General features: G+C 36.6%; 48 protein-coding genes (2 of these 48 cut by a window edge). 7 read left to right on the forward strand and 41 right to left on the reverse strand.

All coding sequences use genetic code 11. The annotated features are described in order from the left end of the window. On the forward strand, positions 1-665 hold the end of the coding sequence (gene rlmD, locus ACFSR0_RS02640) for a 23S rRNA (uracil(1939)-C(5))-methyltransferase RlmD (RefSeq protein WP_379979634.1). Its footprint begins 712 nt before the window's first position; only the last 665 of its 1,377 coding nucleotides appear in the window; its start codon lies beyond the left edge, outside the window; its stop codon occupies positions 663-665. A 59-nt stretch (positions 666-724) separates the two neighbouring features. On the opposite strand, the gene ACFSR0_RS02645 is transcribed toward rlmD, so the two are convergent. The 10 genes from ACFSR0_RS02645 to rpsB all read right to left on the reverse strand — a co-directional run bounded on the left by ACFSR0_RS02645 (position 725) and on the right by rpsB (position 14,724). Then, positions 725-5,020, reverse strand: a complete 4,296-nt coding sequence (locus ACFSR0_RS02645; protein WP_379979734.1) for a PolC-type DNA polymerase III — start codon at positions 5,018-5,020, stop codon at positions 725-727. A gap of 163 nt (positions 5,021-5,183) precedes the next feature. Beyond that, positions 5,184-6,893, reverse strand: a complete 1,710-nt coding sequence (locus ACFSR0_RS02650; protein WP_379979636.1) for a proline--tRNA ligase — start codon at positions 6,891-6,893, stop codon at positions 5,184-5,186. Positions 6,894-6,917: 24 nt separating this feature from the next. Beyond that, complete coding sequence (gene rseP, locus ACFSR0_RS02655; protein ID WP_379979638.1) at positions 6,918-8,183, reverse strand: RIP metalloprotease RseP; 1,266 nt, start codon at positions 8,181-8,183, stop codon at positions 6,918-6,920. A gap of 172 nt (positions 8,184-8,355) precedes the next feature. Next, entirely contained in the window at positions 8,356-9,162 is an 807-nt protein-coding gene (locus tag ACFSR0_RS02660; RefSeq protein ID WP_379979640.1) for a phosphatidate cytidylyltransferase, read from the reverse strand. Further along, positions 9,162-9,959 (reverse strand): isoprenyl transferase, encoded by a 798-nt coding sequence (locus ACFSR0_RS02665; protein WP_379979642.1) that lies wholly within the window; start codon positions 9,957-9,959, stop codon positions 9,162-9,164. Before ACFSR0_RS02665 ends, ACFSR0_RS02660 begins: the two co-directional genes overlap by 1 nt. Before the next feature lie 25 nt (positions 9,960-9,984). Then, entirely contained in the window at positions 9,985-11,211 is a 1,227-nt protein-coding gene (locus ACFSR0_RS02670; protein ID WP_379979644.1) for a peptidoglycan bridge formation glycyltransferase FemA/FemB family protein, read from the reverse strand. Positions 11,212-11,524: 313 nt separating this feature from the next. Next, positions 11,525-12,082: a ribosome recycling factor gene (gene frr / locus ACFSR0_RS02675; RefSeq protein WP_379979646.1), complete on the reverse strand. Its 558-nt coding sequence runs from the start codon at positions 12,080-12,082 to the stop codon at positions 11,525-11,527. Then, on the reverse strand, positions 12,064-12,807 hold the full coding sequence (gene pyrH, locus ACFSR0_RS02680; RefSeq protein WP_379979648.1) for a UMP kinase: 744 nt from the start codon (positions 12,805-12,807) through the stop codon (positions 12,064-12,066). The genes frr and pyrH overlap by 19 nt, the downstream gene beginning before the upstream one ends. Before the next feature lie 147 nt (positions 12,808-12,954). Continuing rightward, complete coding sequence (tsf, locus tag ACFSR0_RS02685; protein WP_379979650.1) at positions 12,955-13,836, reverse strand: translation elongation factor Ts; 882 nt, start codon at positions 13,834-13,836, stop codon at positions 12,955-12,957. Positions 13,837-13,935: 99 nt separating this feature from the next. Beyond that, positions 13,936-14,724, reverse strand: coding sequence for a 30S ribosomal protein S2 (rpsB, locus tag ACFSR0_RS02690; RefSeq protein ID WP_379979652.1), 789 nt, complete (start codon positions 14,722-14,724; stop codon positions 13,936-13,938). A 397-nt stretch (positions 14,725-15,121) separates the two neighbouring features. Between rpsB and ACFSR0_RS02695 the strand changes: the two genes are divergently transcribed. Then, the gene (locus ACFSR0_RS02695; protein ID WP_379979654.1) at positions 15,122-15,589 is read left to right on the forward strand and encodes an arginine repressor; all 468 of its coding nucleotides are present in this window, start codon (positions 15,122-15,124) and stop codon (positions 15,587-15,589) included. A gap of 174 nt (positions 15,590-15,763) precedes the next feature. Here the strand turns inward: ACFSR0_RS02695 and tnpA are convergent, their stop codons facing one another. From tnpA to ACFSR0_RS02750, 11 genes are all read right to left on the reverse strand, one after another. Continuing rightward, positions 15,764-16,219 (reverse strand): IS200/IS605 family transposase, encoded by a 456-nt coding sequence (tnpA, locus tag ACFSR0_RS02700; protein ID WP_379979656.1) that lies wholly within the window; start codon positions 16,217-16,219, stop codon positions 15,764-15,766. 226 nt (positions 16,220-16,445) lie between these two features. Next, complete coding sequence (locus ACFSR0_RS02705; RefSeq protein ID WP_379979658.1) at positions 16,446-17,840, reverse strand: oxaloacetate decarboxylase subunit alpha; 1,395 nt, start codon at positions 17,838-17,840, stop codon at positions 16,446-16,448. Further along, positions 17,800-18,384, reverse strand: coding sequence for a citrate lyase holo-[acyl-carrier protein] synthase (gene citX / locus ACFSR0_RS02710; protein WP_379979660.1), 585 nt, complete (start codon positions 18,382-18,384; stop codon positions 17,800-17,802). Before citX ends, ACFSR0_RS02705 begins: the two co-directional genes overlap by 41 nt. After that, positions 18,377-19,909: a citrate lyase subunit alpha gene (citF, locus tag ACFSR0_RS02715; RefSeq protein WP_379979662.1), complete on the reverse strand. Its 1,533-nt coding sequence runs from the start codon at positions 19,907-19,909 to the stop codon at positions 18,377-18,379. Before citF ends, citX begins: the two co-directional genes overlap by 8 nt. Positions 19,910-19,911: 2 nt before the next feature. Beyond that, complete coding sequence (gene citE / locus ACFSR0_RS02720) at positions 19,912-20,799, reverse strand: citrate (pro-3S)-lyase subunit beta (RefSeq protein ID WP_379979664.1); 888 nt, start codon at positions 20,797-20,799, stop codon at positions 19,912-19,914. Continuing rightward, entirely contained in the window at positions 20,787-21,095 is a 309-nt protein-coding gene (gene citD / locus ACFSR0_RS02725) for a citrate lyase acyl carrier protein (protein ID WP_379979666.1), read from the reverse strand. Before citD ends, citE begins: the two co-directional genes overlap by 13 nt. Next, positions 21,086-22,102 (reverse strand): [citrate (pro-3S)-lyase] ligase, encoded by a 1,017-nt coding sequence (gene citC / locus ACFSR0_RS02730; RefSeq protein ID WP_379979668.1) that lies wholly within the window; start codon positions 22,100-22,102, stop codon positions 21,086-21,088. The genes citD and citC overlap by 10 nt, the downstream gene beginning before the upstream one ends. A 12-nt stretch (positions 22,103-22,114) precedes the next feature. Then, entirely contained in the window at positions 22,115-22,249 is a 135-nt protein-coding gene (locus tag ACFSR0_RS02735) for an OadG-related small transporter subunit (RefSeq protein ID WP_379979670.1), read from the reverse strand. Positions 22,250-22,268: 19 nt separating this feature from the next. Continuing rightward, positions 22,269-23,384: a sodium ion-translocating decarboxylase subunit beta gene (locus tag ACFSR0_RS02740; protein ID WP_379979672.1), complete on the reverse strand. Its 1,116-nt coding sequence runs from the start codon at positions 23,382-23,384 to the stop codon at positions 22,269-22,271. A 22-nt stretch (positions 23,385-23,406) separates the two neighbouring features. Next, positions 23,407-23,802: an acetyl-CoA carboxylase biotin carboxyl carrier protein subunit gene (locus tag ACFSR0_RS02745; RefSeq protein ID WP_379979674.1), complete on the reverse strand. Its 396-nt coding sequence runs from the start codon at positions 23,800-23,802 to the stop codon at positions 23,407-23,409. A gap of 2 nt (positions 23,803-23,804) precedes the next feature. After that, positions 23,805-24,164, reverse strand: coding sequence for a hypothetical protein (locus tag ACFSR0_RS02750; RefSeq protein ID WP_379979676.1), 360 nt, complete (start codon positions 24,162-24,164; stop codon positions 23,805-23,807). A gap of 397 nt (positions 24,165-24,561) precedes the next feature. Between ACFSR0_RS02750 and ACFSR0_RS02755 the strand changes: the two genes are divergently transcribed. The 3 genes from ACFSR0_RS02755 (at position 24,562) to citG (ending at position 27,588) form a co-directional block, all read left to right on the forward strand. Next, entirely contained in the window at positions 24,562-25,956 is a 1,395-nt protein-coding gene (locus ACFSR0_RS02755; RefSeq protein ID WP_379979678.1) for a CitMHS family transporter, read from the forward strand. An 80-nt stretch (positions 25,957-26,036) separates the two neighbouring features. Then, positions 26,037-26,732 carry a GntR family transcriptional regulator gene (locus ACFSR0_RS02760; RefSeq protein ID WP_379979680.1) on the forward strand — a complete coding sequence of 232 codons (696 nt, stop codon included), beginning with the start codon at positions 26,037-26,039 and terminating at the stop codon, positions 26,730-26,732. Further along, positions 26,725-27,588 (forward strand): triphosphoribosyl-dephospho-CoA synthase CitG, encoded by an 864-nt coding sequence (citG, locus tag ACFSR0_RS02765; RefSeq protein ID WP_379979682.1) that lies wholly within the window; start codon positions 26,725-26,727, stop codon positions 27,586-27,588. Before ACFSR0_RS02760 ends, citG begins: the two co-directional genes overlap by 8 nt. On the opposite strand, the gene ACFSR0_RS02770 is transcribed toward citG, so the two are convergent. Continuing rightward, entirely contained in the window at positions 27,585-28,295 is a 711-nt protein-coding gene (locus ACFSR0_RS02770; protein WP_379979684.1) for a response regulator transcription factor, read from the reverse strand. The genes citG and ACFSR0_RS02770 overlap by 4 nt on opposite strands. Before the next feature lie 55 nt (positions 28,296-28,350). Here ACFSR0_RS02770 and ACFSR0_RS02775 point away from each other — a divergent pair, with 55 nt between their 5' ends. Next, positions 28,351-30,141, forward strand: a complete 1,791-nt coding sequence (locus ACFSR0_RS02775; protein ID WP_379979686.1) for a sensor histidine kinase — start codon at positions 28,351-28,353, stop codon at positions 30,139-30,141. A 317-nt stretch (positions 30,142-30,458) separates the two neighbouring features. Here the strand turns inward: ACFSR0_RS02775 and ACFSR0_RS02780 are convergent, their stop codons facing one another. From ACFSR0_RS02780 to ACFSR0_RS02835, 12 genes are all read right to left on the reverse strand, one after another. Next, the gene (locus ACFSR0_RS02780; protein WP_379979688.1) at positions 30,459-30,713 is read right to left on the reverse strand and encodes a hypothetical protein; all 255 of its coding nucleotides are present in this window, start codon (positions 30,711-30,713) and stop codon (positions 30,459-30,461) included. 56 nt (positions 30,714-30,769) lie between these two features. Beyond that, positions 30,770-31,615, reverse strand: coding sequence for a PRD domain-containing protein (locus ACFSR0_RS02785; RefSeq protein ID WP_379979690.1), 846 nt, complete (start codon positions 31,613-31,615; stop codon positions 30,770-30,772). 18 nt (positions 31,616-31,633) lie between these two features. After that, complete coding sequence (locus tag ACFSR0_RS02790; RefSeq protein ID WP_379979692.1) at positions 31,634-33,100, reverse strand: glycoside hydrolase family 1 protein; 1,467 nt, start codon at positions 33,098-33,100, stop codon at positions 31,634-31,636. 29 nt (positions 33,101-33,129) lie between these two features. Further along, positions 33,130-34,959, reverse strand: coding sequence for a beta-glucoside-specific PTS transporter subunit IIABC (locus tag ACFSR0_RS02795; RefSeq protein WP_379979694.1), 1,830 nt, complete (start codon positions 34,957-34,959; stop codon positions 33,130-33,132). Between the two features lie 286 nt (positions 34,960-35,245). Beyond that, positions 35,246-37,849, reverse strand: coding sequence for a calcium-translocating P-type ATPase, PMCA-type (locus tag ACFSR0_RS02800; RefSeq protein ID WP_379979696.1), 2,604 nt, complete (start codon positions 37,847-37,849; stop codon positions 35,246-35,248). A gap of 95 nt (positions 37,850-37,944) precedes the next feature. Continuing rightward, positions 37,945-38,292: a 2-dehydro-3-deoxyphosphogluconate aldolase gene (locus tag ACFSR0_RS02805; RefSeq protein WP_379979698.1), complete on the reverse strand. Its 348-nt coding sequence runs from the start codon at positions 38,290-38,292 to the stop codon at positions 37,945-37,947. Positions 38,293-38,317: 25 nt separating this feature from the next. Further along, positions 38,318-39,601, reverse strand: a complete 1,284-nt coding sequence (locus ACFSR0_RS02810) for an SLC13 family permease (RefSeq protein WP_379979700.1) — start codon at positions 39,599-39,601, stop codon at positions 38,318-38,320. Positions 39,602-39,715: 114 nt separating this feature from the next. Next, positions 39,716-40,624, reverse strand: a complete 909-nt coding sequence (gene dapA, locus ACFSR0_RS02815) for a 4-hydroxy-tetrahydrodipicolinate synthase (RefSeq protein WP_379979702.1) — start codon at positions 40,622-40,624, stop codon at positions 39,716-39,718. 138 nt (positions 40,625-40,762) lie between these two features. Then, on the reverse strand, positions 40,763-41,926 hold the full coding sequence (locus ACFSR0_RS02820; protein WP_379979704.1) for a sialidase family protein: 1,164 nt from the start codon (positions 41,924-41,926) through the stop codon (positions 40,763-40,765). Positions 41,927-41,954: 28 nt separating this feature from the next. Beyond that, positions 41,955-42,962, reverse strand: a complete 1,008-nt coding sequence (gene pdxA / locus ACFSR0_RS02825) for a 4-hydroxythreonine-4-phosphate dehydrogenase PdxA (RefSeq protein WP_379979736.1) — start codon at positions 42,960-42,962, stop codon at positions 41,955-41,957. 48 nt (positions 42,963-43,010) lie between these two features. Next, positions 43,011-44,168 carry an iron-containing alcohol dehydrogenase gene (locus ACFSR0_RS02830; protein ID WP_379979706.1) on the reverse strand — a complete coding sequence of 386 codons (1,158 nt, stop codon included), beginning with the start codon at positions 44,166-44,168 and terminating at the stop codon, positions 43,011-43,013. Between the two features lies 1 nt (position 44,169). Beyond that, positions 44,170-45,426 (reverse strand): four-carbon acid sugar kinase family protein, encoded by a 1,257-nt coding sequence (locus tag ACFSR0_RS02835; RefSeq protein WP_379979708.1) that lies wholly within the window; start codon positions 45,424-45,426, stop codon positions 44,170-44,172. Positions 45,427-45,601: 175 nt separating this feature from the next. Between ACFSR0_RS02835 and ACFSR0_RS02840 the strand changes: the two genes are divergently transcribed. Beyond that, positions 45,602-47,389 carry a sigma-54-dependent Fis family transcriptional regulator gene (locus ACFSR0_RS02840; RefSeq protein WP_379979712.1) on the forward strand — a complete coding sequence of 596 codons (1,788 nt, stop codon included), beginning with the start codon at positions 45,602-45,604 and terminating at the stop codon, positions 47,387-47,389. Between the two features lie 476 nt (positions 47,390-47,865). Here ACFSR0_RS02840 and ACFSR0_RS02845 read toward each other — a convergent pair whose 3' ends face one another. The 7 genes from ACFSR0_RS02845 to ACFSR0_RS02875 all read right to left on the reverse strand — a co-directional run. Then, the gene (locus tag ACFSR0_RS02845; RefSeq protein ID WP_105195106.1) at positions 47,866-48,534 is read right to left on the reverse strand and encodes a hypothetical protein; all 669 of its coding nucleotides are present in this window, start codon (positions 48,532-48,534) and stop codon (positions 47,866-47,868) included. Positions 48,535-48,559: 25 nt separating this feature from the next. Further along, positions 48,560-48,871 (reverse strand): PTS fructose transporter subunit IIB, encoded by a 312-nt coding sequence (locus ACFSR0_RS02850; protein WP_105195105.1) that lies wholly within the window; start codon positions 48,869-48,871, stop codon positions 48,560-48,562. 21 nt (positions 48,872-48,892) lie between these two features. Continuing rightward, complete coding sequence (locus ACFSR0_RS02855) at positions 48,893-49,339, reverse strand: PTS sugar transporter subunit IIA (protein WP_379979716.1); 447 nt, start codon at positions 49,337-49,339, stop codon at positions 48,893-48,895. Further along, on the reverse strand, positions 49,340-51,379 hold the full coding sequence (locus ACFSR0_RS02860) for a BglG family transcription antiterminator (protein WP_379979718.1): 2,040 nt from the start codon (positions 51,377-51,379) through the stop codon (positions 49,340-49,342). A gap of 126 nt (positions 51,380-51,505) precedes the next feature. Beyond that, positions 51,506-56,461 carry a GH92 family glycosyl hydrolase gene (locus ACFSR0_RS02865; RefSeq protein WP_379979720.1) on the reverse strand — a complete coding sequence of 1,652 codons (4,956 nt, stop codon included), beginning with the start codon at positions 56,459-56,461 and terminating at the stop codon, positions 51,506-51,508. Positions 56,462-56,488: 27 nt separating this feature from the next. Continuing rightward, complete coding sequence (locus ACFSR0_RS02870; RefSeq protein ID WP_379979722.1) at positions 56,489-57,211, reverse strand: hypothetical protein; 723 nt, start codon at positions 57,209-57,211, stop codon at positions 56,489-56,491. 10 nt (positions 57,212-57,221) lie between these two features. Continuing rightward, positions 57,222-57,671: the 3' portion of a signal peptidase I gene (locus tag ACFSR0_RS02875; RefSeq protein WP_379979724.1), read on the reverse strand. Its footprint extends 75 nt past the window's final position; the window shows 450 of its 525 coding nt (coding positions 76-525); its start codon lies off the right edge, out of view; it ends in the stop codon at positions 57,222-57,224.

Genomic DNA, 57,671 nt, shown 5'->3' on the forward strand with positions numbered 1-57,671 from the left:
CCACTCGTCTTCCAAATGTTGTATCGATTATGCAAAATATCCAGAACAAAAAAACATCGCTCGTTATGGGTGATACAACCGTCAACCTATGGGGAAAAGATGCCATTGAGGAACAAATAAATGAAGTCCACTTTGATTTATCCGCTCGTGCTTTTTTTCAATTAAATCCTATTCAGACAAGTATCCTCTATCAAGAAACCATTCGTGCAATGGATTATGATTCCTCTCATAAAATCATTGATGCGTATTGTGGCGTAGGAACAATCGGCTTAAGTGTAGCTTCCCATGTTCAAAGTGTGCGTGGAATGGATACCATTCCCCAAGCAATTGAAGATGCACATAAAAATGCTCAGCGCAAAGGCCTAAGCAATACCTATTATGAGGCTGGCACCGCTGAGTCCCTCATTCCTAAATGGATTAATGAAGGGTATCAAGCTGATTGCATCGTTGTCGATCCACCACGAACAGGACTAGACACCAAGTTGTTGCAGACCTTGTTGAAACATCCAAGCAAACGGTTAGTCTATGTTTCATGCAATGTCTCAACTTTGGCTCGTGACCTAGTTCAACTCTCAAAAGCATATCATATTGACTATTTGCAATCTGTTGATATGTTTCCTCAAACAGCACGCTGCGAAGTTGTCACAAAACTATCAAAAAAATAATTGGAAAAACGATTCGCTCTCCTTCGACTAAACGTCGAAAGTAAGGGAATCGTTTCTTTTTACAGCATATCAAAAAGACTCAATTGATTTTCATCAGGTAAATCCTTTAAGACACCATTATCTGTCATATATTCAATCAAAGTTTTTGAAACTTTTCCTCGATTCGCCAAATCTTCTTTTGACAAGAATGGTCCATCTTTCCGTGCCTCAACGATTTGCTTGGCCACACTTAACCCCAAACTAGGAACGGCTCGAAACGGAGCAATCAAGGTATCTCCATCAATGACAAAGTTTTCAGCATCTGATTTGTATAAATCAATCATCCCAAACTTATACCCTCGTTCTAACATTTCGTTACAAAGCTCTAGAACAGTTAACAGATTCTTTTCTTTAGTTGATGCATCCATCCCCTTATCGTTGATTTCTTTCATCAAGTTTTTAACAGCTTCTTTTCCTTTGCTCATGGCAACCAAGTCAAAGTCGGCTGCTCGAACTGAAAAATAGGCACAATAATACAAAATTGGAAAATAGACTTTGAAGTATGCAACGCGTAAAGCCATTAGGACATATGCTGCAGCATGCGCTTTTGGAAACATATATTTAATTTTTAAACAGGAATCTATATACCACTCGGGAACATTTTGATTACGCATTTCCTCTTGCCAATCATCAGGTATTCCTTTTCCTTTGCGGACACTTTCCATGATTTTAAACGCTAAGCCATCATCTAGCCCAGCATGAATCAGGTAAACCATGATATCATCCCGACAACCAATTACGTTTGCTAAATTCGCTTCTCCCCGCCGAATGAGTTCTTCTGCATTGCCAAGCCAGACATCGGTTCCATGCGATAACCCAGAAATTTGCAGCAATTCCGCAAATGTTGACGGATGCGTCTGTTCCAACATTCCGCGTACAAAACGTGTACCAAACTCAGGAATCCCCAACGTCCCCGTCTTTGAATAAATTGCTTCTTCTGTGACACCCAATACGTCGGTTCCTTCAAAAATTTTCATCACTTCGGGATCATCTGTCGGAATTGTTTTTGGATCAATTCCAGATAAATCCTGTAACATACGAATCACTGTTGGATCATCATGACCTAGAATATCAAGTTTCAAGATATTGTCATGAATCGAGTGAAAGTCAAAATGTGTCGTCTTCCATTCAGAGAGTACATCATCTGCCGGATACTGAATTGGTGTAAAATCATAGACGTCCATATAATCAGGAATAACAATAATTCCGCCTGGGTGCTGACCAGTTGTACGTTTCACTCCAGTTGCTCCCTTGGCCAAACGATCAATTTCCGCTCCACGAAAATGAAGATTATGATCGCGTTCATACCCTTTAACAAAACCATATGCCGTTTTATCTGCAACAGTACCAATTGTTCCCGCCCGATAGACGTATTCTTCTCCAAATAGGACTTTTGTATAATTATGTGCTTCAGGTTGGTATTCCCCTGAAAAGTTCAAATCAATATCAGGAACTTTATCCCCATGGAAACCAAGGAATGTTTCAAACGGGATATCATGGCCGTCTTTCTTTAATCTGGTGCCACATTTAGGACAGTTTTTTTCGGGCATATCAAATCCTGAACCAAATGAGCCATCCTCATAAAATTCAGAATACTGACAATTTGGACAATAATAATGAGGCGCTAGCGGGTTAACCTCCGTGATTCCTGTCATTGTTGCAACAAAACTTGAACCAACAGACCCCCTAGAACCAACTAAATAGCCATCCGCATTACTTTTATGAACGAGTTTTTGAGCAATTAGGTAAATAACTGAAAACCCATTGCCAATGATTGAGTGCAATTCTTTTTCAAGACGTTTTTGGACAATATCTGGCAAAGGGTCTCCATATAATTCTTTTGCACGTTGATAACTTAATTGGGTAATTTCTTCTTCAGAACCAGGAATTTTTGGTGTATATAACTTATCTTTGACCGGCACAACCGTTTCACACGTTTCAACTAATGCATTGGGGTTGATGACTACTACCTCTTTAGCTTTTTGCTCTCCCAAAAAAGCAAACTCGCTTATCATCTCATCAGTCGTTCGAAAATGAACTTTAGGTAAACTATGTCGATTCAAAGGATTCGCCCCACCCATTGAATTGATTAGTATTTTGCGGTAAATACTATCCTCTTCATTTAAATAATGAACGTTTCCCGTTGCGATGACTGGTTTATTCAATTCATCGCCTATTTTAATTAAATTAGCGATGATTTCTTCTAAGTCTGCTTCATTTTTAATGAGTTCTTGCTCAATTAAAGGAGCATAGACTGGTTTAGGCATAATTTCAATATAATCATAAAAACCAGCAAGTTTTTTGGCTGCTTCTACCCCTTTTTGCATCATTGCAACAAAAACTTCTCCCTTATCACAGCCAGAACCAACAATTAGTCCTTCTCGAAGTTTGACTAGCTCTGAACGAGGAATTCTGGGAACTTTATCATGAAAATAAGTTACATTGGACATAGAAATTAGTTTAAATAAATTTTTTAATCCTTTTTGTGTTTGCACTAAAATCGTTGCATGAAAGGGTCTGGCGGCTTTATAGCTGTTTTCCCCGCCAACGTGGCGATTCAGATCTTCGTGAAGAAACATCTCATGGTGTTCCATAGCTTCTTTCACAAAAATCCACGCTAAGTGGCCCGTAGCTTCAGCATCATAGATGGCACGATGGTGTTGTTCCAAATTCACACCAAATTTTTTCGATAGTACTCCCAAACCAAATCGTTTGAATTCTGGATATAGGTATCTGGCCAACTCCAGTGTATCAATAACTGGATTTGTTGCCTCTGGAATACCATATTTACGATAGCTAGTATTTAAAAATCCCATATCAAAAGAAGCATTATGTGCAACCAGAATAGCCCCTTCGGAAAATGCTCGAAATAAACGCAAGACCTCTTCTTCAGATTTTGATCCTCGGACCATTTCATCAGTAATCCCTGTCAAATTAATGGTCGTATTGGATAGCGGATGTCCTGGATCAATAAATTCATCGAATGAAGCTTCAACGTTTCCCTTGTGCATTTTGACAGCTGCTAATTCAATAATAGTGTTGTAAACAGCGGACAAGCCTGTTGTTTCCACATCAAAAACAACATACGTGGCATCAGCTAAGGAGGTGGCCTGCGGATTATAAGCCACTTGTACACCGTCATCAACAATGTTGGCCTCAACGCCGTAAATCATTTTGATACCCGCCTTTTTCGCTGACTGATAGGCATCTGGAAATGATTGAGCCCCTCCATGATCGGTAACTGCAATCGCCTTATGTCCCCACTTCGCTGCTTGAGAAACAAAATCACCAATCTTATTTGTGGCATCCATTTGACTCATATTCGTATGCAAATGCAATTCAACCCGTTTTTCGCCCTCAGGTGCTCGATCGATTCGTTCTTGATGAGTAACCTCTGCTATGTCTTGTGCATTCATCACTAAATCACGCATAAACGTGTCTTCTTGGATACTTCCTCGGACTTTTAACCATTTACCCGTTTGAATTGCATCGAAAATTTGTTCATCTTTTTCCCCACTAGAGAATTTTTTTACGATAAATGACGATGTGTAGTCAGTAATTTTTAAAATTAAAATTTTTCGTTTTGAGCGAAGTTCCCGCACTTCGGTGTCAAAAACGTACCCTTCAATCGTAATTCTACGTTCCTCTTCAAGGATGTTGCCCATCGGCGTAATTGGCTCATCTTTTGGAATATTTCTCCCCATCGCAATTGGTCCACTAAAAGCAGCCGCACCATTGTCTACTGACTTTGCTTTTTGTTCATGCAGTGCAACTGCCTCAGCTGCTTGCTTCATGAATAACTCTTGTTGATTTTTCTTTCTTTCTTCGTGTTCTTCCAAATTTTGCAAGGCTTGCGTTTGATCAAATTCAGCGGAAAAACGTAATTTTGGAAAACCAACGTCATGAAGTAACGTGCTGAGTTCTGGAAAATAGTGTTGTGTTAACATCGATATCGCAGATTGATTCGCTATTTTCACAATTACCTTACCATTGACAATTGTGGGGATACAATCCTTCACAAGTTGCTGAATAAATGGCGTTGCAAATGGTTGTGACTCATTAAAAAATTCCCAATAATCCATTAGGAAAGCTTGCGTGTAGTCTTGATTCAAAGTTTCAATATGTACTTCAATCGATGCAATCTGTTTAAAAGACAATTCAAGATGTTGAAGAAATACTTGATAGAGATCAATCGGTAAAATTTCCTCGAATAATAGATGAAATGTCCATTTTCTTGACTCCGTATGTACGAAAACTTGTTTTAACTGTCCATTTTGAATTAATGGATGTTGTTTGATCATTTCTGGTAACTTCATTTGTTCCAGAAGAATCTCGTATTTTTCTTTTTGATCCTTCAAAAAGTATTCCTCCTTGCTTTTCCAATCAAAAACTCTTTCTAAACTATACCATTTTTTGGGCTGGATGGTTCATTTGACGAAAAAAAGTTACCGAATATGTTTGACATATTCGACAACTCTTTTATTCATTCGTTTGATTTAAAATAGCCAATGTAGCGACTAGTTCTGCTTTTCTGACCTCTATTGAATCACCAGATTGATGCAATTTCATTTCAACAATTCCTTCTGAGGCTTTTTTCCCTATTGTAATTCGAATGGGACATCCGATTAAATCCGCATCAGCAAATTTTACACCCACTCGTTCCTTACGATCATCCAAAAGTACCTCATATCCAGCTTCTTCCATTGCTATCATCATTTCATCTGCCAATTGTTGCTGATTGTTTTCCTGATAATCAACTGGGATGATATGGGCATCAAAAGGTGCGATTCTATTTGGCCATTGAATTTTTTTATCGTCACAATGCTGTTCAACAATTAGCGAAAGTAAGCGACTTACACCTAATCCACAATACCCAATACGTAAAGGTGTTTCCTTGCCATTTTCATTTACGAAATAGGCAGATAAGGATTGGCTATACTTTTCTGACATTGTCATAAAATGGCCAATTTTTATTCCTTGCTCAATATGAAGGACCCCTTCTCCATCGGGTGCTTCCTCACCGTCTTGTACCAGATGGAAGTCATCAAAATATGCAACTGTAAAATCTCGATTGAGGTTCGCATTTTTATAATGGAACCCTTCTTCATTGCCACCACACAACATATTTACGAGGTCTTTCACATAGTAATCGGCAATCACTCGAACACCTTCTGGTAAGTGGATGGGCCCAATTGACTCAAAGCCGGTAGCAAAATATGCACGGCACTCCTCTTCGGTTGCAGGGGAAACCACTTTATCTTGGAAATGTTTTTTTACTTTTTCACCATTCAATTCATGATCGCCACGAATCAGTATTAGTGTAGGCTGGTGATCAATAAAGAAAAAGTAAGATTTAACTATTTGCGAAGAAGGTACCTCACCAAAGGCTGCAAGTGATTCCATTGATTTTATTTCTTTGGTTGCAATTTTTTCTAGTTCTAAGGGTACAGCATGTGATTTTTTCCCTTGATACTTGGAAACTGCCACATCACGATTGGCTGCATAACCACCAGTATTGGATAAACAAATTTGTGTATCACCGAATGGACATGACACAACGATCTCTTTGATAGATTCGACACCAAACCGATTGTCATTCCCATGAACAACATGATAAGTTAAGCCAACAGCTGCCAAAATTTTTTTGATACTTGCTTCAAATTCGCTAAAAGCGATGCTTAACTGATTACTATCCGCATGAAATGAGTAAAAATCAGTCATCAAAAACTCACGACTATACATTAAACCGAACTTTGGCTTTTTTTCGTCTCGATATTTCATTTGAACCTGATACAACTTCATCGGTAATCTTTTATACGACTGCACTTCATTCTTAATTAATTCTATAAAGGCCTTCTCATGTGACGGAGCTAACATATACTTGCGATGCATACGATCACTGACAGAAAAAAGTGAAGAAGAAGACATTCTTCGACACGTCTCATCTTGCCAATAATCCATCGGTAAAAGGTTAGGCATTTGCATCTTATTGGCCCCTATTCTATCCAACTCTTCATTAATAACCGATGTCACTTTTTTGATAACTCTTTGAGCAAGAGGCAAGTAGGCGTATACCCCCGTTGCAATCTGTCTTATATAGCCAGCCCTAACCAAAAGCTGATGACTTCGTACACCTGCCTCACTAGGCGTTTCCCTTAAAGTAGGAACAAATAAGTGTGATTGTTTCATTTTTTTCTCCTTTTTTTCTACCCATTAAAAGAAAAATCGTTGTATATCATTCCAAGTAACCAGAATCATTAATAACATCATGAAACCAAAACCAATCAAGGTGATTAGCCCTTCTTTTTCTTGACTCAAAGGTTTGCCCCGCACCCCTTCAATCACATTCAACACTAATTTGCCTCCATCCAATGCAGGAATTGGCAATAAATTAAATATTCCTAAATTCATTGAAATCATTGCCATGACACCAATAATTGTTGTCCATCCCTGGTTAGCTGCCTGTGAAGATATTTGATAAATTGCCACAGGTCCACCAAGTTTATCCAGACTGAAACTTCTCAATAATGAACCTAATGCCACCAATATTTGTAAAAAACTATTGATACTCATGGTGAATGCTCCCACGAATTTATCAATTATCCCCGTTTTCATGGGTACGCCTACTCCAATTTGATAGATAGTTTGTCCCTGAACCGTCTTTTTCTTCGGAGTAATATCAACGGTTTCTGATTGTTGGTTTCTCTGGTAAACAACAGTTAAGTTATTTGCCCCATTCTTTTGTATCGTTTCAGTTAGTTCGGACCAATTTGTTACTTGCTCATTATTGATTTTTTTTATTGTATCTCCAGCTTTTAAACCTGCCAAGGCTGCTGGGCTATCAGCAGATACGCTACTTATTTTGGTTGAGTGAATATCCTGCACCCCACCTTGCATGAGAATGAGAATGAAGAATAATACAACAGCAAGAATAAAATTGTTCATTGGACCTGCAAAATTTGTTAGCATACGTTGCCAAAGTTTTGCTGATTGAAATTGAACATCACGCGGTGCGATTCGAATTTCTGTCCCATCTTCTTCGATAATTGTTGCTACAGGAGACACTTTGAATACTTGTTCTTCGGATTCTTGACCATTTACATATCCTTTGATGATTAAATCATCCACCAAATTTTGAGCGGTTAGCTCTACAGGAATGCCATTTGTCAATTGAATCTTTTTGCTTTTGTTTATTTTTATGACTTCATTTTGACTATTAACCAATAGTTGTAAAAACATACCTGGTTTTAAATCTTCTTCTTCCTCAAAACCAGCCATTCGGACATAACCACCCAAAGGTAAAATTCTCACTGTGTACGTCGTGCCATCTTTTCCTTGATGAGAAAAAATTTTTGGTCCCATCCCAATCGCAAATTCTCGGACCAAGATACCTGCCCGCTTGGCAAAATAAAAATGGCCAAACTCATGCACAACAACAACGATTGAAAATATAAAAAGAAACACCAAAAGTGCTTTCATCTAGTATCCTCTCTTTCTTGACTCTATTCCAAATCCTATTCATTCTATTTTATCATACAAAAAAAGAATCTCAATCAAACCTCATTTTTGTAACAATAATTTAAAATAATCCCCACAAAAAACCCCCAACCGCCTTATTCTTATCAAGCAATTGGGGGTGACTCACCACTATCTAAAAAATGCCGAGAAGGTACATCATTGGGAAAACAAAAATCATACTATCAAAACGATCTAAAATCCCACCATGACCTGGCAAAATTTTTCCTGAGTCTTTAACTTGAAAATGTCGCTTGATAGCCGATTCAACTAAATCACCAAATTGACCAATCACAGATAGAACAATTGTTAAAACCACCATGATAAAATAGTTGTGCCCAAAGTATATTTTGGCTGGGAAAACGAGTAGATAAATCATTGCAATAACTAATGCACAAGCTACACCACCCAGTGCACCTTCAATTGTCTTATTGGGTGAAATTTCTGGCCAGAGTTTTCTTTTACCATATTGTCTGCCAATCATATAAGCCCCAATGTCAGTTGCCCAGACAACAAATAATCCAAAGAATAACACTACCACACTGGAAGATCTAGCTAAAGCAAAGGATTCAAATCCGACTCCTGCGTAAAGCATTGCAAGAACTGGAAAAGCCGCCTCCTCAATTGTGTACGTATTTTTTGAAACAACCGACAAACCCAAAAAAAGCATAATAACAAAATAGACCAATGCATACTTCGATGTGGTTGTTGCTAAAAAACCAAACCACGGATTTTTCGGTAAGACTAGCAACACTGAGCCAATGATGGCCAGTGCCCCCTCAATACTAAGGATGGTCAACTGCTTCATTCGAAACAATTCATAGACACCCACGACAGCAAAAGCTGCTGCCATGATATTCACTGCTTGACCACCAAAATCAAAAAAGACAATCGGTAAAAAAAGTGCTAAAGCGATAACCGCAGTGATAACACGTTGTCTCATTATTTTTCCCCCTCTTCTTTCACTGATCCAAATCTACGATCTCGCTGTTGGTATGTTGCAATCGATTCTTCTAGCAACTTTTCATCAAAATCTGGCCAAAAAGCCCTGGTAAAAAAGAATTCAGCATACGCAATTTGCCATAAAAGAAAATTACTTATTCGCTCTTCGCCACTTGTTCGAATAACTAAAGCTGGGTCTCTTAATTGCGGTGGTAAAAAACCAGTCATCAAATGATTCGCTAAAACTTCTTCATCAATCGTTTCAACTGGCAATTGATTGGATTTGACTTCATTGGCAATCTCCTGAACAGCCGTAACGATCTCCGCTCTACTCCCATAGTTTAAAGCAAAGTTTAAAATCATTCCTGTGTTCATTTTGGTTTGCTCCATAGCCCGTTCGACTGCTTTTTGAGTATGCGCAGGTAAGTGTTCTTTGTAGCCCATAACGTGAACTTTAACATTTTCTTTGATAAGTTCTGGAACGAATTTATCAAAAAAATCAACTGGTAATTGCATCAAAAAATCGACTTCTTCTGTTGGCCTTTTCCAATTTTCAGTTGAAAAAGCATAGAGCGTAAGAACTTTCACTCCTAATTTTGACGCATGCTTCGTGATTTTTTTTACCGTTTCCATTCCTTCTTTATGACCAGCAACCCTTGGCAAACGACGATTTTGTGCCCATCTACCATTCCCATCCATAATAATCGCAATGTGTTCAGGGACCGGCAATTCTGGATGAAACTCATGTAATTTTTCTTCTTCTAAATATTTTTTCTTTTCTGGAAAAAAACGTAACATATTCCTCGCTCCAATCATTTGACTGTTATTCCGTCCTACCTAACAATTTTTTTAATACTGAAGACAGTTGATATTTGAAAGGTTTTGCAACAATCGTATAGATTCCTAAATATTTGTAGGTATACCCATTAAAAGACTGCTTAAATTTTAAGACACCATCAGATCCGTCAAACACTCCTTTTACTCCGTAAAAATTGTATCTTGGTATTTGGTGTGTGACTGCATAGGACATCATCAAATGTTGAATACCATAAGGACCATAGAACTTTTTGAACATTTCATTTGTAAAACTGAAGAGATAAGTCACTTCTTGAGGTTGAATAATAAACATCGCGCCAGCTAATAAAATACTCTCTCCATTTTGTGTTATTAAATCTTTTGCTTCGTTTACTCTTTTTTGATGTTGTTGGTATTGAGCCTGAAACTCTTTTAATTGTTTTTTCTTCTTCTTATGATTTGGTTTTTCAAGAAGATCTTTTTCAAGATTATTTATGTCCACTTGTAACGAGTCCATAACGACTTGCTGTTTTTCTTGAAAATCGTTTAGATTTAATTCGGCAACCAAAAATTTTACATGTTCACCATACGCATCAAATGCCTCTTGATAATACGCCAATTCTTTGTCCTTAAAACCAATTCTATCTGCCGTCAATTGGGTATATTTTTTAAACATTGGTAACTCTTCATAAGTTAGTTCTCGATAGTGGATTCCAAATTCTCTCGTCTTGTTTAAATAATACTTGCCATCTTTATTGTAAGAAGCAATCAATTTATCTTCATCAAGACCCGTTAAATCTTTAATAAATTCATAGCTCACAATTGGTTGATGATTATCATATACGGCCCCTGCGGACACCAAATTTTCATGGGCTTGTTGGTTCAAATTGGCCAGAATATTTCCTTCATCATCAAATTTTTTTGAATGTAAGTTAGGAATAATTTTTAGTAAAATGCCCCCATTGGCACGCACATATTTTTTTAATTCACTTAAGAAGAAGCTCACTACTTTTCCATCAGAAAAATCCATAACTGGACCACCCGATATTTCAAAGAGTTTGCCAAGAAAAATATTGGTACTATTTAATAGTGCTCCAGCCACAATTTGGTCATGGTCTATTATCCCTACGTAGCTGGACTGCCATTGCCTCTTTTCAACAAGATCATGCTGATAGCTTGTTTGCATAAACATCCCAAGCGGATGGGATTGTTCAAAATCCATAAACTCTTTTTGAGTTAACTCAATAAACTTCAAAGCTTTCTCCTCACTTATTTCTATTTAGCAATTGTGTTTGTTTTCATTTTATGCTATATCACTTCGAAAATAAACTAGTAGAGCAAACTATTCAAAGAACTTTAGCTATTTTTTTAAGGAAAAGTGATCAACAATCATTTACAACTAGTTATTCGTCATTTCTTTCATGGCTAACTTTCACGGTTACAAAAAACATCCGAACGAAAAAGATAGCCTTAAAATCCAAAGGAAGTCTGCCATAGTATCATGACAATAGCGCTATTTCTTTTATCGTTCGGATGTTGGTTTCGTTAACTAGCAACAAATGAAAAAACTACACTTCTAACAATTCTTCTTCCTTTGTTGCTGCAATTTTATCCAGTTCTTTAATGCTTGCATCTGTTATTTCTTGAATCGTTTTTTCAGCTGTCCGTAAATCATCTTCTGTGATATCGCCTGCTTTTTGTTGCTTTTTATAAGCATCCATACCATCGCGACGAGCATTGCGAATCGCAATTTTTGCTGTTTCTGTTTCTTTTTTTACTTCTTTGACAAGTTCTTTCCGACGATCTTCAGTCAATTGAGGAATTACTAGGCGGATTACATTGCCGTCACTGGTTGGATTAATACCAATATCAGATGTTAAAATGGCCTTCTCAATATCTTTTAACGTTGATTTATCGAATGGCGTAATCATAAGTATTCTCGCTTCTGGGATTGTGATGGAAGCCAGTTGATTCACCGGTGTTGGTGCGCCATAATAGATAACAGAAATTCGATCAAGTAAACTTGCATTCGCTCTTCCTGCTCTGATTTGACCTAATTCACGTTGCAAACTTTCAGCGGTTTTCGTCATTTTTACTTTTACTTCATTTAAGATTTCGTCTGCCATTTTTTTTTCCCCCTTACTGTTGTACCAATATGTTCGCCTAAAACAGCGCGACGAATATTTCCAGGTTCATTTAGATTAAATACTAAAAGTGGTATGTCATTATCCATACTTAGCGAACTAGCTGTTGAATCCATCACTTGTAGCCCTTTTGCAATCACTTCAAGATGGGTTAACTCTTCAAATTTGACTGCTGCCTTATCTACTTTTGGATCTGCCGAGTAAACACCGTCAACATTGTTTTTTGCCATTAAAATAACATCTGCATTGATTTCAGCAGCACGCAATGCAGCAGTTGTGTCAGTAGAAAAATAAGGATTTCCTGTTCCACCTGCAAAAATTACTACCCGCGATTTTTCTAGATGGCGTTCTGCCCGGCGTCGAATGTAGGGCTCTGCGATTTGACGCATTTCAATTGACGTTTGCACACGAGTTGGTACACCTTCATTTTCAAGTGTATCTTGCAAGGCAAGTGCGTTCATCACAGTTGCCAACATTCCCATATAGTCTGCTTGCGCTCGTTCCATACCCATTTGGGCACCAATTTGTCCACGCCAAATATTGCCCCCACCGACAACAATCGCTAGCTCAACGCCTAATTCATGAACCTCTTTTAACTCTTTTACGATATCCTTAATAGTTGGCGGATTGATACCAAATCCTTTTTCTCCTGCTAATGCTTCGCCACTTAGTTTTAATACTACTCGATGATACTTTGGTTTCACCATGCCTAATTCCTCCGTATGAATGCTAACTTTATTCTACCATATAGTTTTTTAACTCGTCCTATTTGAAGCAAATTTTTTAAAAAAAGGCGATTTCTTAAAAAAAAGGGAGCGCATTTCCATGCGTTCCCTTCTGTTTTGAGAACAGAATTATTTTTTCACTTGACTCATAACTTCTTCTACAAAGTTATCTTCGCGTTTTTCGATTCCTTCGCCGACTTCAAAACGGACAAATGATTTCACAGTTGCACCTTTGTCTGCTAAATATTTTGCAACAGTCACATCTGGGTCTTTTACAAATGGTTGATCCACTAATGCGATTTCTGCTTTAAATTTATTTAGACGTCCAACAACCATTTTTTCAACGATATTGGCTGGTTTGCCTTCATTCAACGCTTGTTCAGTTAAAACTTCTTTTTCATGATCAAGTTCTTCTTGAGGAATTTGTGCTTCGTTAACATAACGAGGATTGATTGCTGCAACATGCATAGCAACATCTTTCGCTAATGCTTCGTCAGTTGAACCTTCAATAACCGTCAATACTGCAATTCGTCCACCCATATGTAGGTAGCCACCAAACGCTGCATTGTCATCTTTTTCAACAACTTCGAAACGACGGAAGCTAATTTTTTCTCCAATAACTTGCGTTGCTTCAATAAGGTCAGATTCAATTGTTCCTTTGGCTGTTTTTAGATTCATTGCTGCATCTAAATCTGCAGGTTTGTTTTCTGCAACTAATTCAGCGATTTCTTTTACTAGTTCTTGGAACTTTTCATTTTTTGAAACAAAGTCTGTTTCTGAATTGATTTCAACGATGGAAGCAACATTTCCTTTAACAGCAACGGAAGCTAATCCTTCTGCTGCAATTCGGTCATTTTTCTTTGCTGCCTTGGCCATTCCTTTTTCACGAAGTAAATCAACTGCTTTTTCAATACTTCCTTCTACTTCAACTAGTGCACGTTTGGCATCCATCATACCGACACCTGTCATGTCACGTAATTCTTTTACTAATTTTGCTGTTACTTGAGCCATCTTTCGTCTTCCTCCTAAATGTCATTCGTTCTTTTTAAAAAAGAGCTGTTTCAAAGGAGCAACAGGCTTACGCCTAGCCTTTGAAACAGCTCCAATGAATTATTCTGCTGATTCGTTATCGCCTTCAACTACGTCTACGATTTCTTCGATTGAAGTTGCTTCGCCTTCTGGTTCTACGACAAAATCTTCCTCAACCACTTGGTCTTCACCTTGATTGCCTTCAATAAATGCATCTGCCATTTTTGCAGTGATTAATTTCACGGCACGAATAGCATCGTCATTTGATGGAATAACAACATCGATTTCATCAGGATCACAGTTCGTATCAACCATCGCTACGATTGGGATGTTCAATTTTTGAGCTTCTTGAACAGCAATACGTTCTTTACGAGGATCGACAATATACATTACATCTGGAATACGAGGCATATCAGCGATACCACCTAAGAATTTTTCTAAGCGTTCGCGTTCTTTTTTGATGCCGACAACTTCTTTTTTAGGTAGAACTTCAAAAGTGCCGTCTTCTTCCATTTTATTGATTTGTTTTAAGCGAGAAACACGTTTTTGAATTGTTTCCCAGTTTGTTAAAGTACCGCCTAACCAACGATGATTTACATAATATTGACCAGAACGGATAGCTTCATCCTTAATTGCTTCTTGGGCTTGTTTTTTTGTTCCTACAAAAAGTGCAATTCCGCCATCTTCTGCGACTGCTTTCATGTAGTCATAAGCCGCATCTACTAATTTCACTGTCTTTTGTAAGTCAATGATGTAAATGCCATTTCTTTCAGTGAAGATGTATTTCTTCATTTTTGGATTCCAGCGGCGTGTTTGATGTCCAAAATGTACGCCGGCTTCTAGTAATTGTTTCATAGAGATTACTGCCATTTTTTTTCCTCCAATTGGTTTTGTTTTCCTCTCTTATTCCATGTCTCCTCAAAGAACTGAATATCAGCACCACTTTTCGGACAGAATAAGATGTGGATTTATGCGATATGATAGGCTTTTGCTTAACATACCTTTAATAGCATACAGTAGCAATAAAAGAATGTCAATAACTTCGCATCCTCAATCACAACTAATTGAATTTTACCTGATTTTCAGACAAATAACAAGCGATTACTGCCACGATTGACCTTGATAACTGACCAAAAATGAAACAAAGCAACCATCGCAAGTCCAGTACTTTTTTTACTTTTTGTAGACTGCCAGCTCTTCTTTATCTGTTCAATTCTCTTTATTTTTGATATGATAAGAATGAATTTTTATGCAAGGGAGAACAATTATGCGAAAATCGGAACGTCATCAAATTATTAAAAAAATCATTCTCGATTCAACGATTCAAACCCAGGAAGAATTGTTAACAGAATTAAAAAAACAAGGTGTTACCGCCACACAAGCAACTATTTCCCGTGATATTCGGGATTTAAAAATTGTAAAAAAAGCGGATAAAACTGGTCAAGTTCGCTTTGAACTATTTAAGGAGACTACTCCGACCGAAGAACAAACAGATCATAACGAGTTATTTCGACAAATCAACGAATTTGTAAAAAAAGTGGATACTGCCCAGTTTTTAACAATCGTTCATACTTTGCCCAATAATGCTCAACTACTAGCCGCAAGTTTGGATGATTATCCGCTCTCCGGCAAGGTAGCAACGATTGCGGGATTTGATACAATTTTGATTATTACAAAATCAAATGAAGATGCGGAAGCAATTGCGAATTTCTTTAAAACACAATTATTTTTATAAGAAAATTGAACAGCATTGCGCAGTAAATCATAACCACCCTTCAAAAGGGTGGTTTGCTCTGAGGCTATAAGCCTCTGCTACTAGCCAGCGTCTCAAGGCGCTGGCTTTCACCTTGTTCAAGCCACATTGGTTTTGTCACTTTTGCTATCTCTAAAGAGACAACTCTATCACTTCTTAACCCTTAAAAGGGTCTTCATATTCTCGAACACTTAACTTATCTAGTGCTATATCATGGTTTTCCTGTTCTTGAATATATTTTTTGATGGTCGCTTCATTAAGACCAACTGTACTCGCATAGTATCCTTCCGACCAAAAATGACGATTGCCAAATTTGTATTTTAAGTTTGCATGCTTGTCAAACATCATCAACGCGCTCTTTCCTTTCAGATACCCCATAAAACTTGACACACTTATTTTTGGTGGAATACTTAAAAGTAAATGTACATGGTCCGGCATTATGTGACCTTCAATTATTTCGACTCCCTTATAGCTACATAACTGCTTAATCATTTCTTGAAGACTTGCGCGGTATTGATTATAGATAATTTTTCTTCTATACTTTGGAGTGAATACGATATGGTATTTGCACATCCACTTCGTATGGGCTAAGCTATTTGTTTTATTAGCCAACACTATCTCTTCCTTTCGTTAACAATATGGCCTGAACAACTATATTTTAACGCTTAAGAAGAGATTTTTTTGTATAACTTTTTATCTTCCACCCGCATAGCAGGTGGTTTTTTGTTTCGCACGCGTTGCGAGCTCAACCGAGTCTAAAGACAATAATAAAAAGCAATTCAGGACGCTGACACCAGCCAACGTCCTGAATTGTTTTTTCGTTAAATTGAATTGAATTTTATGAAAAATCAATGGTTACACTGACTTCTTGGACCGGCACATCATAGAATGGGTCTTCTCTGCGACCAAGGAAATCGCGACCTTGTTTCGGAAACATTGCGTACAACAAAACGTCCTCTTCTGTTTTGGCGTAGGTGTCAATTTCTTTTCGCAATACAGCTAGTTCAGGTTTCAATAAATCAGCAGGACGACAAGTAATGACTGGATCGTTGCCAATAATTTTTTCCCGAATTTCATCTGAAATAGGTGCAGGGGATTGACCATATTGGCCACGAACGTAATCTTTGATTTCATTTGGGATTAACTTGTAACGTTCCCCTGAAATAACATTCATTAAAGCCTGAGTACCAACCATTTGTGATAATGGTGTAACCAATGGAGGAAAGCCTAAATCTGCTCGAACTCTAGGGACCTCTGCCAAGACTTCTTCATATTTATCTTGCAAGCCTTGTTCGGTTAATTGGCTAAGCAAATTGGACAACATGCCTCCAGGAACTTGATAAATAAGGGTTTTTGGTTCAATATCTTTTACTTTAGGATTTAGTATTCCTTCATTTCGGAAGCGGTCACGAATTGGATTAAAATATTCCGCAACTTGGCTAAGTTTCGTTAAATCTAAACCGGTATCAAATCCCAAGCCCTCCAACGCAATCGAAACGGATTCCGTGGCAGGTTGACTGGTCCCACCAGCAAATGAAGAAATAGCCGTATCAATAATATCCGCTCCAGCTTCTGCTACTTTAAGGTAGGTCATTTCTGAAATACCACTGGTTGCGTGGGTATGCACTTCAAGCGGCAATGAGACCGCATCTTTTATGCGACTCACTAATTCGTAGCCAGTCTCAGGAGTCAAAACGCCTGCCATATCTTTAATACAAATAGAGTCCGCACCAGTGTGTTCCATTTCTTTGGCAAGTTGCACAAAATAATCAACCGTATGAATGGCACTCGTTGTATAGGAAATGGCCGTTTGACAATGGCCTCCAGCTTCTTTCGCAGCAGTAATCGCGGTTTGCAAATTCCGTGTATCATTTAATGCATCGAATACACGAATGATATCAATCCCATTTTTGACTGATTTTTCGACAAATTCCCGCACAACATCGTCTGCATAGTGGCGATAGCCTAGTAAATTTTGACCACGTAATAACATTTGGAGTTTGGTATTTTTGACTTCTTTACGGATACTACGAAGACGTTCCCATGGATCTTCATTTAGAAAACGAACACAGGAGTCAAATGTTGCCCCTCCCCACATTTCTAATGAATGGAAGCCTACTTCATCCAACGTGTGAATGATTGGCAACATATCAGCCGTTGGCATCCGTGTTGCAATCAGGCTTTGTTGCCCATCACGAAGTACGGTTTCCATAAAGCGAATTTGTTTTTTCATCGTTGCACTCCTTTCCATTTTGAATTATTTGAATGATTTTTGCTTGCATTTCTTGGATAGAATGCACACGGGCACGACCACATTCTTTGGCATCTTTTTGACAGATCAAGCATGAACGGCTAGGCAAGCCTAGGTCGTTGCGACTAAGCGTAGCAATCGACCCGTTGTTTGCTAACCAATGAACATCCAAATCCACCAAACGGCCAAGTGGCTGTGTTTCTTCAATAGCAACCATTTTTTGTTTCAGCACCATCGGATCAAGCGAGCAATGAAAATAATATTCGGGACCAGTTTTTAAATTGGAAAAAAGACACTCTTGACTGGCAATTTGACTGAACTGCTGTTTGATTTGCTGAACAATTGTTAAAAAGACTTGCTCGATAATCGGTGATTGCTTCACTGGACCAGGGATATTCATCGTTGCACAAAGCAATGTGCCCTTTGTCTGACTCAGCATTTGTTCCTGGCGAGCGACTCGCTGTTCACGAGCAGCAAGCATTTCCCTCAGTGAAACAGACACTCCTTGAAACGGATCGTTACACATTCCGTACCACATCAATCAGGCTGCCATCACGGTATTCAATGACTGCGACAACCTTATCGCCATATTGGATGGCATCAGGTGTTCCAACAATGCCATACGCTTTTTCTTGTAATTCTTTAATGGTAAATTGCGGAATATCTATATTTTTGAAGTGTTCAATTAAATCTTGTCTTAATGGGTTGATGGCAACCCCAATCTCCGTTACAACCACATCCACACTGTTACCAGGTGTGACAACTGTATTGACATGTTCAACAAATGTCGGGATTCTTCCACGAACAAGTGGCGAAATCACCAAACTCATTTTGCATGCCATACTTGTATCTGAGTGACCACCGGAAGCGCCACGAATCACACCATCTGATCCAGTGATGACGTTCACATTAAAATCTGTATCTACTTCTAATGCCGACAAGATTGCTGTATCTAGTTGATTGATGACTGCACCTTTACTAAACGGAGAAGCATACATATTGGCATCAATTTCGTAATGATTGGCATTTTCACCTAACGAAACAGCAGAAGGATGATCAAAATCTTGGACATCAATAATTTTTTCAACAAGTCCTTCTTGCAATAACTCGACCATCGCATTGGTAATACCACCCAAAGCGAAGCGTGCTTTAATGTTATCTTTCAACATTTGTTCCCGCATAAAGCGAGTCACTGCCAAAGCTGCACCACCAGTCCCTGTTTGGAAAGAAAATCCTTCTTTATAATAAGGAGAATTCGTAATGACCTTTGAGGCGTACTCAGCAATAATCAATTCTTTGGGATTCTTCGTAAAACGAGTGGCTCCCTTGGCAATCCCCGCTGGATCACCAATCGCATCAACGACTACCACATAATCCACATCTGTTTGAGGAATACTGATTGGTGTATTAGGATACGGAACCAAAGTATCGGTAATAATCACCACTTGATCTGCATATTTGGCATCAATCATGGCATAACCTAGTGATCCACAAGTAGCTTTTCCTTTTGTCCCATTCGCATTGCCGTATGCATCAGAGCTAGGTGCACCTAAGAACGCAACATCGATATGGACATCACCGGCTGCAATTGCTCGCGCACGGCCTCCATGAGAACGAATCACAACTGGATTTTCCATGATCCCTGCGGAAATGGCTGCCCCAACTTTATCGCGTAGACCGGATGAAGTAATATTTGTCACAACACCGTTCTTGATATGATCAATCAATGGTTCATGAACATTGGCAATCGAACTAGGAGCGATTGAAATATTTTTAATGCCCATTTTGGCGATTTCATCCAGAACCATATTCATCACAAAATCACCTTCACGAAAATGATGGTGAAATGAAATCGTCATGCCATCTTGTAACCCTGTTTTTTCAATAGCTTCACGAATGGATCCTACTAATTTTTCATCTCGAGGTTTCACCGGTTTAATCACACGGCTTGCTTCTTGGTAATCGGAAATATGAGCAAGTTCCCCTTCATAAATACCAAATTGATCAGCATATTCTTTGGGAATATCGCGACCTACTTTATTCATCACCATGATTAAATTTCCTCCTCCGTAATCATCTTCGCTGCAATTGCTAGTGCAATCACTCGTTGTGCACGTTCAACGATTGGTTTATCAACCATCTTTCCATTTACTGAAATAACGCCAGATCCTTTTTCTTCTGCTTCACGAATACCCCAGATGACTTCTTTGGCATTTTGAATTTCTTTCTCTGTTGGACGATAAATGGCGTTAACCAATGGAATTTGACGAGGGTTAATCACTGACTTGCCATCAAACCCTAATTGTTTGATACGGGTTACTTCATTTTGGAAACCTTCCACGTTATCCACATCGGAATAAACAGTGTCAATAGCCGCAATGCCTGCCGCTCTTGCTGCATGAAGAATCATGCTACGCGCGAAGAACAATTCTTGTCCGTCTGGAAAACGGCGCGTCTTCATGTTTGTCACATAATCTTCTGCCCCTAGCGCAATTCCGATCAATCGATCAGAGGACGTGGCAATCTCTCTCGCATTTAAAACGCCTTCTGCTGATTCAATTGCTGCCATCATTTTTGTCGTTCCTAATTCGATACCATTTTCTTGTTCAACTCGGGTAATCACTTGATCCACATCAATAATGTCTTGAGCTGTTTCTGTTTTGGGTAACCGGATGACATTGGCACCAGCAAGCACCATTGCTTCCACATCTTGTTCTCCGCCAGCATCGAGCGCATTGATGCGGACAACCGTTTCCACTTTGCCGTAATCAAACGTGCGTAACGCAAAATGCACCAACAGCCGTGCCGAATCTTTTTCCTTAAGCGAAACGGCATCCTCAAGGTCAAACATAATCGAATCCGCTCCATACAAAGCAGCATCTCTTAACATAGCAGCATTTGCACCAGGTACAAACATCATCGTTCTTCTTAAGCGTTCCATGAGTCGATTTCCCTCCAATCAAATTGTTCCTGCTCAGCGGCACGGTAAACAGCCGTAATCGTACGTGCTTGAATGGCACAATCCAAAGCACCTTTATCAATTGCAGTAATTTTTGCGGCTGTAATATCTAAATGGTTCAACTTTTGTTCAATCACTCGCCGTATTTGACGACCAAATTGTTTTTCAACACTGCTTTCAAGTGCAATATCAATGGTATTTGTATCCGTTGGTTCAACAGTTATCATGATGTCGCTAGACTCAACTGTTCCAGCAACAGCAGTTTTTCTTATTTCCACACTAATTCACCTCTATAATTATAATTCTTTTCTAAATACTCATAACTGGATTGTGGTAAAAGTTGTTTCAATAATACTTGGTTGTTTTCTTTTAATGCTTGACGAACTTTTGTTGCACTGACAATCTCACCTTTGATTGTCAACCTAGAAAAGACATACAATTCTATTTCTCCGGCGAACACTTCCTTCATCGCTTGATTGTAGACCTCAGTTACTTTTGAATACGGTTCTTCTCCAACAAAGCGTTTTGTAATGCCTAGAACGGGAGCAATTTTTTCTTTAAATAAGGTTGCATCAACCCGCGCCTGAATTTTTGCCAATTCCAAGGGTGCCTGATCTTTTAAAAAATAGGTTGGAAATGTTAAGGAGGAAACAAGATAATTTTCAGTGGGCACCACTGTGACATTCGCAAATTCGGCTACACCCGCTCGAACCATCGCTAGCCGATCAGCAAAGGAAAAAGTAGACTGATTCTCTGATAAAACAAAAACGTACACTTGCTCACTCAATTTAGCAGCTTGCTCTACTAAAAACAGATGCCCTTTTGTAAAGGGATTCGCATTCATCACAATCGCACTTGCTTCACGCGATTGTCTTTGTTCACTTAACCATTGGAGGTAAGTTGCAAAATTAGGTGTGCCAATCTCCATGAATAAAACAGCATCCGTCATGAGAATTTCGCTGAAACCCAAAGAATGGAAAATAGCACCATTCTCCGGTTTCGTATAGACAAAGGTATGATTGATTCCTTTTGCTTGCAATTCATTAAGAAGATGGACAACGATTTTTGTCAATAAGTTTTCCGATTGGTAGCGACTGCAGACGACGAGACATTTTAAAATAGTGCCTTGGTAAGAACCTGTAGCAACCAAAGTGTCATTCAAAAATATTCCAACGGTATAGTCCACATCTTCATCTGGGTACAGCTTTGCCTGAACAAGCAAGGTACGCCAGGCATCCCTCATTTTGACATCTCGCTTAATCCAGATTCTTCTTAATTCAAACAAACGAAACCCTCCTTACTTTTTAGGTGGAAATAGCTTAGCTAGTACTTTTGAAGCTAAATAAATTAGGAAAAGAACAAAAAATACGCCGCCCCAGCCCATAATCAATAATTCAAAAGATTGTTTTAAATCTGCTATATTTATATTCATCATATGTTCCTTTCTTCACTCAGACTAGAAGTGCCAATAATAAACCGCCCGCAATAACTGATGCAATCTGACCAGAAACATTGGCTCCAGCTGCATGCATAAGAATAAAGTTTTGAGGGTCTTCTTCGGTTGCCATTTTTTGGATTACCCGGCTAGACATTGGAAAGGCAGAGATTCCTGCAGCGCCAATCATCGGATTGATTTTTTCTTTTCTAAATAGGTTCAAGAATTTTGCGAACAATACGCCGCCAATAGAGTCCATTACAAAGGCCACCAGACCCAAGGCAATCACAATCAATGTATCGACTTTTAAAAATTCTGCGTATTGCATTTTTACAGAAACGGTTAATCCTAACAGAATACTGATGATATTAACTAATTCATTTTGAGCAGATAATGATAGGCGATCCAACACACCACATTCACGTAATAAGTTCCCAAACATCAAGAAGCCAACTAATGGCAAGGAAACTGGCGCAATCAGTCCTGCTACAACGGTGATGACAATTGGAAATAAAATTTTTGCCGTTTGCGAAACTTCACCCGCACGGTAAGTCATGCGAATTTGGCGTTCCTTTTTCGTTGTCACTGCTTTAATCGCAACTGGTTGGATAATCGGCACAAGGGCCATGTAAGAATATGCCGCAACCATGATGGCTCCCAAATACTTCGAATGAAGCGTATTGGCTACGAAAATTGACGTAGGACCATCTGCTGCACCGATAATCCCAATTGAAGCGGCATCGTTCATATCAAATCCTAAAACAATGGCTAAAATAATCGTAAAGAAAATCCCAAATTGCGCAGCCGCACCAAACATTAATAAAAATGGATTTTGTAGTAATGGGCCAAAATCAATCATTGCCCCGATCCCAATAAATAAGAGCAATGGGAATAATTCCGTGGATATTCCTGCATCAAACAACACTTGAAATGGGCCAACTTCTCCTCCCGCACTCAAAACACCTGTGTTGGGAAAGTTTACCAATATTGTCCCTAATCCCATGGGTACCAATAAGGTTGGTTCATATTCTTTTTTGATCCCGAGATACATTAATACGCACCCGATCACCATCATAACAATTCGTCCTGGTTCTTGACCCAGTCCAATTACACCTTGTAATAAAGTTTCCACTCAATTCACTTCCTTCACTGATTTATTTAATTGTAATTAAGGCATCCCCAGGGTTAACGACTTCCCCTTGAGCAACATGAATACCAGTAATTGTTCCTGCTTTGTTGGCAACCACTTCATTTTCCATTTTCATTGCTTCTAAAATCATCAGTGGTTGATTTTCTGCTACTGTGTCACCAACTTGAACCAACACTTTTAAAATTGTTCCCGGCATAGGTGCTGTTAATGCATCTGCTCCGGCTGGTTCAGAAGATGTTGATTGCGCTGCTACCACTTCCTCCGATTTAGGTGTTTCTTCCTTTGGTGCAGGCGCTGCAACAGGTTGCACAGCAGGTATCGGTTGTGGTACACCACCAATCTCTTCCATCTCTACTAAATATTCTTTGCCATCAATTGAAATTTTGAACTTTCTTAACATCGTTATCCTCCATTCTTACTTTTCATTCTTTTTTTTGAAATACTCCGAACAATTTGTTGTCCATTGGTCGAGTCACTTGCCACAAGTGCCGCCGCAATCAGTGACACCGTCTTCACTTCTTCGTTTCGTTGTAGAATTCGTTTGATTACAAATTGACTTTTGGGACGATCATTCGCCGCAATACTTGTGGCTATGACAGATACCAAAGGATAATCAGCTGAATCAACCTCAACAAATTCTGGAAGCTGTTGCCATTCATTTTCACCCTGTATCAACGAATGTTCCACAACGACGCTATCGTTATTGAAATCGTTTTCTATATTTTGAGTTTTTTTCCTAAATAATGAATGAAACCATCCCATGTTGATTCTCCTTTCTTCTTGTTCACTACACTTCTATTATAATTTCATGCATCAATTTTTATAGTGAAAACGTTGATATTAATTGGTTTTTTAGTGTTTTTTTCTTTTGGAGTTACAGAAAAAGCAACGTGAACTACCATCAAATCAACATTCTATCGCAATTAAGATTTTATTAATATTTCGTTAAGTATCTGATAAGAAATGTCGTTTTAATTGTTCTTTTTTTGTTTTTTTATCCGCTTTCATATTCTATTTTGTGATTTATTTCTTTATTCTTAAGATGTAAAAAAGAGACAGGTTTTACTTGTTATAGAACAAAGGATGCATCCAAACTATTTTTTAAGCAATTCTCTGTCACCGCTTACAAAAAAGAAGGATTTACGAAAGGATGGACAAAATGTTATTAACGATTCTTGCTTACGCAATGATTATCGTCTTCATGTACGTCATCATGAAGAAAAAGCTCTCTCCATTTACTGCATTGGTAATTGTTCCCCTGTTTTTCACATTAATTGCGATTTTTACAGGTGTGGCTAGCCCACCAGTTGGCGCAGATGGTAACGTTCCAGATGTTAACTTAGGAAACTTTGTCTTAGACGGCATCGCAACGACATCAAAAACAGGGATTATGCTCCTTTTTGCTATTCTTTATTTCTCAATTATGCTTGATGCTGGATTATTTGATCCCATCACCCGCAAAATGATTCACTTTGCTAAAGGTGACCCAATGAAGGTCCTAATGGCAACTGCCGTTGTAGCTGCAGCAGTGTCTCTAAATGGAGACGGAACAACGACCACCTTAATTTGTATTTCTGCTTTCCTACCTATTTATAAAAAATTGAATATGAACATTATGAACCTAGGTGTTCTAATTATCTTGCAAAATACAATTATGAATCTATTGCCTTGGGGGGGACCAACAGCGCGTGCAATGGCTGTTTTAAATGTCGGTGCAGACATCCTCTCTTACTTATTACCAGGAATGATTATTTCCGTTTTGTATGTAATCTTCTTTGTTGCTTATCGCATGGGGAAAAAGGAACGGGAACGTTTAGGCATTAGTCATTTAACCGATGAAGAAATTGATGCAATGACAACCGTTACTGACCCAGAATTACTTGATATTCGTCGACCAAAGAATTTTGCATTCAATGGAATCTTAACGTTGGTTTTAATTGCTTGGTTAGTCTTAAGCTCATTTGTTGAACAATTAGGCTTACCTGCTTGGGTAGAAATGCCACCTTTATTCTTATTCTTAATCGGTACATGTATTGCATTGATGGTCAACTATCCAAAACTAAAAGATCAATCATCTCGTATTGGCGCAAATGGTGGCGATGCAGTTCAAGTTGTTATCCTTGTCTTTGCTGCCGGAGTTTTCATGGGACTATTCCAAGGTTCAGGGATGGCCGAAGCCTTAGCAAACAGCTTTGTTGATTTGATTCCAAAACAATTAGCTGGTGCTTGGGGATTAGTTATTGCTTTAATCTCTGCTCCAGGAACTTTCTTTATCTCAAACGATGGTTTCTACTTCGGCGTCTTACCAGTCTTGGCCGAAGCAGGTCGTTCTTATGGATTTGACAATATGTCAATGGCATTGGCTTCTCTAATGGGACAAGCATTCCACTTATTAAGCCCACTAGTTGCTTTCATTTATCTTCTATTAAGATTAACAGGATTAGACATGGGACAATGGCAAAAAGAATCCGCAAAATATGCTTTAGGAATCTTTGTCATCTTTGTTGTTACCATTATCCTATTAGGCCATATGCCACTTTACATTCCACAATAAAGCTTCTTGTTCAAAGAGCGTCGCGAAGCACATTCCCGACGTTCTTTGATTCGTTTAAAAAATAGAAAGGATGGATTGAGATGAATCCCATCATCACAGCAGTAAAGAAAAATTTAGACCTAACAGAAAACAAGCCTTTAAAAGTTGCGGTCTATGAAGCATTTAGAAAAACTATTATTCTTGGAGATATTCCTGCCGGAGAACGGATCAACGAAAAGGAATTTTCAGATGAATTGAATATCAGTAGAACACCAATCCGCATCGCAATGAAATCACTCGTTGAAGAACAATTGGTTCAACATGTTCCTCGCGTCGGAATCGTGGTCAAAGGCATTGGAATCAAAGATGCCTATGAAATTTATGAAATTCGAAAATCACTTGATACCCTCGCAACGATAAAAGCTATGAAGTTGATGACCAAAGAAGACTTCCAGGAATTAAAAGAACTACTTGAACGAGGAGAACATTACAACCAAACGGATCAAGTCGACTTACTCTTACAAAACTTTTCAGACTTTAACGCCTTTATCTACGAAAAAAGTCAAATGCCTAGACTACGTGCAATCGTCCTGGATTTGCAAACGTATTTGGTTTACTTCCGTGATATCGCCATCCGAGCTTCTGCTAGAAGAAGTATTGCCTTAGAGGAGCATTGGCTCATTTATCGTGGCATGTGTACCAATAACACAGAGCAAATCACCTTGATTACGCACGAACATTTGAACCACTCCCTAGAATTTATTGTCAAAGAAATGGAGAATCGCAAAATTGATTAAGCAACTTCAACGCATTGCTACAATGGCCCAAACGGCTCTTTTTTATGAAGTAGCCCTTTCTCCAAAACCAGGACTAGTGGACCGTCATACAAACGGTGCCCACCGCGATATGGATTTTTTCACCTTCATCAAAAGTATTCAAGCACTGGCACCCTATTTTTATCACTATCTAATAACAGGCTACCATCATGAGGGAACCTTAAAAGAGTTATTTGAGAAAGAACGAACCATCGGAACATTCGCAGAAACTGCCATGTTAATCGCCACGAACCAGATTAATACCCATAAAGGGGCCAACTTTTCATTTGCTGTCTTACTAGGTGCAACCGGCTATTATTTGAAACAAACAACCATTCATCTTCCTTTAACTAGCAAAGACACAGCAAAGATTCTCAACCTAGCCTCTACTATGACCCAACACCTCGTTCATGAGGATTTTGATAATCTTTCTCATAAATCCTCACTTTCAAACGGAGAGAGGGTATACTTAACCAAAGGAGTCACTGGTATCCGCGGGGAAGCCGCAAATGGCTATCCGGCCTTACGTGATCTTTTGTTACCCTTCATGAGAGAAAAAGCCCATTCGATTGATGAGCTTTTTTTACTACGTTGCCTAATTTATTTAATGAGCCAGTTAGAAGATACGAATATTCTTCATCGTGGTGGACGACCTGCTTTGCAACAAATTCAAGCGGAAACCAAAAAAATTCACGAGAGCAACCTGTCTTCAAACCAGTTGCTTCGTGAATTGCAATGCTATGATACTATTTTAACGGAACGCTACTTAAGTCCTGGTGGATCCGCTGACTTGCTTTCTTTAGGCCTTTTCTTTGCTCTGTTAGAAGGCATTCTTTAATTGCCTTCAGGGTAAAAAGCATAGCCTATCCCCCAAACATTTTTTAAATATTTTACTTCTTTCGGGTTGTCTTCAATTTTATTTCTAAGATGATTGATAAAGACCATAATCGTATTTGCATCAGTGTTGTTATCTTCCCAAACATTGGAATAGATTTGATCTTTGGTAAAGACTTGGTTGGGGTTTTCCATAAAAAACTGCATCAGTTGGGTTTCTTTCGATGACAACCCCACAAGAACATCCTCTTTAAAAAATTGGTACTGATTGAGATCCAGTCGAAAGATTCCTAGGGTAATTTCATTTAACATACTTTGTTGACTTGCTTGATGAATGGCCTTTGATCGTCGTAATGAAGACAAAACCTGCGCCCGTATAATGGCCGGCTTAAATGGCTTTGTTAAATACATATCGGCCCCCATTTCCAGGCCTGTAATAATATCGGCTTCCATCGTTTTCCCACTTAAGATTAAGATAGGTACACTAGGATCTTGCTCTAGAATTAATTGGGCTAAGTGATACCCATCATTTTCATATTCCAAACTAATATCCAATAGAAACAAATCAAATTTGACCCTCGACAGGATATCAATGGTGGATTCAACTGAATCGCTTTGATAAATCAATAACCCCGTAGACTGAAGCGACTTCCAAATCAAGCGCCGAATAGCAGGATCATCATCAACAACTAAAACTTTTTGATCGTTCATTGTTCACCTCCACTGGTCTTTTTTTTTAACACATTTTTAGAAAGAGAGTACGTTTATGAAAAAGAAATCAATAAAATGGCTAAATATCGGATTATTCGGCATTATTGGTGTCACGATACTCGGTTTTTTGGGGATTCATTATAGTTATCAACAAAGCAAAGAATACGCACTTGATTTTGGGCAATCACAATTAATGAAAATTACCAAAGCAGCTGCGATGCTAATTAAATCAAACATTCAAGATCAAAGGGAACTTTTGCAACAGATTGACTTCACCTATGATTCTAATGGACAGGAAGCAATCATTCAAGAGCAATTAGCAAATCTGCTAACCAAACAAAACAAGATTGTTCAATCCCTTTTCTTAATTCCACTAGAAGATGGAAAGTCCCCCATTCAAGCAACCTCTTCAACAAGTAGCATCACGACAATGCAAGAGCTTCAGGAAGATACATTGCTAAAAAAAGAACTAGCTACTGCAACTTATGAAAATGGGGCCGTCTACTTTTATGAAAAGAGAGCCTTTTTAAACCTCTATCAACCTATTTATAATGAAAACAAGCGCCTAGCTGCTATTTTAGTCGTCCCGATCAATCTTGAAAACATCTACCAGAAAATCAAAGATGCCACCGTCGACAATGAATACAATGGATATACCATGGTGAAAAATAAAGAAATGAAAGTCATCATGCACCCCTCAAACGAACAAATTGGGTTAAATATTGTAACGGACAGAAAACAACTGTACCCTAACCTAAACTATGATGACTTGAAAAAATTGGAGAAAGAACAACTCGCACACCAATCTGGCACACTTACTTACTACTCTTATTGGTGGACTAGCAAAGAATTAAAACGTGTCTTAAAGGTAGCCGCCTACCAATGGATTACGATTGGCAATCAAAAATGGGTTGTTGCGAGTAATACCGAATTTGACCGCCACAATGCCGTGCTAAAACAAGAACTCATTATTGGTGTAGGTGTTCTCAGCATCTTTACCGTTATCCTTCTATTGCTTTATTTGACGATAAAAAACGTGATTAAACGGGAACATTTCTCCCGGGAAAATCAAAAACTATTGACGCAACAATCCCACCGTGAAACAAAATATGAACTAGAAAAAAACCTCCTACAAGAATCAAAATTAGAAATTGTTGGCCTATTAACCACCTCTATTGTGCACGATTTAAATAATTTTTTAACCCCCTTACTGGGAAACATTGAATTGCTCATGGAAGACTACAAAGCCAATCCGGCCTTGTATGAGGAATTAAACGAAATCTACCTGGCTGCCCAAAAAGGACACGATTTATCCAATCATGTTCTCCGTTTTTCAAAAGTCACCAACAATGACCGAAAACGCGTGCGACTCGCGAGCATTGTTTTGGATTCCGTTGAAACAATGAACGTCTTGCTCCCACGAACCATGGAGTTAACCATAAATCCGCAGACTGATGCCGAAATTTTTGTTGATACAGATGAAATTCAGACCATTCTCTACAATCTAATTATTAACGCCATGCAAGCAGCTCAAGGAAAAGGATCCATCCAGATAACGATTGATCGTACCGATGCCTTACAACTGGCTAAATTTAAAAACTTTTCCCATCAACACATCAACAAACAACATGTGGAACTGAAAATAACCGATAATGGACCAGGAATTCCCAAAGAAATTCAGACCAAAATCTTCACTCCTTTCTTCACAACCAAATCATCAGAAGAAGGAACCGGCCTAGGCTTGTTTATCGTCCAATCCATTGTGAAAAAAAATGATTGGCTATTAAAACTGGACTCTTCACCAACGGGAACCTCGTTTACTATTGCTATTCCAATTGAGGAATAAAAGCAAATCCAACATTCCTTTTCAAATGTTGATGGAATTGAACAAATAATTGAACCAAAAACAACAGATAAAACGACCCGAACGATTCCCTGAAGAGGCACTATCGTTCGGGTTGGTATTTGTTATGGATTGTTTAACCATCTCTTTGCCGGCAGCAATTCTGCAAAAAAACTCAGCTATAGCAGTTCTATTGAGACCTTCATCGGATTTCAAGACAATTGACGAACAAAACTCCAATTTTCAATGGGGGCTTTGATTAACAAATGAATGTTATGTGAAAACTGCTGAAACTGATTTCTACGATAAAATGCACAGTTTTACTTCGTGTTGGTGATTAAAAATAATTGTTTCCCCTTTTGTCGCTCAATATGAGGCACAATGAATTCCTCTATAAAACGACTACCAATACTTTTTCCTTGCATCCTGTCACTGACTGCCAGCATTTCCAAATACCATGAATCATTTGTAAAGCGTTCTTGGCAATCTTTTTTGGCGATTGATAAAAACTGCAGTAATTTCATTAAATTACGTCGCCATAGACTTGTAATCAAAGATAAGGCCCCTGCTTTCACCGACGTCCACCAATCTTAGCTTTTTCACAGATTGCAATTCATTCCACTTTTTTCGGTTAATCTAATGAAGAATGATGCATTAGCCGGTTAATGTGAACTCCTAAATATGCTATTTCATTCTCAGGAATCTTTGTCTCGTAGGTTTGATCAATAAAAGCTTTGACCTTTGTGGCCACATCCATCGCAATTGGGTATAGAGACCACATTTGACGATAGAAATCATCATTTTTTTCGTCAATCAACCCATTTGAAAAAAAGCGATCAACAAAATAGCGAACATGTGTTACAAACCTTGAATAGTGTATAGAATTAGCATCCAGAGGCTTCATTAATGAATATCTTACCATATTTATAATCGTTCCGACTAGTTTGGCTTTTTCTAATCCATTAGACTCTGTAGTCATATCGGTTTGTGCATTTATCAAATGAAAAGCAATATTTGCTGCTTCCTCTTCGGGGAGAAGACAATCAAACTCCTCAGAAAGTAATCGAATTGCTTGTCTACCAATCTCAAATTCAGTTGGATAATAATTCTCAATCTCCCATTGGAGTCGATTAATAACATTCATTCCATTTTCAAATCTCTCGACTGCAAAGTTCAAATGATCCGATAATGTTAGATAGATATTCGTATTCATTTGCTTTATGGATGCACTCTCTGCTAAAGTCACAATTGCTTTTGTCATCTCAAAATAACGAATCGGGATTTCATTGATGAGTTCTGCGAACTGTGAAGATTTCATTGTATCAATTGATAGAAAAATTTTATCTACATCGGAATCTGGAATTGCATCCCCTATTTTTTTTCCATAACCAATACCTCTTCCAAGAACGATTAATTCCTCGCCCTCTTTTTCAACTAAGACAACACTAGAGTTTAAAACTTTCTTTACGAAAATCACAGCTATCCACTTCCTTAACTACGCTTCATATAAACTATCTCCATTTGTCTCAATAACCCGTTTATACCATTCAAAGGATTCCTTTCGAGAACGATTGTACGTACCATTCCCTTCATCATCAGCATCTACGTAAATAAAACCATATCTTTTTGACATTTGTGAAGTCCCAGCACTGACCAAATCTATTGGCGCCCAACTCGTATATCCTATAAGATCTACTCCCTCATCAATCGCCTCTTTCATCTCTTTAAAATGTGCTTCAAAATATGCTTGTCGATAAGGGTCGTAAATCTTCCCATTTTCAACTTTATCAACTGCTCCCATTCCATTTTCCACTACCATCAAAGGGATCTGATATCGATCATAAAGCTCAATCAACGAAATTTTTAACCCTTTAGGATCAATTTGCCATCCCCAGTCAGTAGAAGGTAGATAAGGATTTTTTACACCAAGTACTGTATTTCCAGGTGTACGTTCTGCTTTAGGATCTGCAGATTCAGCCATTGACATGTAATAACTAAATGAAAGAAAATCAACAGTATACTTCTTTAATAGTTTCCTATCATTTTTTTCCATATTAATAACGATGCCTCTATTTTGTAAATCCCGTTCAATTAAACCGGGGTACTCTCCTCTTACTTGAACATCCGCATAAAAATTATTCTCCAAGTTTTTTCGTTGAGTCAACTCAACATCTGCAGGTGAACATGTTAATGGATAAGTCATCAATTTAGTTAACATGCATCCAACTTTATTGTTTTTATTTTTTTCATGAGCATATTTTGTTACGAGTGAACTTGCAATAAATTGATGGTGTAAAGCTTGGTAAATATCTTTCTCTTCTCCTCCAGGTGCAGATAATTCATCTATAATTCCTGCGGTTGTAAACGGATGTCGATGGATACTGTCAATTTCATTGAAAGTTAACCAGTATTCAACATATTCATCAAATTCATCTATACAAACTTTTGAAAACCGAACAAAATCATCTACCACTCTACGATCAACCCACCCATTATACTTCAGACTTAAATTTAAAGGCATCTCGTAGTGAGATAACGTAACAATGGGTTTCATTTTTAATCGTTGCATTTCTTTAAATACATTTTTATAAAAAGTAACACCTTTTTCGTTTGGAAGTAGCTCCTCACCAGTTGGAAATAATCTGGTCCATGCAATGGATAAACGCAAAGTTTTAAAACCCATTTCTGCAAATAGGGCCAAGTCTTCTTTATAACGATGATAAAAATCAATTCCTCTTCGCTTAGGATACCATTTTTCTGATGGATCTTTTGCAGCTCGTTCAATAGTTTCTTTCGTTATGGCTAAATGTGAGGAATAGTCTTTGTTATCAACATGTGGTTTATATGTGGCTACATCGGCTACAGACATTCCTTTACCATCTATATTCCAGGCACCCTCAACTTGATTGGCAGCAATTGCTCCTCCCCATAGAAAATTAGGAGGAAAACTTGTATTAGACATAATTCTTCACTCTTTCTTGTTTTTTTAGATTAAGATTGTATCGGAACGACCGATAATATATCCATTTCGTTAGAAACTGATTCTTCTAGATGATAAGATTCTATTTTAAATTGATCTTGGTTTGTTACAATACAAATGACGGTTGGGTCATAACCCAGTGCTATAATTTCATCCACATTAAAATGAATCATTTTTTGTCCTCTGGTTACCTTATCTCCAACTTTCACTAATGCTTCAAAATTATTTCCATTCAACTTAACCGTGTCAATCCCAATATGAAATAACAGTTCTGCACCATTTGTTGTTTTGAATCCTAGCGCGTGGTTTGTATTAAATATCATTGTAACTTCACCATCTTCAGGAGCCAGTAAATCACCTGATTCAGGTATAATAGCAATTCCCTTACCAATCATACCACTTGAAAAAACATCATCGTTTACTTCTGATAATGGGATTACTTTTCCTTCAATTGGACTTGAAAGCATTTCTTCTCCAAAAATAACCTCTTCTTCTGATTGAACTTGATCTTTAAAAAAGAAAATTACAGTAACAAAGGCAACTAAAAAGGATACAAGTAAAGTGACAAATGCCCAAATTAAGTTCATAGCGTTTGATGCATCAACAAACATTGTTATACTAGCTAACCCTGGTCCTACTAATGCGAACGCTTTTATCGATAAAATACCGGCAATTGCGCCTCCTACTAGGCTCGAAGCCATAACACTATACAAAACTCTTTTATGCAAAATCGTAACACCATATAAAGCAGGTTCTGTAATTCCAAATAGTGCAGAGATACCTGCAGAAATAGCTGTCGAACGTAATTTTGAATCCTTTGTTTTTAAACTTACAGCAAAACAAGCACCTGATTCTGCTATATTATGTGCTAAAGATGCGGGTAAATACAATAGTTCCGCACCAAGTTCACTCATAGAAGATACAGCATAAGGAATCATAGCTTTGTGCATCCCAGTAACCACCATTAATGGTAGGATTGCTGCCAAAACTGCCGTTGCCACCCAGCCAAAATGACTGTACAACCAAATAATTGCACCAGAGAAAATTGTTCCTACATTAAATCCAAGTGGACCTAATATTAGCAAAGAAATAGGAACTGTTATAAGTAAACTCATCATTGGTACAAAGAAAATTCGAATTGGTTTTGGTGAATAGCGAGTAAAAAGCCGCTCCATTTGTGCATAAAATAATACAGTTAGAATTGCTGGGAATACTTGGGAAGCATAAGCAATATTCTCAATACCAAAACCGAATAATTGGGCACCGGAAGTTAGCATCGTAGTCATATCGGGTAGAATTAAAGCACCTACTGCTGATACGGCGACAAGTTGATTGACATTGAGTTTCTTAGCAGTCGTTATTGCAACTAATATTGGCAGAAAATAAAGTGGTGCACCACCAATTAAATTCATTATTTGATACGTTTGACTTTCTGTACTCATCAAACCTGAAACAGAAACTAAAAGAAGTAACGATTTAAGAATCCCACCTCCTGCAACTGCGGGTATGAGAGGTTGAAAAATTGAAATGATAAAGTCTAGTAATACGGCCCCCCATGATTGTTGTGACTTTAAGTCATTCTGTTCAGATTGACTTATTTCCCCCAACTCTTTTTGCACTTGATCATAAACTTCGATAACATCATTACCAATTATCACTTGGCATTGAACATTTTGTCTCACGCCAATGACCCCATCTACTTTTTCTAACTGATCTTTTTTTACAAGATTATTATCTTTTAATGTAAATCTCAACCGCGTAGAACAATGTTCCAGATGCGCAACATTTTCTTTTCCACCGATTAATTGAACGATTTCTTTTGCTGTTTTATTAGTGTCCATATCGTTTCTCCTTAAAACTTTTTTGCTTGTTTATCGGCCAAATAAACAAAAACAGACAGATACCTAGCAAAACATAAAGATACTACTGATACAATCAGTTCTTTATTGTTCTACATAGGTCCTGCCTGCATTACCAGTCACATGCCTGTTTTATTAATTTCATGATAACACAAAAAAATGAAAACGCAAACAATTAATTCAATAAAATAATTGCTCCTAGTTTCTAATGGAAATTCATTCTATCTATTCATTGAAAAAAGGTATTGGTAGTTGGTTAGACAGTCAATTAGTCTCTGTAGCTAATCATTTTGTTTAGTTCACTAACAATTAAAGGTACCAAAGATAAGGTTACTACTATCAACCATTCTAAACCAGATAATGATTGTACTTTGAAGATTGGTTGTAAGAATGGAATAAATAATACTGCTAACTGCATTCCTAAACTTACTACAAAAGCTTTATTCATCGCACTATTTGAAAAGATGCCGATTTTAAAAATTGATCGTTTTTCACTACGAACAGCAAATGCTCGAGTCAATTCTCCAAATACCAATGTTGCAAAAGCCATTGTATTAGCTGTTCCATCTGCAATATTGGGATCTGATAAGACATATTCACCTAACCAATATGCAGCTAAAGTAATTGCACCAACTAAAATACCATAGAAAATCATGCTCGTAGCAAACCCATCTGCAAAAATACTTTTTTGCGAATCACGAGGTTTCTGTTTCATTACACCTGGTTCTACAGGTTCCATCCCCAATGCCAATGCAGGAAGTGAGTCAGTTACCAAATTCAACCATAGTAACTGAATAGCAACCAGTGGCATTTGGTGAAAATTCAAAGCCGTAGCAATAAAAATCGTTATAATCTCACCTATATTGCAACTTAGAAGATATTGAATAGACTTTTTAATATTTGAAAAAATTCCTCGTCCCTGTTCCACTGCATGAACAATTGTAGCAAAATTATCATCAGTTAGAATCATGTCAGCTGCGCCTTTAGCTACATCGGTTCCTGTAATTCCCATTGCACAACCAATGTCTGCAACTTTTAAGGCTGGAGCATCATTTACACCATCACCTGTCATTGCAACAATCATACCGTTTGCCTGCCATGCTTTTACAATACGCATTTTATGTTCTGGAGATACACGTGCATAAACGGAATATTGTTCTACTTTCTCTTCCAAAATTTCTTGTGGCATTAAATCCAATTCTACACCCGTCATAGCCAAATCATCATTTTTATAAATTCCCAATTCCTTAGCGATAGCGACAGCAGTCAGTTTATGGTCACCAGTAATCATTACGGGGCGAATGCCTGCATCAAAACATTGTTGCACAGCCTCTTTTACTTCTTGGCGTGGTGGATCAATCATTCCAACTAACCCGACAAACGTAAGTCCACTTTCCAAATCTTCACTTACTAAATTTTCAGGAATTTTTTGAATATCTTTATATGCAACTCCCAATACACGAAGGGCTTTTGAAGCCATCTCAGCATTTTTTTCTGTCATCATTTTCCGATTTTCGTTATCAATAATGCAACGATTCATTAAAACATCTGGTGCTCCTTTGACCATTACACGATACCCACCATCTGTTTTATGAACGGTGCTCATTAATTTTCGTTCCGAATCAAAAGGAATTTCAGCTATCCTTGGTTGATTCTTTTCCAATTCATTCTTATCGAGCAGATTGTTATACGCCTTTGTGACAAACGCTGTCTCGGTGGGATCGCCGCTCACTTGAAATTCATCTTGATTAATAATGGTTAGTTTTGAGTCATTACATAAGGTACCAATAGTCAATAGTAAATTTTCAGTATTAGGAATTGAAACATATGTCTCAACTACTGTCATTTTATTTTGAGTAAGTGTGCCTGTCTTATCGGAACAAATCACTGATGCTGCACCTAAAGTTTCAACTGCAGGTAATTTTTTGACAATTGCATGTCGCTTAACTAAACGTTGAACCCCTAAAGCTAATACAATGGTAACAATAGCCGCCAATCCTTCCGGAATTGCAGCAACACCAAGCGATACAGCCATCATAAATATTTCCAATACAGGTCGTTGATACAATAGCCCAACAACAAACATCACAATACAAACTCCTAGACAAGCAATAGATAATAATTTGGATATTTCAGCCATTTTTTGTTGTAAAGGTGTTGTGTTTTCGTCTTCAGATATCAACATGTTTGCAATACGTCCAACTTCTGTATCCATGCCTGTATTGGTTACGACACACATTGCTCGCCCATTAGTAATGACTGTTGAGGAGATCAACATATTTTTACGTTCAGCCAAAACAGTATCTTCTGGTAAATTATTAACATCTTTCTTACTTACTGGTACAGATTCACCCGTCATCGCAGACTCATCTGCTTTCAAGTTAGCCGATGAAAGAATCCGTGCATCTGCTGGAACCAAATCTCCTACTTCTAATTCAATAATATCCCCAGGAACCAATCTAACTGTATCAAGATGTTCCAATTTACCATTACGAATAACTTTAGCCAAAGGTGCGGACATTTTTTGCAATGCCTCTAAAGACTTATTAGCATTGTTTTCTTGTGAGATTGAAATAATAGCATTAATGACAACTATTAGTAAAATAATAACAGAGTCAATCCAGTCACTAAAACCACTTGAAACATAAGACAAAAAGGCAGCAATCAATAGTACAATAATCATTGGATCTTCCAGTTGACCGATTACTTTTTTTAATAAGCTTTCTTTTTTCTTTACTTCTAACTCATTTCTACCAAATTTTTCCAGCCTTTTCTCTGCTTCTTTGGATGAAAGTCCTTTTTGTATATCTGTATCCAAAGAATGTAGAACTTCTTCTTTTGATTTATCGTACCATAAATCCACGATAGCCATCTCCAATTCCTGTTGATATAAATAAGGTAGGATTTACTTGTTAACAAATAAACCCTACAACTATCAGTTCTATAAAACATAATTACGTATTTGTTTTATTTTCTCAATACATGAATCGCAAAACCGCCGAACTCACCTGCTAGGTAAATATTCTTTAATTTACCATCTTCATCATAAGCGGCTGTATCTATATTAAATGAAATCCCCTTTTCTTTTAATTCTTCAACTGCACTTTCCAGATTCTCCGTACTCATTGCAATATGTCCATTTCTACCTAAAAAAGGAGATTTCATACATTCAAAGAAAGCACCGGCGAATTCTGATTTTTGTCCATGACGAGGAGTTAAATTAAAAATTTGGCTTAATTGAAGTGCTAATTCTTGTGCCTCTGTCTTATTATCCATGTTAATTCCAATATGTTCTAGTTCAAATCTATTTGACATTATATACACCCTTTCTATTTTTTTGTTACATTGGGAACATTAATAAAGCACCAACTGTTAAGAAAACTAGGCGAATAAAGTATTGCGGAATCGTAAACTTCCAAAATTGAGCAGCTGTATATTTCCCAGTACCTAAAATCATTGCCGGCATTCCATCGATTGGTAAGAAATGTCCACACCATCCTGAAATAACAATTGCACAAGCGGCAGCAGTCGGGTCCAAACCTAAGCTAGTACATGTTGCAATAGCAAGTGGCGTGAATACATATACTGTACCAATTGTTGAACCAGTTAAAGTTGCTAGTAAACTTGTTAGAATACAGAAAGCAAAAATCATCACAAATGGATTTACATTTGTTCCTAGCATTCCAGCAACCGTTGTTCCAACCAATTTTGTTAATCCGGTACTACCTAGCGCATCTGCGACACCAATAACCCCTGCAGACATCAAAATAATAGGTGCACTAATAGCATCCCTTATTTCTTTAAAATCTAAAACACCAATTAATAGAATAACAGCAACTGATAATCCAGCCATTGCATATCCTGCATCACCAATTTTACTTTGTAAAAGCATACCTACAACCGCAAAGGCAAAGACCCCATACGTTACCAGTTCTTTCCAACGAGGCAATTCTGAAACGGATACATTTTCATTTTCTTTTGTACCCGTTAAATTTTCTTCAGCAATTGGATGATCCGGTAAAAACTTATATTGAATTATACAGTTAAGTAAAAAACCTGCAGATAAAAATAAATTAACAATTGCGAATTTGAATACTGATACACTTGCCATAATACCTGTAGAATTCAGTACAGCAATAACAATTCCATATTGAAGGGCTGTGTTAAAAGGAATCAACGGATGATTTGCTGCAAATCCAGCAGTCATAATTACTTTTGACGGAGGTAATTTTTTTGAATAAGGTAACGTAGATAAAAGACCAATTGTTAATACATAATATGCTGTGGATCCAGTACCAAATAGGCTACATCCTAACATAACGATTAGAATGATTAATAAATAAGATTTGAAACCACCTTTATTGGCCATCGCAAACATCGCCTTTTTAAAGGCAACAATGAAATTTGTTTTTTGCAAGGCAGCAATAATCGCCATAAATTCAGCTAACATAATAATGGTGGAATTTGAAAAACCGGAAAAGGCCCCCTTAATATCTGTGATACCAAAAATAACTAACAGTAAACAGGCAAATAATGGTGCAGCTCCAAATGGAATTTTTTCAATCATAATCAAAACAATCATAATAACTGTGATAGCTAATGCAATAATCATTTGAATAGTCATGGTTGTCCTCCTCATATTGACCATGCAAGAAGTAGAAAGTAGATAGCTATTCTTAATTAAAAAAGCAATCTAACTTTCCACTTCGAACTTAAAAAAGGATATTTTTTTAAGTTATTAACGCATGCCTTTCATTCTGTCCTCTTCTAGTACTTTTTTTAAGGCATCTATGCCAGCTACAGGGATTTGATTAAATGGTGCACGACATTTCCCAACATTGTGACCTAATAAAGCAGCTGCCGTTTTCACAATTGTATTTGGATTACCAAATTTGAAACAATCTCTGAAATTTTGGATACTTTCATTAGCTCTTCTAGCTTCTTCTGTTTTACCTTCAATGAACAAGTCATAGATAGAAGCCATTGTTTCGGGATATACATTCGCACAACCCGCAATTCCACCTGTACCTCCAGCTAATAGCGTCCAAATAATCAATTGATCATTTCCTGAAAGGGTATAGAATTTTCCATTTGTTTTTTTCTTGCCAGCTTCAATGTAACCTAAAATATTTGCAAAATTACCGCTAGAATCTTTAGCACCAATAATATTTTCAATTTGTGCTAAACGACCAACAGTAGCTGGTGCAATGGCATTACCAGCTCGAGCTGGAATATTATATAATACAATTGGTAAATCAACTGCCTCTGCTACTATTTTATAATGTGTATAGATTTCTTCTTGACTCGCTGCTGCAAAACTTGGACAAATAATTGATAGAACGTCTGCTCCTGCAGCTTTTGCCATTTGGCTTTGTTCTATAGTTTCCTTAGTAGAAATTGCCCCTGAACCAGCATAGACTGGTACACGTCCAGCAGCTTGATCAACTACTGTTTCAATTACTAATCTTTTTTCATCTGTTGATAAAATATAACCTTCTCCGTTGGTTCCACAAGGAAAAATACCGTGAATACCACTATCAATCATACGATCAACTTGACTACGTAATTCTTCAACATTGATTGTTTCATCCTCATTCATTGGCGTTAAAATTGGTACGATAATTCCCTTTAATTCAACTGATTTCATTACAAAATCTCTCCTTCATTGTTGTTTTATTTAACAATTCTTATTTACTTACCAATAAGAATACGGTTACAAAATAATCAAATTATATGCGGTGTTTCAACTTGTTACCTATGAAAACACCGCTAAAGTTAAAAAATTTTAGATTCCTTCACCAGATGTTGGATTATATACGCCTATTGTTTCTCGTTTTCTTCCGAATAGGTCCAATAGAGTAAATCTTTCATATTTTACACAAAGACGATTTTTATAGGCATAGACCAGATGTAACACACCATTTTTATCTTGATAAAGTGTTGGATATTCATATTGCGAATTATTCGTTTGGTTTTCACTACCCACGTAACCTTCTGCTGCTTCAAAAACCCGACCAATAGGCCATGTCTTTCCAAAATCTTCACTGACTGAAACTACTATTGGATTGCGTAATCCTGGCCACGAGACTTTTCCAAACTCAGCGTTCCTTGCTGAATTCATATTATAGGCTAAGGCAATTTCTCCAGTATGAAGTTTTATAGCACTAATACTTGCATTATTATTAGGTAGTGTTGTTGGTTTCGGAATACCCCAACTATCTCCATAATTCGTAGACTCACTACGATAGATAAAATCTGCAAATCGACTCCTCATGAATGCAACAAGATGTCCTGGTTCAACTTCAATTACATTAGCGTGAACACGACCATTACTTTCAGGCATTCGAACTACATGCCATGTTTTTCCCTCGTCATCAGATACTTGAAATTCAGTAGGATCATTAGTCAAGCCGTCCTTTGAATCTTCACAAAGCCAAGTACTATACAACCATCGTCCATTGCTTAGAACCTGAATTCCTTGCCTTCCAAATGTCCCCTCAGTTCCAAATAGTACTTCCGGATTTCCCCATGTTTCCCCTTCATCTGAAGATTTTTGAACCATAATAACGGATGTATACTGCATATTGTCTTTACCAACTTGGCGACTTTCTTGAGATGTATAAATTAACCAAATTTGGTTATTCGGTGCTCGAAAAAATGAGGGATTCTGTTCACTTCTATTTATGCCTCTGGACACTGTCACGGGAACAAGCCATTTTTGTGAATTTCCGTCAAAGGTTGAGACTAAAATTGAAATATCACCACTGCCTTCAAAACTTCCAGCGAACCAAGCACATAATAAGCCACCATCTTTTGTTTCAATGATTGCTGGAGCATGCGCTGTACTTTTCCCTCCAGTGGGAATCAGACTAAAATCAAAGCCTAGGAACGCATCATGATATAGCTTTCCGTCAGGTTCAGACTGCCTTACGTTTATTATTTTTACCAAATATCTCCCCTCCTAACGTCTTAAATGTTTATTTTTTCTTATTCTTCGCCAGGCGAATTGCATAATCAATTGCATTTTCTAAACTTGCTTCACTAGCCGTCCATTTACCTGCCTGATCAAAAGCTGTACCGTGGTCAACTGATGTGCGAATAATTGGTAAATTCAAAGTAATATTGACTCCTTGAACAGCTTTCCAATTTTTTGTTTGTTGATCATAAACAAACCCAAGAAGTTTTAATGGAATATGACCTTGATCATGATACATTGCCACAACAATGTCGTACATACCTCCATTGGCTTTGGAAAACAAGGTATCTGCTGGCAATGAACCAAATACATTAATTCCTTCCGCTTTCGCTGCTTCTACTGCAGGATTAATTTCCTTAATTTCTTCTTGACCAAATAGACCATGCTCACCACAGTGTGGATTCAAACCTGCTACAGCTACTCGAGGATGCTCAATTCCTAAATCTTTACAAGCTTGATTTGCGATACGAATTACATCTAAAACTCGTTCTTTGGTAGCTAAATCACAGGCGTCACGCAAAGAGACATGCGTTGATACATGAACAACACGCAAATTCCCATCTGCCAACATCATCGTATATTTATCAGTGTCTGTTAAGTCAGCATAAATTTCAGTGTGACCAGCATAGTGATGACCAGCCATATTCAGAGCTTCTTTGTTTAACGGATTAGTAACTGTAGCATCAATTTCTTTAGCTAATGCTAATTCAATTACTTTTTTTACATATTGAAATGCTGCATTTCCCCCAACTTTAGAAACCACTCCAATTGAAAACTGGTGCATATCAACAATTTTTAAATCAATTAAATCAATGGTCCCAAATTGATAAATACCTTCATTTGGATTTGATACAACATGGATAGTTAGTTTTTCTTCTGGATGTTTTGTTAGATAGAAGTCAATGACACTCTTGTCCCCGATTAAGAGCGGTTTGCACTTTTTATACAACTCAGGTTTTGCAAGAGCTTTAATGGATATTTCAGGCCCAATTCCTGCTGGATCTCCCATTGTAATACCAATAATTTTTCTCACTTTCGAACGCTCCTTTCATTGAAACTACATAATTTGTAAATAGATGTTTCGGGCATCTTCTGGTGTTACTTCACGCTTATTATTCACTAATAGACGAGTAACTTCCATACCTGCAGCGACCAATCCATCCAAGTCTTCCTCAGGGACATTGAATGTTTTTAAACTAGTTGGAATTTCAAGAACTTTAACAATTATTTCTAATTGATTAATCATATATGTTGATTTCTTATCAACAGATAATTCCTTGTCCCCATCTTTCACTACTCGATCATAAGCAACTGCTAATAAATCTTTGATCACTGGTTCATTGAATTTCATGACAGGAGTTAATAAAATGGCATTAGATACGCCATGAGCAATATGATATTTTCCACCAAGCGGATAAGAAAGAGCATGGACGGCCGTAGTACCTGACGCTGTAATTGCAATTCCTGCGTAGAATGAACCCAATAGCATTTTTCGCTTCGCATCCAATGCATCCGGATTAGTACAAGCTTCAATAATATTATTCATGATTAAATCCAAAGCTTCTAAAGCGAACGTATTACTAATTGGATTTGCTTTAGCCGAGGTAAAGCATTCGATAGCATGGCATAAAGCATCAACTCCAGTTGAAGCAGCAATTGGTTTGGGCAAATCTTTTGTCATCCGTCCATCTAAAAGTACAAAATCTGCAATCATTTCAGAATTAACAATCCCAATTTTTAAGTCTTTTTCCGGAACACCAACGATTGCGTTTGGTGTTGCTTCTGCTCCAGTTCCAGCTGTAGAAGGAATCATTAAGCTTGTGACTTGTTTCTTTGCAAGTAGCGGATTTTCTAATAAATCTTTGACTGTATACTCATCAGTTGCCAAAATAGAAGCCAATTTAGCAACATCCATTACTGATCCTCCACCAACTGCAATGATAAAATCTGCCTTTTCTTTTTTGAACTCATCTATCATGGTTTGTGCCTGATGATAATTGGGTTCAGCAGGAATATCAGAAAGAATTGTATAATTGATTCCCTTTTCTTCAATAATTTTAATGGGCACGTCTACCAAGCCCAACTTAAGCAAACCTTTATCAGTAAAAATAACAATTTTTTGAATATCATCACTAAGAATTTCTTCGAGTTGTTCCAATGCATGTTCCCCAGCATGGATATTCTTTGGCATTTTCAAACTATAATCAGTTAACATATCAATTTCCTCCTTTATTTTTCTCTTTATTTGTGCTTAATTCGATGAATAACTTTTCTGAACCAAATCCACCCGATTTTGTTACAACATTTCGGTTAGTTCCTTGCCACTTTATTGTAGATAAAACCACTCCTGGATAGATTTCAGTAATTGGCTGAATCTCCGTCACGCCCAACACATTCATAGATTGATAAAGTGTATCGCCTCCGGTAAATAAAAAGGTGTTTTCTTCATGTCTATGCCACAATTTTTTGGTTAAATTTCCAAGCGATTCGCCAATCTTTATACGACACTCCTCTGTTGACAGGTGATTTTTTTGACCAAAAATTTTGATATCTTTTGTCGTTTTCTTACTAAGTGTTTCGAAAATGACCAAGTCATTGTCTTCCATGAGCGTCAAGTACTCTTTAATTTCTGTTTGTCCTTGATTGCTTTCCCAATACTCAAATTTCAATAATTGCGTAGCATCTAATGAGATGCGCGGAACATAACGCTTTTCTGCATACTCTATTTGTTTCTTAGTAATCGGATTAACACTTCCACAAACGACAACAACTGGTTTTTTCAAAAAATGATTTTCTTTAGCTGAATTGGGAAACAATTGATTTGCCAATACTTTTGCGAATCCAGCACATCCGATTGATATCCCAAGTAAGTTTTTTTGTTTTAGCATTTCGGCTTGCGCTATCATCATTTCATTTGTTTGTGAATCGAAGATATAGATACCCTCTCCTTCATTTAATATTTGATTCTCCCGTATTAATGTTGCCTCAACTCCCGCCTCTAAAAAAAGCCTCTTCAATACATTACTTTCTGTTACCGGTTCATAAGGATCTCTAGCAAACACGCTTTCCGTAACCAATAAATCATCAATATACAAGTTGCCATTAAGCAATATTCGATTTATCTCCGGATATGCAGGAAGAAACGGAATAATATCTTGATCACATGCATCCAATATAGCTTTAACTTCCGCGCTAACATTTCCTCTTAAAGCGGAATCAACTTTTTTGTAAATATAAGCAATTCCCAATTTATTGGCTTCTTCAATAATTTGCTTTATTCTGTTGTATGCCTGATCAAATGAAAGATGGCGACTTTCAGTATTTAAAACTAATACTTCAGCATTCTGCGGGATATTTTCATAAAAAAGCTGTGTATTCGTTGAAACAGTCGTTTTTATTCCTTGATTTGAAAATTGAACTCCTGTGTCTAATGCTCCAGTAAAATCATCCGCAATCACTAATAACTTCAACATTTAATCACCACCTCGTACTTCATGTTTTGATTATAATAGTGAAATTGAACCGATTACATAAAAAAATAAAACAATTTCGTTTCTTTATGAAACAAAATTGTTTTATTTTACTGTTTTTCATTTTTGTATGTTAAAATTGTTCATATATGGAACATTTATATAAGGAGACCTATAGATGGAAAAAAGAATAAAAATATTAGGAATCGCTCCCTATGAAGAATTAAATCATTCGATGCATACAATCGCGAGTCAATACAAAAATGTTGACACCACTATCTACACTGCTGATTTGGTCGAAGGACAACAGTTAGCAACTCAACTTTCCCCGGATGGCTTCGATGCTATCATTTCACGAGGAGGAACTGCAAAGTTGATTCGAAAAGCTGTCACACTACCCGTTATTGATGTCTCACTTTCTGTCTATGACATTCTTCGTGCCATTCGATTAGCAGAAAGTTATACAACTCTCTTTGCTATAGTAGGATACCCCACGATTACTGAAAATGCGCATCTTCTTTGTGAGCTACTCAACTATGATATAGAAATTCACACAATTTCAAGTGAATCAGATGCTGCAGATGTTTTAGATACTTTGGTTGAAAAGGGAAACGAACTAATTCTTTGTGATGCCATTACTAACCGTATTGCTTTAACAAAATCAATCAATACACTCTTGATTACTTCGGGATTCGAAAGCATTCGTCACGCATATGATGAAGCTATTAGTATCATTACCCAATTGGATGAATTGAAAGAACAACGTATGATTCTTGAAGAAGGAATTCATGCTCAAAAGTTGCCAATATTCATTTTTGATCAACAATTCCGCTTACATTTTTCAAGTGTCCCTAGTAACCAGGTTCAAGTCATTTTGCATAGTCTCAAATCAAAACAGGATATTAAATCTACTCATCAGTATTACTCAGTTGAACAAAAAAAATTCTATACACTAAAAATAGTAAGCTATCTTGTCAACCAAAAAAAATTCTATCTGTGTGAGATGAGAGAACATACGTCGTCAGCTATCCAAAAGAGAATAGATGTCATTTACCAGAAAAAAAATGATGTTTTAGATAGACTAAATACAAAAATGATTTTTCCACAATTTATTCCTGAGAACATTAAGAATCAGTTGAAAAAGATGAGTGATCTCTATTCCTCGTATATTATTTTTGGAGAAAAAGGAACAGCAAAAAAAAATATTGCTTATCAGTTGTACCTAAACCAAAAGAAACATACGAATTATTTCATTACCATTGACTGCAACCTTATCACTGACAAGACTTGGAAATATCTGGTCAATGCGACCAACGGCCCTTTTGTAGATACTCACAATACTCTTTTATTTGTAAATATTGAACAATTGGATTTAAAAGGCATAAAAACACTGCTTTCTTATATTGAAATGACAAACGTAGTAAATCACAACACACTCTTATTCACGTTTGATACAAATAGTGAGAACATTAAAAATTTAGATATGCTTACCAATGAATTGCATAGCGCAACTATTTACGCTCCCTCCGTTCGAGAACGAAAAAATGAACTGAATATTTTAACAACTCTTCTAGTTAATAAGCTTAATATTGAGACGAATAAAGAAGTCTTAGGATTTGATCCTGGTGCACGTCAAACACTGCTCTCATTTGACTGGCCAGGGAATTTTAACCAATTGCAAAATGTAATCAAAGAATTAGTTATCCATTCGTCAAGTCATTATATTAGCGAGTACCAAGTTATAGAGCTACTAAATAAAGAACGATTGCTTTACCATTTTCAAGCTATGCAATCAAGCAAAGGAACAGAGCAACCGGTTAATTTCAATCAGCATCCCACGCTTTTAGATTATATAAAGACCATAATCCAACAAGTCTTGAATCAAAATGACGGAAACCAGACAAAAACAGCCGAGCAGCTAGGAATTAGTCGTACAACACTATGGCGGTATTTGAAAGGAGAATAAAAACGAGAAATCCCCTGCAACTTAGCCATGTATAAATAGGGAATGTATTTGTTTGGGCATGTTTTAAAATATTGATTATAAAAGGCACTGAGATATCAAAAAGGCACTCCTTTCTCAATTTTTTGGAAAGGAGTGCCTTTTTTTATATAACGTAGTTTTTTTCAGGCATGACCCATCGCCAACATTTCAGAGCTTCTCAGAAGTAAAACAAGTCAACTTAATCATTGTCTATATTACTTCCCAAAATAGTAGTGGTTTTTTCTTCCCAAATCAAGTATATTGACACTCCCATTTATAAAGTCACAAGATTCAATCCAAAGAATCCTTATCCTTACTTTATACTTTACTATCAAAACGTAACCATTTTGTTCAAAAGGTCTGTAAATTTATAAGTTGTCCTTCTTTGTGATAAATAAGATTGCTAATTAACAGATACTTGATCAATGACCAAAAACATCAATATTTACTATAATATTTTATTTATCTATCTTTCTATCTCTCTTTGAAAAATGCAAATTTATTAAAAGAAAGCTTACTAATAAAAGAATAACACCAACTAAAGTATACTCATCATTCTCACCCAAATTAGGTAATTTAGTTTGATTTCTTTGTGCGTCATTGATACCTTCTTCTTCTTGATGGATTTCTTCGTGTTTATCTTGATTTGGTTGGTTATCATTTGATTTAATAATAAATTGAAAACGATTCATTTTTTTCGTATTTTGAAAACCATTATCCATATTTTTACCAGAGAGCTCAAAATAAGGTGTTAATTGAGCTGTTTCTCCTTGCTTTAAATATACCTCTAACCCTTTAGATATTTCAAATAGTGTATATATTTTTCTCCCTTTTTGAGATTCAAACAGAACTTTTCCTAGAAAAATATCTTTTCTTAAAAATGAATCCTGATTCACAATAGATATTTGAAAGCTAGATTTTTTGCTTTGATTATTGATAACAATTGTATCACTTTTCCATTTCATCCCTGGGTAAGCATTCGCTACGGAGGATGGGATGGCTTTCACCTCTATTTCTGATGGAGCATCTGTTAAGTTAATAACAGCATCTTCAGCCCTTACGGTTGGAACAACTAGGAATAACAGTGAACAAAAGCTGAAACAAAGAAATAATATTTTTTCTTTCATCTTTTTCCTCACCTCCATTGAACCATTAATTTTCAAATTTCAATTTAAGAGCTTTTACTATCGCATCAGATTGCTTAATAAGTGACGAAACTCCTTTTCTTAAACAAGGTTTTCCTTTAAAACGCTCTTGACCTTTAATATCGATATCATTACTTAAAATTACACAAACCGCTTCACTGATATCTTTATCACTCAATTTATTTTCTACTCCCGCACCGCCCTGTGTTTCTATTAAAATCTCTACGCCGTGTTTTTCACCAGCTAATTTTAATGCTTCTGCAGCCATATATGTGTGAGCAACCCCTGATGGGCATGCTGTAACGCCAACTATTTTCATTATTTTGCACTCTCTTCTCTCTTAATTTAGAATATTATTCATCAAATTAAATATAGTTGTTTGATCGCCTTGTCGAAAACTATTGACAAATTCCTCATGCATCAGGTTTCTAGCCAATTGGGAAATTATTTTTAGATGATTACTACTATCTTCTTTAGGTACTGCAATCATGATCAGCAATGTTACTTCTTCTGCTGTTTCCTCGTTCCAAATAATCGGTTCTGATAAACGAGCAATGCTAACAGACGGTGTTTCAACACTATCTGTTTTCCCATGAGGCATCCCTATACCATTTCCAATACTTGTTGGTTCCGTTTGCTCTCTTTCATATACATTTTGAATAAAACTATCTAAATCACTAACTCGATTCGTATCAACAAAACATTGAGCCATTTTTTTTATAACCATATTTTTACTTTTTTCTTTCATATCCAATTGGATACAATTTTTGTCAATAATTGATTTCATCTATCCTATCTTCCTTTCATTTTCTAAGATGACTTCCATTGCTTCTTTAGATGAGCGTGTTCGTTTTAGTTCCTCAATTAATGAGGTACTCTTGGCCATTCTAACTAAAGAAATAAGTGCTGGAATTTGTTCTTGACTATCTTTACTCGCAAGACAGAATACTATATTTACTTTCTTTTCCCCAAAACGTATTTGTTTCCGACTAATTACTATACTGATACCGCTTTGATAGATATGTTTAGAAGGTTTACCATGAAACAACGCAAAGTGTTCATCCGATACTGAGTAATATCCCATTTTTCTGATACCTTCAAAAATTTCTTCACAATATAATTCATCAATATTGCCAGAATTGTAAAGAGTATGACAAGCCAATTGAACAACATCTGTCCAAGATTCACTACCGTCAATAAACGAGATACCATTGTCAACTATCATATCTGAAAACTTGGCAATGACTTCGCGTTTTTCTAATTTAGGGTACCCAAATTCATTTCGGATAATCTCAAGAACACGCGCCCTTTTTTTATCATGAAGAAATTCTAAGCTTTTATTCAGGCTATAATAATGAGATAGTATTTTCTTCCGTGTGATACCATTTGCTATAATGCAATTTACATCTTTCTCGCTCATAATTGGATTAACAACTATAACTGGTCTGCCAACTGGATGCATCCCTAATTCTGTAGTCGAAATAATAAAATCAATACAAGACCAATCGCGATATATTTCTAGTAGATATATTGGTAATACCTCAACTACTTTTATATGAAAATCATTGATTAATGTTTCCTTTAACATTGTGGAAGTACCATAACCATATCCGCATACAAGTAAAATTCTTTTGGGTATTACATCTCTTATGCGACGAATGCTAGCTACAAAATGAATCGTAATATATGTTAATTCCGCATCACTCTTCAGATATTTTAAAATATCAATATCTTTAATAACCTGTGATACAATTTCATATACTTCCAAATCTCTTGTGGTTAGAATATTCATGACATCTTCAGTTATATTGATGTTATCCCTAATACGACGAATAAGGGGTGCCATGTGTAAAATTAGTCCTTTAGCTAAATCAGCATCATCATTAAAATCAATACCCATTTTTTTACTCATTTTATCGATCAATTCAAATGTAATTGTTTCGATCTGAATTGTTAAATCTGAGTCAGCTACTGAATATGAACTTGTATAATTTAGTAAGTAACTCATGTATTCTTTTTGATTATTTGTAAAATTAAGCTTTGTAACACTTTCAATCTCCTCAATGAACTCATTCGTATGAATTTTTGAAAGATGTTTATTTCCTTGTTTAGGTGATTCAAATTGAACATCTTTTTCATGGAGCTTACTCCAAATCACAATCATAACATTTGTAAAGTACCAGCCAAAAGAATCATCTGATAACATGACTTCATTTCTTTTTAAATTCTCTCTTATAACGCTTACAACTTTTTTAATATCAATACCATCATAAGATTTAGAGAAGACTTCTCGTACCAAATTTTCAAAATTGGACTGTGTATTCACAGAAGATACGAACAGACTGTCATAGCATTTCATTGTTTGAAAAAGTAGTTTTACTATTTGATTGATGTTTCCTTCAACTCTATACCCATTTTTATAAGTTAGTGTTAAATCATGATTTAACAGTATTTCATCAACTGCTTTTAAGTCATTTTTTAGCGTAGAACGAGATACCTGCATCTTCGCTGCTAAATGATTTAAGTTTAATAGTTTGGAATGTATCAATAAAATAAATAATAAAAGCTCTATTCGATCATCTTTAGACATTAAAAAATTTTTTCTATCCTGAATGCTTGAAAAATCGAACTGTTCTAAAAAATACTTTCCATCAGTTGTTCTTCTTATCAATGGTAATTTTTTTAAAGAAAAAAAATCATTAATTTTTTCTATATCATATCGAATATATCGTTCATTTATATTTAATTCATTAGAAATCTTGCGAAGCGTTGCCTCATTTTCTTTATCTAAAAAATATAATGTTTTTAGCATTCGCTCAGTTAACAATTAAACTCACCTTTTTCATTTCTTTTTATCGTACGATAGTCCTTCCTTTCTTAATTTTTTTCATAACGATGGCATGCTTTTTATTGTACCCACTTAAAACATGCCATCATCTTTTCAAGTGAAACCTTACTGTGACACTCTTAACGTAAAACTCGTTTTTACTCCATTTGTAGAGATTGCTGTAACTTTGGTAATTCCTGCTTTAACTGCAGTAATCAGTCCGTTTTCATCAACTGTTGCTATACTACTATTTTGACTTTCCCATACGATTTGCTTGTTTGTAGCGTTTTCTGGAGTTACTGTAGCCTTAAGTTGCAATGTATTTCCTTTTTTCATGATGGTAATTGCTGATGTATTAATTGTTACTTTATCAACTGGAATGTCCGTTTCAGCATTCTTTTCAAAATAAAATTGAACTTTCATATCTTTTAATAATTTTTCAATTTTAAAAGAGTTCGCTTCTTTAGATAACTCTTGTTTCTCCCCATTGACCTCCACATAAGCTGGATAATAGCCATCTAGTGGTGCCAATGAATATTGAATAGCATCGCCATACTCAAGTGTATTCGTTCCGGTTGGAGAGACTGTTCCTCCTTCGTTAGCAGAAGTTGTAACATTTATCTTCGTAGCAAAACGGAACCAGTCGACGTTACAAACATATGACTTACCTGTTCCAACAAATTTAAGGTAAATATTTTTAACCCCAGATAGTTGCTTACTTTGCTCATCGGTTAACTGTATACTAGTTGTTTTATACGTTGACCAACCTTCTTGTGCAGTTGGAGGTGTCGCAATGCTAAAGATTGGATTCGTATCTAACGAATCTGCATAAACTTCAACCGTCGCATCATCGCATGTATCCTTTCCTTGTCCAGCATAGCGAATCTCAAAGTAATTTGGTGAATGATTACTGAAGTCGACTGCCCTGTAGCCAGCATTAAAGCCAACTTTTACACCACCAATATTCTGACCATCATTTAGAACATTCCCACTATCATATGTTTCAGCTTCAATTTTTTTATATGCATCTCTCCGATTATTAATCGCATATAAAATATCATCAATAAGTTGAATACCTTTTTGATAATCAGACTCTTGACTTTCAGGGTTAGCTACAATATCTTTCGCTTGCGTGATAACCTGGGTATAATTTGTCTTAAATGATTCATCAAAGCCAGATTGATCTTCTTTTTCTGCAATAGCGATTGCACTTTCTAAATCAGCCTTCGTTACAGTCGTATCAGCATTCCCTAATAATTCAAACTCACTAATGTTTCCTTTTCCTTTAAAATCAATCTTGAAATAACGGTAGGCTTGTTGACGATCTTCAGAAATTGCAAATGGTTTTGTATATTGACTCCATTTAAATGATACGTTATCTCGACTATCTACTGTTTCCCAATTCTTACCATCTGAAGAACCAGAAAGAGTTATGTTATCAAATGTTTGACCATCTGAATTTTTTCCTGAAGTAATGGTATAAATTGTAGGAGTTTGAACTTTCTTAAACTTATACACAACAGATTGATTATTTATAACTGTCTCAGTATCAGAATTATTATCAACTAGTTTATTCGCATCACTGATATCAGTAATCATTAAATCTTTAAATGTTGCTTTATCACTATCCGTTTTCGTAACATTTGATTGTAACATATCTGATTTAACTTTTTGATTTTTATCTTTTGTTAAAGATGTAGGCACATCTTCCTCACCAGAACCCCATTCTTTATTTGGTTCACTCCCCATATCAAATTCAATTGTTCCACCATTCATTAACTGTTCATGAGTTAATGTATTTTTTGTTTGCGATTTCCCATTAACTTTGACATTTTGAACATAAATATTTTTATCTGAATTGTTCGGTGCGCTAATTGTCAAATCCTTACCGTTTTCAAGGTGAACAGTTGCCTTCGTGAATAATGGCGAGCCGATTGCATATTCATTACTTCCTACATTTAATGGATAAATACCTAAAGATGAAAGAATATACCATGCTGACATTTCTCCGTTATCTTCATCTCCAATATATCCTTGACCAAAGTCACTTCCTACATATGCTCGTTTTAAAATATCCCGAACATACTTTTGTGTCTTCCAAGGTTGGCCGGCATAATTATACATATACAGAATATGATGGGAAGGTTGGTTACTATGTCCATACTGTCCTAGTTTAACTTCCCTAGCTTCATACATTTCATGAATATTTCCACCAGTCCATTCACCCGGAGTTGTCAGGATACTATCAATTTTTTCTGCTAAAGCTTCTCGACTTCCATAAAGGTTGACTAGTCCCTGACCATCAAACGGAACTGAAACAGACATATTGTAGGCATTCGTTTCTGTATAATCATGTGCCCAACTCGTAGGATCAAAATTGCTGTCTGACCAACTCCACTCACCATTAGTTGTTTTCCCTTTAAACCAGCTATTTGCCGCCGTATCTTTTTTGTCAAATAAAAGTTGATAGTTTAATGCACGATTATAGAAATAAGCTGCTTCGTCAGTGTGTCCTAGTTTCTCTGCCATTCTAGCGATACCATAATCATTAATATAGCCTTCCATCGACCAAGAAAATCCATGACTATCTTTATCATAAGGAACATAACCAATGAAATTAGAGATATTCAATTGATTTCTTCCGCCACCTGTTAGATTTTGAGAAACAACTGAAGCATTTTTTACCGCTGAAAGGTATGCATTTTCTTGATCAAAATTTGTATTTTTTGAAATTGCATCAGCAAAGATGATATCTGAGCTTGTCCCAACCATACTATTTGTTCCACCTGGAGCTATCCATCTTGGAACCCAAGTATTGTCATCATAATGTTGCACTAAACCATTCAACATTTCTTCATATTTTTTTGGTGATAAAATTGAATACGCTGACCAAGCTGTACGATAAGTATCCCAAAAACCATTATTACTATACAATATTCCATCCGTTTCTTTACCTGAATATGGACTAGAATATTTCCAAACTGGTTTTTCATTTGTTCCTGTATTTTCTGAATATTTATTTGGATAAGCTAGTAAGCGATACATGCTTGAATAAAGAGTTGTTAATTGATTTTCAGTTGCTCCTTCTACATCAATTGCATCGAGTTGTTTATCCCAAGTTGTTTGTGTCACTTCTTTTAAATCTTTGAAGTTTGTATCAGCTAATTCGAGCGCATGATTTTTTTTAGCCTGATCCGCACTGATAAATGAAGTCGCTACTTTCATCTCAACATTTTTTACATCCGAACCAAAGCTAACGATTGCTTGTTTTCCATTTACAACCTTGTTCGTTTGGATTGTTTGATCAAATGTTCCATATACATACATTCTTGTCATACCATTACTTGTATGATCAGTATAGCCTGAGAATGAATTAGTTGCAGGGTCTATTGTTATTTGACCATTTGCTCGAACGCTATCAAAAATGACATTATGCTTCTTCGCTTTATCATTAAATGTAAATTGGGTGATTGATCCATGTTCGCTTGGTGTCAGGGCTAAGCTAGTTCCTTCGGCAGGACTATCATCAGCAAAATCAACCTTGTATAAGTGTGCTTTAGCTGTTTCATTATCATGACTAAATTCTGATGCGACTTTATCCGTACTTATTTGAGAACCATCACTAACACTATCAGCATCAATTGAAGAATTGACCATAAATTGCCATGTTCCACGATCTCCCACCCAATAAGAAGGCTCATGACTGACTGTCATATGCTGGAATTTTTCTCCATTGTTTTGCTGATAATCGTATAATTTATTATTATCTGAATTTGTTACTGGTGCCCAAAAATTAAACCCATGTGGAGTAGTTACAGCGGGTGCAGTTAATCCTCTTGAAAAACTAGGTGAATCATTGGTTCCTCTTAAAATGTTAACATAATCGGATTTTCGATCATTTTTTTTGACGGTATAATTTGATATTTCAATATCATCAAAATATGCTGCAAATGCCTTTTGAGCATTTTGGTCGCTATCATGGAAACCAACAACGATTTTATCAATCGTTTTACCGTTTGCATATTTCCCAATGTCTGAACTTATTTTGTTCCACTGCTGATACAATAATGTCCTTGATTTTCCTTGATTTTCAGGTGTTAGCGTATTTCCATTTTGATCTAAAGGAGCTAAATCACTTAAATAAGTTCCATCTGTAAATTGTAAATCTATAGCTACATGCATAGACATATAACTGTAATCATATTCACCTTTTTGATCTGGAAAGACAACATATGACAAATGTGTATTCTTTTCTACTGGAATATTAACATCAAAAATGTCATTATAAGAATAACTTTCCCCAGCTATAGTCTGCTCTCCTTCAATTTTTAAAGCTTTTTTCCCTGTCCAACCAACATTTTTTTGCTGATTAATTGAAGTACTTGGACCATTAGATACTATGCTACTCATAATCTCTAATTTATCGTTATTAGAACTAGAATCATCTGCTGCATTTCCTGTTGCAATATCAAACTCTGAAAACTGAGTCATATTATCACCATTATTTTGTGTAATATTCAGTTTAAAGTATTTATAAGCCACATCATTTTTAAAATTAAAATTCTTCTCCTGAAGTCTTCCTGACCAGGTTTGATTGGACTGTGTATCTAACAAAACCCAATTTTTTCCATCTGAGCTACCATAAAATTCCCAATTTTTTGGATCACGACCACTAGCATCATCGCCAGAAGTAATACTATAACTATTTATGATTTTTTCTTGTTTCAAAGAAAATGATACCCATACAGGCAGTGAATCTCTTGATAACCACTTAGTACCTAAATCGTTATCAAATATTTTCCCTTTGCTTTCCTTCTCACCATTATCACTACTACCTTGAATAGTTGCAGTGTCTACTAAGTTTGTGACATTTCCAGTCAATAGTTGTGAAATGGTATTTGACATACTTTTCGAACCTTTGGTGCTTTTGGTAGTATTTAAAAAGTTTTTAGTCTCGGTGTCTTCAAAAGAATTATGAAACAACACTTTTTTATCAATTACTTCTGCATTTGCTTTCAAAGTAAACAAGGTACTCCCACTTATCAAAATCATTGCTAGCAAAGCCATTTTCGTTTTCTTCATTTTCGTTATCCCCACTTTCCGATATAACTACTTACTTTTGCTATTTTTTTCCAATATTTCATTGAGTCTTTGCATAGCACGATTATTTACAGCGGCATAACTTCTGGCTGATCGAGTTGTTGAATCTGACATGCCAACAAGTTCATCTAATTGAACATTTAAAACATCTTTCATCGCGCCTTCCATTACTTGAGTTGCTGAAAGTTGGCTTCCAACTTTAATTTCTGATTCTTGGTATCGGTTATCCATCGATGGTCCATCAAAATCAGCGTTTACTGTTACATGAACACTGGCACCTGAATCTAATAAAACATATTTATTTTTTGCCCCATCTTCAAACCAATATGCACCTTCAATATCATCATATTTTCCACTAGTCGGCGTAAAGCTCATTTGGATAGCATTAGGATCCATATCTTCAAAAGTTTGATTTTCAGAACTAATCGCATTTCCGTCTCCATCATATTTAAATTTAATTTTTGAATCATTAACAATTTTTACAAAAGTAGGTAGTGAGCCGGTGTTAGAAATAACTCCCGTCACCTCAGCATTTCCGCCAGGCTCATAACCAATCACTTCGTCATCTGATAAAGGTGTAAAATTTGCAGAAATATTCAAACTACCCATCTTAATTGTCTGCTCCACATTTACTTTTGCTGTAAACCAGGCGTAACTAATACCAATGGTTGTCAATAAAAATGCCAAACACACCATAAAAATTTTCTTCTTTGTCGTGAATAATTTTTTCATTTTAATTCTCCTATTCATCTTTTTTTCTGATTCTAATAAAAATTGTCAAGCCCACAACTATTAATGAAGCACTAATCAATCCAGAAGGTGTTTGCAAAAAAAGGAACATATACCCTAACAATGGAATTGTTAATACAACTTTTCCCAATAATTTTTTTTCATTTACTCTGTCTTGATCAGAAACATTATTTGCATCACCTTTCGTAATAAGATACAAGTGATTGTCCCCTATCTTTTTTTTAAGTACTCGATGAGTGACAACTTCTCCATTCGTAGCTTTGTATGAAACAATATCATTCACGTTTATTTTTTTTATATTCTCATTCACTGAGATGACAATACTACCTATGAGGATTGAAGGTTCCATACTTCCACTAACAACAGATCTGATTTGTATCGGCATTTCGAAATTCGAATTTCTTAGCTTTCCAGAGAGAGCACTTAAAACTAGCATGCTCAA

It is taken from the genome of Enterococcus camelliae, from assembly GCF_042685105.1.
Lineage (GTDB): Bacteria > Bacillota > Bacilli > Lactobacillales > Enterococcaceae > Enterococcus_G > Enterococcus_G camelliae.

Bases quoted from the DNA above. Each gene is read 5' to 3' on its own strand.
- ACFSR0_RS02645 (WP_379979734.1), bottom strand. From the start codon at position 5,020: ATGAAGTTACCAGAAATGATCAAACAACATCCATTAATTCAAAATGGA.
- ACFSR0_RS02650 (WP_379979636.1), bottom strand. From the start codon at position 6,893: ATGAAACAATCACACTTATTTGTTCCTACTTTAAGGGAAACGCCTAGT.
- rseP (WP_379979638.1), bottom strand. From the start codon at position 8,183: ATGAAAGCACTTTTGGTGTTTCTTTTTATATTTTCAATCGTTGTTGTT.
- ACFSR0_RS02660 (WP_379979640.1), bottom strand. From the start codon at position 9,162: ATGAGACAACGTGTTATCACTGCGGTTATCGCTTTAGCACTTTTTTTA.
- ACFSR0_RS02665 (WP_379979642.1), bottom strand. From the start codon at position 9,959: ATGTTACGTTTTTTTCCAGAAAAGAAAAAATATTTAGAAGAAGAAAAA.
- frr (WP_379979646.1), bottom strand. From the start codon at position 12,082: ATGGCAGACGAAATCTTAAATGAAGTAAAAGTAAAAATGACGAAAACC.
- pyrH (WP_379979648.1), bottom strand. From the start codon at position 12,807: ATGGTGAAACCAAAGTATCATCGAGTAGTATTAAAACTAAGTGGCGAA.
- tsf (WP_379979650.1), bottom strand. From the start codon at position 13,836: ATGGCTCAAGTAACAGCAAAATTAGTAAAAGAATTACGTGACATGACA.
- rpsB (WP_379979652.1), bottom strand. From the start codon at position 14,724: ATGGCAGTAATCTCTATGAAACAATTACTAGAAGCCGGCGTACATTTT.
- ACFSR0_RS02695 (WP_379979654.1), top strand. From the start codon at position 15,122: ATGCGAAAATCGGAACGTCATCAAATTATTAAAAAAATCATTCTCGAT.
- ACFSR0_RS02705 (WP_379979658.1), bottom strand. From the start codon at position 17,840: ATGAAAAAACAAATTCGCTTTATGGAAACCGTACTTCGTGATGGGCAA.
- citX (WP_379979660.1), bottom strand. From the start codon at position 18,384: ATGTGTAACGATCCGTTTCAAGGAGTGTCTGTTTCACTGAGGGAAATG.
- citF (WP_379979662.1), bottom strand. From the start codon at position 19,909: ATGGTGATGAATAAAGTAGGTCGCGATATTCCCAAAGAATATGCTGAT.
- citE (WP_379979664.1), bottom strand. From the start codon at position 20,799: ATGGAACGCTTAAGAAGAACGATGATGTTTGTACCTGGTGCAAATGCT.
- ACFSR0_RS02735 (WP_379979670.1), bottom strand. From the start codon at position 22,249: ATGAATATAAATATAGCAGATTTAAAACAATCTTTTGAATTATTGATT.
- ACFSR0_RS02745 (WP_379979674.1), bottom strand. From the start codon at position 23,802: ATGTTAAGAAAGTTCAAAATTTCAATTGATGGCAAAGAATATTTAGTA.
- ACFSR0_RS02750 (WP_379979676.1), bottom strand. From the start codon at position 24,164: ATGGGATGGTTTCATTCATTATTTAGGAAAAAAACTCAAAATATAGAA.
- ACFSR0_RS02755 (WP_379979678.1), top strand. From the start codon at position 24,562: ATGTTATTAACGATTCTTGCTTACGCAATGATTATCGTCTTCATGTAC.
- ACFSR0_RS02760 (WP_379979680.1), top strand. From the start codon at position 26,037: ATGAATCCCATCATCACAGCAGTAAAGAAAAATTTAGACCTAACAGAA.
- ACFSR0_RS02770 (WP_379979684.1), bottom strand. From the start codon at position 28,295: ATGAACGATCAAAAAGTTTTAGTTGTTGATGATGATCCTGCTATTCGG.
- ACFSR0_RS02775 (WP_379979686.1), top strand. From the start codon at position 28,351: ATGAAAAAGAAATCAATAAAATGGCTAAATATCGGATTATTCGGCATT.
- ACFSR0_RS02790 (WP_379979692.1), bottom strand. From the start codon at position 33,100: ATGTCTAATACAAGTTTTCCTCCTAATTTTCTATGGGGAGGAGCAATT.
- ACFSR0_RS02795 (WP_379979694.1), bottom strand. From the start codon at position 34,959: ATGGACACTAATAAAACAGCAAAAGAAATCGTTCAATTAATCGGTGGA.
- ACFSR0_RS02800 (WP_379979696.1), bottom strand. From the start codon at position 37,849: ATGGCTATCGTGGATTTATGGTACGATAAATCAAAAGAAGAAGTTCTA.
- ACFSR0_RS02805 (WP_379979698.1), bottom strand. From the start codon at position 38,292: ATGTCAAATAGATTTGAACTAGAACATATTGGAATTAACATGGATAAT.
- ACFSR0_RS02810 (WP_379979700.1), bottom strand. From the start codon at position 39,601: ATGACTATTCAAATGATTATTGCATTAGCTATCACAGTTATTATGATT.
- dapA (WP_379979702.1), bottom strand. From the start codon at position 40,624: ATGAAATCAGTTGAATTAAAGGGAATTATCGTACCAATTTTAACGCCA.
- pdxA (WP_379979736.1), bottom strand. From the start codon at position 42,962: ATGGGAGATCCAGCAGGAATTGGGCCTGAAATATCCATTAAAGCTCTT.
- ACFSR0_RS02830 (WP_379979706.1), bottom strand. From the start codon at position 44,168: ATGTTAACTGATTATAGTTTGAAAATGCCAAAGAATATCCATGCTGGG.
- ACFSR0_RS02835 (WP_379979708.1), bottom strand. From the start codon at position 45,426: ATGTTGAAGTTATTAGTGATTGCGGATGATTTTACTGGAGCATTAGAC.
- ACFSR0_RS02840 (WP_379979712.1), top strand. From the start codon at position 45,602: ATGGAAAAAAGAATAAAAATATTAGGAATCGCTCCCTATGAAGAATTA.
- ACFSR0_RS02845 (WP_105195106.1), bottom strand. From the start codon at position 48,534: ATGAAAGAAAAAATATTATTTCTTTGTTTCAGCTTTTGTTCACTGTTA.
- ACFSR0_RS02850 (WP_105195105.1), bottom strand. From the start codon at position 48,871: ATGAAAATAGTTGGCGTTACAGCATGCCCATCAGGGGTTGCTCACACA.
- ACFSR0_RS02855 (WP_379979716.1), bottom strand. From the start codon at position 49,339: ATGAAATCAATTATTGACAAAAATTGTATCCAATTGGATATGAAAGAA.
- ACFSR0_RS02865 (WP_379979720.1), bottom strand. From the start codon at position 56,461: ATGAAGAAAACGAAAATGGCTTTGCTAGCAATGATTTTGATAAGTGGG.
- ACFSR0_RS02870 (WP_379979722.1), bottom strand. From the start codon at position 57,211: ATGAAAAAATTATTCACGACAAAGAAGAAAATTTTTATGGTGTGTTTG.